Raw genomic sequence first — 45,659 nt, 5'->3', positions numbered from 1 at the left:
GAGGCCGGGCCTTAGAACGGCTTACGCAGAAGTCGGGAGAACCTCGCAGGGCCCGGAACACTGTCCGAGCCGTCCTGTGGCGAGTTTGTTCCGGGCCCTGCCAATAAGAGGTTCTCCCGCCTTCGGAGTTAGCCGTTCTTAGGTCCGGCCGAAGTGATTTGGCCCCGCGAGATTTGCCGCCCGGCTCCCGAAGGCGCACCCCTTACCTCTCAGCCCGGCCCTAAGCACCCCCCCAATCAAGCCTTAGATTTCCTCTGCTCCCTAGCCGCATAGACCCCCAGCGCCACAATCGTAAACGCATAAGGCATCAGCCTGGTCAGCTCACTAGGCATATTAAACAGCTGCAAATTATTGCTGAGAGCGTCCGCCATCCCAAAGAACAGCGCACTGAGCATAGACAGTCCCGGCACACCGCGTCCCATGGCTTCCGCCGCCAGCGCGATGAACCCTCTCCCCGCCACCATATCTTTCGTAAACATATTCACATAAGCCATCGACATAAACGCGCCGCCAAGCCCGGAGATAGCGCCGGAGATCAGCAGGGCTTTCAGCCTCACCCTATTCACGGAGATGCCGGCGGTTTCCACGGAATCGCTGTTCTCACCCACTGCCCGTATGTAGGTTCCCAGTTTTGTCTTTTTGAGGAATACCGCTAACGCGATGACCAGGAAAAATGCAAGATAGGTCAGTACGCTGTGGCCGGACAGAATACTGCCCAGCACCGGGATATCCTTAATAAACGGTATGTCAATATTGGGAACTGCTTTGCTGGCCAGCTTTGTAGACACACCCTTGTCCCCGGTCAGTATGTATAGGATGAAGATGGTCAGGCCGCTGGACATCAGGTTCAGGGCAATTCCGGTCAGTACGATGTCTGTCTCCAGTTTTAAATGGAAAAAGGACAGAAGGCCCGAGAATGCGATTCCGGATACCATCGCGCATAATACCCCCAGCCAGACATTTCCCGTGAAAGCGCTGCCGACAACTCCCATCAGGGAAGCAAACAGCATGGTACCTTCGATACCGATATTGATGACGCCGGCCCGCTCTGAGATCAGCGCCGCCATGGTGGCGAATAAGATCGGTGTTGACAGCCGGATAATCGAGTGCAGAAAATCCGCCGTGAATATAATCTCAAGAATCTGTCCCACTTGACAACGCCTCCTTTATCACCATTTTCTGCTTCATGCCCTTTAACAGCGCAGTGGCAGTGATCAGCATAATCATGATCGCCTGGATTACGGTGATCAGCTCTTTGGGAACATCCGTATTGGATGCCATCGTGGATGCGCCCACCCGCAGATAAGACAAAAAGATGGCGGCTAACGGCACATACTGCGGTTTGTTCCTGGCCAGGATCGCCAGGATTACCCCATCCCATCCGTAGCCGGGCAGGGAAGTCCACTGGAACCGCTCATACATGCCCATGACTTCCACGGAACCTCCGATGCCCGCGATCGCCCCTCCGAGAACCTGGGAGAGCACGATCACAGATCCTACCTTTATCCCCGCATATTTCGTAAACCGGGGATTCTGCCCATAGGTACGGATCTTATGCCCCAGCGAGGTCTTGTAGACCAGCAGGTAACAGATGACGATAAATAGAACCGCCAGAAAGATTCCGCTATGTATGGAGGTACCCGGTATGATCTTATCCAGTTTTGACTGATCCGGAAGCTTCTCGGAGGCCAGAGCGCCGAAGGACTGGTCCCTTAAGTAAGTATTCAGCACATACAGTCCCAGATACAGTGCGATATAGTTAAGCATCAGGGAGGCTACCATCTCACTGGCGTTTAATTTCGCCTTCAGCCAGGCCGGCACCAGACACAGCAGAGCACCCACTGCCGCTCCTGCGAGCATCGGCCCCAGCAGTCCCAGGATTCCGGGCAGCGGTACCTTTGTGGCAAACGCAGCCGCAGCCAGCGCGCCCAAAAAGAACGAGCCCTCCGCGCACATATTGAACATGGATGCCTGGAACATCAGGCAGACTGCCAGCCCGGTGAAACAGATCGGTATCGCTGTGGTAAATATGGAACCGATCAGCCTGGTAGACCGCAAAGGCCCCAGCAGCAATGCGCTGACCGCCTGCCCCGGCTGTTCACTGACACACAGGATAATCACCAGTGCGATAACCAGGGATATTATGATAGCCAGAGCGGTAGTTGCCGAACTAAACAGCAGATTTTTCTTCTTCATGGCAACCCCTCCTGATCTCAGTCTCCGACTGTAATTTGACTCCTAACATGTAATTGCCCAGTTCTGTCTCCGAGACCTGGTCCGGTTCCGGAAAATAGGCGGAAAAACGCCCGTCATACATCACCAGGATATGATCCGACAGCTGATAGAGTTCCTCCAGATCCGCGGTCACCAGAAGTACCGCGCAGTTTTCGTCCCGCAGCCGGATCAGCTCTTCATGGATGAATTTGGCGGCGCCCACATCGATCCCCCGGGTGGGCTGTTCCGCAATGATCAGCCTCGCCTGCTGGGTAAATTCACGGGCCACCACCACCTTCTGCATATTCCCTCCGGACAGCATGGATACCGGCGTTTCCTGGGAATCGCATTTGATCTGGTAATCCCGGATCAGCGCATCGGCCATATCCCGGATTTTCGTTTTGCTGAGCAGGTGGTGCCGGTATAGCCGCTGGTCCTTTAATTTCGTGGAGATCAGATTCTCCCCGATAGACATCGACACGGCCAGCCCGTCTTCCATGCGGTCGCTGGGGATATAGGACATGCCCAGTTCCCGCAGTTCCTGAATGGACAGCTTCGCCGTATCCCGGCCCATGATACAGACATTTCCGCGGTCTATCTTTCTCAGTCCGGTAATCATCTGGATCAGTTCATTCTGCCCGTTGCCCTCCACACCGGCGATCCCGGTGATCTCACCGGCCCGGACGCTGAAGCTTACATCATTTACCACTTCTTTTTTGTTCATTCCCACAGCGGTCAGATTCTTTACCTGCAGCAGAACCTCCTTGGGTTCTGCTGCTTTCTTGGTCAGATTTTTCGAATAATTCGACCCTACCATCCGGGAGGAGATCTCCTGTTCGGTGATTCCATCCGTGTCCACAGTGTCTATCATTTTGCCCTGGCGCATAATGCTGATGCGGTCACAGATCTGCTTCACCTCCCGCAGTTTGTGGGAAATAAAGATTACCGTGTAACCCCGGGATTTCAGTTTCATCAGCTGGTCAAACAGCTCCTCGGTCTCCTGGGGCGTCAGCACAGCCGTGGGCTCATCCAGGATCAGGATCTGCGCTCCCCGGTACAGAGCCTTGATGATTTCCACTTTCTGCTTGATCCCGACCGGCAGTTTTCCGGTGGCGGTGTCCAGATCGTCCTGGAGCTCAAACAGCTCCGCGATCTCACTCACTTTATCTTTCGCCGTTTTTCGGTCAATAAAGCCCCGCTTGACCGGCTCATACCCCATCGTCACATTTTCCGTGACGGTAAGGGAATCCACCAGTTTAAAGTGCTGGTGAACCATGCCGATACCCCGGGCAATGGCATCCTGCGGGGAGCGGAACGTCACCGTCCTGCCCTCCAGCACGATCTCGCCCTGATCCGGCTTCTCCATGCCGAACAGAATCTTCATCAGCGTGCTCTTCCCGGCTCCGTTTTCACCCACCAGCGCATGGATTTCCCCCTTGTTGACGGATAAGCTGACCTGTTGATTGGCGTACACTCCATTTCCGTATACTTTGGAAATCTGCCGCATTTCCAGGATCGGTTTTATTTGTTCTTGATCGGTCATTGTTAATCACCCTTATTCTGTTATAACTGCCAGATATCGCAATTAAATTAAGCTGATTTGTTATCTCTGTCCTGTTACGGCGCTACGCTGGATTTCATCTGGCTGATTTCATCCTCTGTCATCTCAAACGCGGACGGCACTTTGATCTCTCCGGCCTGGATTTTAGCCTGGAGCTCTTCTACTTTGGATTTCATATCCGCGGTAGCGATCCCATCATAAACTTCATTGACGGCCAGACCCACCGCATTTTCTTCCATTCCAAGGGCCTCTTCCTTGCCGTAAGGCAGGGTTCCTTCCATATGGCGCTTCACGGACAGCAGCAGTACCTGATCGATATTCTTAAGCACCGATGTGACGATCACTTTGGACTGGTCCGGCTGGGTTTCTTTTAATGCCATTGCCTGATCGGCATCCACACCAATGGCATAGCGGTCATTCTGGGCGGCCGCCTCGATCATTCCAAGGCCTGCCTGTGCGGCTACGTTGAAAGCTACGCTGGACCCCAGATTAAACTGTGCTTTGGCCAGGTCTTTCGCTTTTGCCGTATCGTTGAAATCTCCGATATAGGAAACTGCCACTTTGGTTCCGGGTACGGTATCCTCCGCTCCCTGTATATAACCAACGATGAAGTCGTTCAGCACCGGGATATCCATGGCTGCCACCACACTGATCATCTTTTCTCCGTTGGAGAGCGGCAGGCTGTCATCAGCCGCGATCATAGCGGCAAGGGCGCCGGCCAGATAGGACGCTTCATTTTGTTTAAAGGAGATCGAGTATACATTGCTGTAATCCCCCTTGTCATAGGAAACCGTGGAATCAAAGATAATGTACTTCTTATCCGGGTACTCCAGCGCGACTTTTTCCAGAACTTCCTGCATCTGGTAAGTTCCCACAATGATAATGTCATAATCCTGATCGGAAACTTCATAAAGTGTCGTCTCCCAAACTGTGTTATCGAAGCCCATCTCGATCACATTCGTCTCACATCCCAGTTCATCCTTGATCAGTTTCATACCCGCGTTGGCAGAATCAAAGAAAGATTTGTCTCCCAGATTTCCATTCAGCAGGCAGGCTACCTTGGGCAGATCCTTATCCGCCTCGGGTGCTTTCGATTCCTCGGGCTTCGCTGTCTCTTTTGCATCCTCTTTTTTCGTATCATCCGCCGCCGCGCTGTTCGTCTCCTGAGGGGCGGGCTCGCTCTTGCTCTGGCATCCTGCCAGCATACCACAGATCATGACAACCACCAATAACATTGAAAATAACCTTCTCATACCTTTTCCTCCTTCCGGCTGTTCGCCTGAATCACTGCTTTGATTGATAAGTTTTCTGCATATGTTCCTGAATCATCTGTACAAATAATTCCCGGTCAACCTTAACAGAGAGATAGCAGTTGGGTTCATGTCCTGTAATCCCCCACAGGTCCGCCACCGTTTCCCCCAGGGTCAGCGGATCATTCACAGAGATATCCAGATACGTCTGCTGGTACTCAATTAGCTTTTCGTCGATCAGCACACCGACGCAGAGTGCGTCGTGAATCGGACAGGCCTTGAATCCGAAGTGCTGAATATGTGTGGAACCGAAAAAGTCCAGAAGCTGTGCGACAATATCACTGATCTTATCTCCCTGGGCACGCAGTCTTTCGATGTCCTCTTCATAAAATACTGCCTTCATAGAAATATCCAGGGTGTTCAGATAGATGCAGCAGCCGCTGGCAAAGACGATTTTGGCTGCTTCGGGGTCCACATAGATGTTAAACTCCGCGGCCGACGTGATATTTCCCGGATCGTTCACCGCCCCGCCCATGATAATGATCCGTTCGATTTTCTCTTTGATATCCGGCGCTTTGATCAGGGCCATGGCGATATTGGTCAGAGGGCCTGTGGGAATCAGTATGATTTTCTCGTCGCTTTCCCGCAGGGTCCGGATGATAAAGTCCACCGCATGCTCTTCTTTTATGGGAGTGACCGGGTCCGGAATCTTAGGGCCTCCAAGTCCGTCCTCACCATGGATGATCGCTCCGGTCAGCCGGTAGAGATCCCTCATCATCGGCCGTTCGCATCCCGCATAGACATCCACATCGGTCACGCCGGCGTAGTCCAGAATCTTCCTGGCATTGCGGGTTGTATTTTCCAGTTCGCTGTTACCGGCCACTGTGGTAACGCCCAGAAGCTGGATGTCGTCCGCTCTGGAAGCCAGCAGCAGGGCGATCGCGTCATCATGGCCGGGATCGCAGTCCATTATTACTTTTTTCATGTTATACCTCCTGTAAAATATTTATCCGGCAGATACGAAGTTCCTGTCCGCCGTCTGAAATCTAACGGCCGCGCGTAACCGGTAGAATTTCACACTTCTTCTAATATATTGGCAGTCAGCTGTTCCAGCTGTTCCTGTTGAACCACGATCTTGCCCCGATCCACCGCGATCAGTCCCTCCCCTTTCAGAGCGGTGATCGCCCGGTTGATGGTGCGCACACTGACTCCGCAGGCCTCCGCCAGTTCTTCCCTGGTATCACTGATCCTGCCCTGTCCGTGCTGTGCCAGCAGCATTTTCAGCCGGCGGTTCGCGGACATGTATTGATACTGCACGGTAGACGCGCTGGCCCGGTACAGCTTTTCCGCCAGCACCATCGCTAATTTTTCACTGATATTGCGGTCACTGCGGATCCAGCTCCGGAACGTGTGAAGCGGTACTTCCAGCAAAGCGCATGAGGTAAACGCCTTTGCGCTGTAGATCAGGTTATGTATATTCAGCATAGCTTCCATCTCACCGACTGTAGATCCCGCCTGGACGAACACCACGCACATCTCATTTCCGTTCATATTGCTGCTGGAGATAATCACACTTCCGCGTAACACCAGGTAGACAGAGCGGATCTCCCAGCCCCGGCGGAAGATGATATCTCCCCTCTCATACTCTACCGGTCTGCACAGATTCAACTGCTCATCCGGCAGATTCCGTATCCACTCTTTGATCACCGGGTATTTCTCCATTAACTTTCTGTTTCTGATATCCAAAGACTCCATAGAACCAACGCCCTTTCTTATTGCGATTCTCATATGTTACGTTATTATAACATCGGGTTCTTATTTTGTCCCTGCCGGCCTTTCATACTCCTCTATTTGCTTTGATTATAACAGTATTAAGTTTTCCACAAAAAGGACACGTGGCATGTTTTTTGGGAATATTTGCATAAATCATTCTTCTTTTTTCGCGTTTTCAAAGTAAATAGTCACAAAAAAACTATGAGAACATCTTTCGACGCCTCATAGTCTTTCGCTTTATAATTTGAAACTCCTAACAGCACTCACCGTTACATGCTTCTAATCTCATGGCTATCCTTTTTCCAAAACTGAAAAGAATTGTCGTGAGGAAAAGCAGGCCTCCCATGATGCATACCAGCAGCACGGGTATGGAATAAAGGATCAGATAGCCTGCCTTACGGATCCATTTCACTAATGTCTTCATCGTTTTCCCTCCGTTCCCACTTGATTCGTTTCATAACTCTATCATAGCCTGGAACCGATGAAGCCACCATAATTTTAACTTACATTTCCTATATACAGACTTACAATTTCGTAAGATACGGAAAAAAAGGAATGCGGTCAGCCCTCCAGAATCTTCACATAGAAGCTTCTGTGTCTCGGGCCGTCGAACTCGCAGAAATAGATATCCTGCCAGGTGCCCAGAATCAGCCTGCCGTCCTCCAGGATCAAGGTCTGGGACGCTCCCACAGCCGCTGATTTCATATGGGCATGTGAATTCCCCTCGAAGTGCCGGTACTCCCGGTCCTGGGTGGGAAACACTTTCTCATATCCATAGATCATATCCCGGCACACGTCCGGGTCCGCGTTTTCATTGATCGTAATACCGGCCGTGGTGTGAGGACAATATACCACGACAATTCCATCCTGTACTCCGCTTTCTCGGATATCTTCCCGAATCTGCGCAGTGATATCCACCAACATCTGCCTTTTATCCACTTCCAATGCATGCTTAAAAACTTTCATCCGATACCTGCCTCCCTTACATCCATGTTTTATCCGATTCTCCCATTCTATTACCTCTACCTCTTTTCTTGCCATCATCCTTCATTTTCCAGCTCACGGGCACAGGTCAGATAATAATGCCGGCCGTTGGCGCTCGTCTCATACCCTGCCCGCCTCTTAAGCGCTTCTGCCTTGCGGCCGCGCACACCGGCCGTATCTTCCCCGTCCGCCATCAGCAGATCGCAAAGCTCCAGACACCACTGATACTCCCCGTCCCTCATGGCTTCCTCTATCGCTTTTTCCACTGCCCGCGGGCCGCCCATCAGGGAAATGGTCTTACTGGCATGTTCCTTTTCCGAAAGCGGATGCAGATGGGTGGGGTTGCCGTCAAACCATCCCAGATAAGCGTTGAAAACCGCACGTACCGTCCAGTCCACACAGCCATAGAACTCTCCCAGATAGGGCAGCTCTGCATATTCCTTTGGAAGCTTTATCTCAGCAGCCAGCCGGTCCTCACTTTTCCCTTCGTTCATTCCTGTCAGCGTCTGCGTAAGCACATAATCGATGGCTCCCCTAAAATTCCCCAATACCTGCTGAATCTGTTCCTCCCCAATCAGCGGGGCCGTATGCCCTGGCAGCAGATAGCGGGCCGGATAAGACATAAGGGTCTCAAGACTGTGAAGCCACGCCGTGATATCCCGATACTGGCTGCCCCGGATCGCGTAGAGATTCGGCCAGCAGCCATAGTAGTTATCGCCGCAGCACAGGACCTCCTTATCCGGAAGCCACACCATAATCTGATCTTCCGTCTCTCCCGGAAGTCTGACCATCTCCAGGCGCACTCCATCGATCGTACGGTTTACTTTGTCCTCCTGGTACACCGTGGCCGGAGGTACGAAAGCGCGCGTCTCCCCGTATGCGATCCCTTCCCTGATCCCGATTCCCTGAGAAATATTCTCCTCATCAGTCAGCGCATACCCAAACTGGCGCGCCCCCCGGAGATTCTGGATATCCTGCAGCGCCTGCGTGCGCGCAAGAGGCGGTGTCTTTGGAGCAAACGCAATGATCTCCGGCTCCGATTTCAGGAAGGCGCCGCACCCTCCCCGATGATCCGGATGCCCGTGTGTATAAATGATCGTCCCGACCTCTTTACCGGTCTCCTGTTTTATGATGGCCAGAAGCCGTTTGCCCCGTTCCAGAGTATCCAGCGTGTCAATCAGAATCACACCGGACTCCCCCTCTATAAACACCGCATTGCTGTGCCCTACCCCCAGCACATGCCAGACTCCGTCTGTGACCTGTGTTATCTGTTCCCGGTAGTTCCTCTCTGTAAATTCCCGCAACTGATCCTGTCCACTTTTTTTACACATCACTTTACACTCCTGCTCATCTGAATTTTATTTGGAACACTATGGAACCCTGTATATGGAAAGCCATACGTTCCCGCAAACCTGTTTCACGCTTTAAATAGTAAGAAACTGGTCCAGCGACATCTGGGCTTCCCGATCTGATTTCATACTTCTGCCCCGGATCACATCGTCCGGACGGATTATATCCTCCAGCAGCAGAGATTTCTTATGATCTTCTTTGACCGCCGCTCCTTCCTGGTTCTTATGGCCCGCGTAGCAGTAGACACACCGGTTTCTGCAGGTGTGATAAGCGCCGATATCAATGCTTACGTCACATCCGCAGAATCTGCGCTGCCCCGTATCCTTACCGGTACTGAGATGTCCCCCGCAGATCCGCCCCAGAAGCGAAGCATCGATACATTTTCCATGTCGGATTCCATAGGCTTCGTAATCCCCGGCTTCCGCGCAGGTCTCCACGGACAGTCCATATTCCGCCGCTATCTTCGGAATCCAGCGGGCCAGCTGCTCCATCTGTTCCGCTTCCGGTACCTGAACTGCGCTGCGTGCCATCTGTCTTTGGATATTCGCATAAGGGTCCAGGAAACTTATGACTACCTTCTGCGTATAGGCAGCCAGCTTCCGTGCCAGGCGTCCGAACAATTCCTGATGCCTTGCAACCGTATACTCCGGTGAGACCAGAATCGGATCATAGCGCCAGATAACCCGCTCACGCCCTACAGACTCCGACAGCTCCTGGAACGCCGGCACCAATACCGTTTCTTTGTCCGGCAGTCCCGGTTCCAATTCCATTCCATATCCGTTCAGGGTAAATTGAAAATAATATGGATATCCTTCCAGTTCCCCCAGCCGCTTCAGCATAGGGTGCGGATTCTTCGTCCAGAAAACAAATCCGTCCACCACGTCCCTGGAAAGGGAGATCAGGCTTACATCCCGCGGCTGAAAAGGATTTCTCACACAGACCTTCCGGTCCTTTAAACGTTCAAAGAACCAATCCGAGTAATAATTGGGAATATCTGTTCTGCGGCTGGCGCTGATTATCACACCGTCCCCCTCCTTTTGCACTGATGCGTTAGATACAGTTTAATCCCTCATGGGAATCCTGTCAAACAAGTCTCCTTTTCACAAATATATGTGCGGGAATGAACTAAGACCCACGCCCCCCCGGAGAGATATGGGCGGATCCTTGTACTTTTTTATGTACAAAATGAATCGGACTCCTGAATTTCAGGATTTGCACTGGACGCTTTTTTAAATAGCTGATATACTACAAAAAACCTGATAATCAGAGCTCATTTTACCAATACTGTATGATATATTACGATCTGTTTCTTATTGGACAAATACGTCCGGAAAGGAGATACGATGCTTCCTCTGTTGTCAGAATTTTATCCTGTGATGCACGATCAGATTCCATTAACTCTTATTACCGCCTGTAATGACCTGAATCGCTGTATTTCACATTTTGTCGTGTTAAGTACTCCGGAATCTCCGGGAAACCTCTGTGGTCTGGAGATGGTTTATCTTATGGAAAGTTCTGATCACACAGATATCGGCCGTTTGACGGATCTGGTCAAAATATTGATAAACGCCCAATGCAGCGGGCTGATCATAGAATCTAACCAGACGCTTCCCTCCTATTCAGCCGATCTGGCCGCCTTATGCAAAGCTGCCGATTTTCCCCTCTTCACAGTTCCACGCGGTACGCCATACCAGCTGCTTGCTGCATATTTTAACAGGAGCGCTCCGCATATCGATAATAACATGAACTTAGACCGTCTGTTCCAATCCCTCCTTGAACATCCCGCATCTGTCCGTGAACCGATAAATCTGCTCAACACCAACGGATTCCCCACTGACGCATCTTATCGTGCCGTGCTGATCTCTCCTCTGATAAAGCCTGAACTTCTTCAGAATCATCTGCATCTTCTATCGATCCGCCACTGCTTATTTCCGTACCGGGACCACTATGTACTGATCCTGTCAGATGTCCCCCGCCCGACCTTGCACACGATTCTGACCTCCTATTATCATTCACTGGAAAAAGACGGCTGTCCGCTTCCCACGATCGGTATCGGTGAGCCCGCCCCCAGTCTGAAGAAACTGCACTTTAGCTATACAAATGCCCTTCACGCCAGGAAGGTCGCCCAGATCCGCAAATCCCCGTATATCTATTTCCAGGATCTTGGATTTTTCCGTCTTCTGCTGACCAATCCCGATGAGGGACTGTTAACTGAAATATATCAGGGCACGTTCCAGCCTCTTCTGACCTGCGATAACGATTGTCAGACAAATCTGATGCACACTTTAAAAATTTATCTGGAAAAGGAGAATAACCTCCCCGAAACAGCCCGGGAGCTCCAACTGTCTCTGGAAAACCTGGACAGCCGCCTGGCAATCATCCGTGATAAGCTGGATACCACTTTGTCTACTCCGGAAGATTGTTTTCACTTACGTATGACTTTTTACATCGGAGAACTGCTGGGCTTATAATGATCCTCTGTCCCTGGGGCAAATATGCAATAGGCGGATGTGCAGGGCAGATATGCATTGAGCTGCAATGAGCAGGTGCCGCTTGACGGATCTGTCTAATCTCACTATACTGATAGAGATGTAATGATTTCGGAAGCAGATGGGTGCTGGTGTATCCCCTGGTCTTCAAAACCAGTGTGGGGCGTTTTGCTGCGTCCCGGGTGGGTTCAATTCCCACATGTTTCCGCCAAAAATAATAAACCGTTCCTATAGATTGTTTCTTTTGCAGAGAGGTCTATCTACATGAAATGCAGGAGAAAAGCCGTTTACTGAGAAAAAAGCACCGGATTCAGGATGCGTAACAGCCTTCACGGCCGATCCGCAAGGACCGCTGAACCCGGTGCTTCTTTTCCGCCTGGCCGATGCCAGTGCAAACCCTCCGCCCATCCAGAGCGGCGCCGTCAGATTCCGGTGTCTGTGCTGCGGAACTTTTCCTACCTTTCCCGCTCTGCTTCCGGATCATAAAAGCGTTCCATGCGCCCCTCGATTTCTTCCAGCAGCAGGGAACATTCTTTTAATTCTTTCGAGAGCAGTGTTTTATCTTCCCGCACCGCTTTATAGCAGAGCTGGTGCTCCATACTGGCCCAGAAGTCCATCGCCAGCGTGCGGATCTGGATCTCCACCGGATAATATTGTTTTCCCTCCGCATGGTATACCGTCACTCCCAGCACCAGGTGGTAGCTTCTGTAGCCGTTTTTCTTCGGGTCTGCGATATAGTCTTTTTCCTTGATCATAATAATATCCATCTGTTTTTTCAGGATATTGACGATCGTATATACATCCTGAACATAAAAACAGATCACGCGGATACCTGCGATATCGGTCAGATAATCCTTCGCGGCCTCAAAACTGACCGGGATTCCTTTCCGATCCAGCTTGCCTACGATACTGTTCAATGACTTAATCCTGCTCTGCATACTATGTATTGGATTGTGCTTGTGTCTGCGCTGAAAATCTTTATCCAGAGTCTCAAGCCACACCTGAACGATCGACACCGCATCCTCATAGGGTTGAATAAAATCCTCGTATTCTCTCAGATCGGAGGCGATACTGCTGACATTTATCCCTGTTTCCATACGCACCTCATATAGTTATTCTTTCATCATTTCCTTCACACATGGGTGAACCTCTTTTTGCCCAACCGTAATCCTGTTAAAATCTCCATATGAAGTAATCCTACCACTCTTCCCTGGAAAAATCCTTAAACTTTGCACAATTTAATAAAAATTTCGTAAAATTTATAATTTCTTAATAGAAATGTCCGGAATTCAGAGACAGAAAGGATACTTTCCGCCTGAATCAAGGAGGAGTGTCCGGTCTGCTGTTCAGACCAGGCACTCCTGTATCGATTCGTATCTCAGGTGTCTCTCATCCATCCACCTTTTCATCTGCTCCGGATCAAGGGAGTGCCTGGCCCAGGCCATTCCGCATCCAGCGGACAAAATTCGCGGGACCGGTATCAGCCTTCCCTCTACTTTTTCTGTTTTGCACGCCTTCTCCATTGCCATAGCATCGGCGGTTGTATGAAACGTAACCACCAATTTAATCTCTTTTTTTCTCATTTCCCTTTCCAGGCATCCTTTCACTTTCTTTCCCGTCTTTTCTCGTGATTCCCCGGTTGTCCAGATCTTCCAGCAGAATCCGGATGCTCCGCCGGTTCGTTCCGAACATATCCCTCAGTTCTGCAACCGTGACTTTTCCATTTTGCCTTAACAAAGCTGATATTTTTGTACAGGCATCCTCATATATTTCCGTCCGTGTATAATACTCCTGGGACAGCCTGTGTAACGTTCCTTTTTCCAGCTCATTGGCGCAGATGTCCTGAACCGTCTGCCCGGATATTCCGCCAAAGTCCATATCAGGCAGGCGCATAAAGTCCATACCGGCCTTAGTGAGATTTGCAAACAGGATATTCGCGGCTTTTTGATAGGTATCGTCACAGGGAACTTCATGCCCTGTCAGACGTACCAGCTGTGCAGTGATTTGAAGCCTTCCCTGGTCATTAGCCGTCTGGTAAAACGCATCACAGAATTCCTGCGTCATCCAGGGAGCGCAGCCGGTACGCAGCTGTGCCCTGCCGATTCCCCAGCGATAGGGGTGCTGCGAATGATAACGGATCAGATACGCTTCCATCCGGCTGACCTGCTGCTGGTACTGCTCCTGGTCATAGAGAAACATCTTTGTTTTTCCTTCCAGCGGTACCAGACAGCCTTCTTTTTCCAAAACGGCAGCGGCATGGGAAATGCTGCTCTCTTCTGTGCCAAAAACAAGGGCTAACTCCTGTCTCAAGGCGAAACCATGGGGCTGCTTTTTTATATACATCAGGATTTCCTGGGGAAAGTCCGCTGCTTCTTCCCGTCGAAACTCTTCCAGATCTGATGGCCGGAACCTGCGTTTTTTCACCGGATTCGCATCCAATATCTCTCCGCCCCCGATGGTTTCAAGGGGGGAATAGAAGCGGAGAATAAAATGATCCCCTTTTAGTACCGCCAGTTCTTCCTCCAATAGAAGCTGGGCGTATCCGCTTTCACCGGCTCCCAGTTCCTCAGCCTCCATCAGCACGGCACGGCACAGCAATTTTGCCGCCCCGATATAGAGATGGAGCCTGGTACGGTTTAAGAGCCTGCGGTCCGTATGCCGGCACATACGTATCCTGACATCCAGAATCCGCGTGTTGCGCAGAGTCCCTTCCCGGGCGATCACCGTTCCTCTTCGGATCTGGGAACATCCGATGTCCGGCAGGTTCACCGCGGTGCGCTGGCCGGCAAACGCTTTTTCCATCTCCTGTCCATGTACCTGCACACCGCGTATCCGGCAGGGCAGCATCTGGGGATAGAGGTATAGCCGGTCCTCCCTGGCGATCTCCCCTGACAGAAGCGTTCCGGCCGCAATGGTCCCCAACCCCGTTTTCTGAAAAATACGGTCAATAAAGAGCCGGGGAAATGCGTTGGCACTGCGAAAGAGCGGCCCCTGTCTTAAGAGCCGCTCCATCAGGATCGCCAGTTCCTGCATTCCTTCCCCTGTCACGGCGGACACGAATACCATAGGCGCGTTTGCAAAGCAGCTGTCGCTTAACCTCTGCCTAACATCCTCTGCCACCAGGTCCCGCCACTGCCGGTCCACCAGGTCGCACTTGCTGAGTACGATCATTCCGCGCGTGATACCCAGCTGTTCCAGTATCTCCACATGCTCTGCCGTCTGGGGCATTACCCCCTCATCCGCCGCGATCACCAGCAGCACCAGATCGATACCGCTGACCCCCGCCAGCATGTTTCCGATAAACTTTTCGTGTCCGGGAACATCGATCATACCGACCCGGTCCCCTCCCGGCAAGTCGAAATACGTAAATCCCAGATCGATGGTGATTCCTCTTTTTTTCTCTTCCGCCAGACGGTCCGTGTCCCGGCCGGTCAAAGCTTTGATCAGCGCAGTCTTTCCGTGATCAATGTGGCCGGCCGTTCCCACGGTCCAATGGGTCATAGTCCGATTCCTCCCAGTGACTGCAGCAGCACCCCGCCCAGAATCTCATAATCCTCTTTCAGCACCGTGCGAAGATCCAGCACCAGTTTCTCCTCCGTCACCCGCACGATCACCGGCGTACTGCCCCTGCGCAGCAGCTGTTCCGCCTCCATAACCGTTCTTCCCTTGGGCATGAATGAGATACATTTGCTCGGAAAATATTCCTCCGGCAGAGCACCGCCTCCCATCTGGGACATACAATCCTCGATCTGAATTACGTACTGTCCGCCCAGAGGCTTCAACAGTTCTTTTAAATTCCGGGCCATCTGTTCCAGTTCCGTAATCGGCCTGGTCATCATATTCAGGATCGGAATCCGGTAGCAGGCTTCCTCCTCCCGCAGATACGCACGGAATGTCAGTTCCAGGGCAGCAGCCGTAAATTTATCAATTCGAAGGGCCCGCATCAGCGGATGCTTCTTAATCGCAGCCACATATTTCTTACGGCCTGCGATAATACCGGCCTGGGGGCCTCCCAGAAGCTTATCCGCGCTGAAACACACCAGATCCGCTCCCTCCTCCAGGGTCTCCTGAACGGTGGGTTCGTGGGGCAGTCCGTATTTACTCAGATCCAGCAGGCTGCCGCTGCCCAGATCCACGATCACCGGCACCCCCTGCTTTTCTCCAATGGAGCTTAACTCCTTCACCGGTGTACTCTGCGTAAAACCTATAATCTTATAGTTGCTGGTGTGCACCTTGAGAATCGCTCCGGTGTTCCAGGCTACCGCTTTCTCATAATCCGAAAGCCTGGTCCGGTTCGTGGTCCCCACCTCACGCAGAGTGGCGCCGCTTTGTTCCATCACATCCGGGATCCGGAACTGACCGCCGATCTCGATCATTTCCCCCCTGGAGATCACCACTTCCTTCCCCTTCGCTAACGCAGACAACGCAAGCAGTACCGCAGCGGCATTATTATTGACAGCCACAGCGCTCTCCGCGCCGGTCATCCGGCAGATCCAGGATTCAAAATGGGCACAGCGCTCTCCCCGTTCTCCGGCTTCCAGATCATACTCCAGATTCGAATACCCCGTCATCAGGTTCGAAAGCCTGTCCACCTGCTCTGCTGCCAGCGGCGCCCGCCCCAGATTCGTATGAAGTATGGTTCCGGTGGCATTGATCACCCGTTTCATTCCATAGTCCGCCATCTTTTCCGTATGTCTTCTGATCGAAAGCGGCAGATTCGTCACTTCCTCCAGCATCTGTTCCTCAGCCATCCCCTGGGCGATCCGGTCACGCAGCTTCTCTGTTTCCAGCCGGATCGCCTCCAGCACCAGGCTTCGGTCATAATCCAGTAATAAGTCCTGTATTTCCGACAGTTCCAGCAGCATATCCACCTTCGGTATGCTTCTGTACAATTCCCTCTGATCCATCTTCCGCCTCCTTTTCTAGTTACTTACCGTCTGCGCTTTCCGTGATCTGTCTATTACATCAGCCGCAGAAAGCACTCTTTATATTCCTCTACGGTTCCTATAACCGCCGCCTTAGTCTTAAGCCCTTCGTTTCTAAGCTCCTTCAGTATCCTTTCCGCGTCTTCCTCCCGTACACAGGCCAAAAGGCCGCCGGACGTCTGCGGGTCCAGCAGGATATCCTGAACATACTCTTCCCTGCGCTTAACGATGGCGGTTACATCCATATCCGCCAGCAGGTAATCTCCGTTCTGATAGGCGCCGGCCGGGATCACGCCCATCTGTGCGTAGGCGGCCGTGCCGTCCATAACCGGGACGCGTCTGGCATACAGATCTATCGTCACCTTGCTGGCCTTCGCCATCTCCATAGTATGCCCTGCCAGCCCGAAACCGGTCACATCCGTACACGCGTGCACCTCATATCGTTCCAGCACCCTTTTAGCAGTCCGGTTCAGCTCAGCCATCACCCTGACCACCTCCGCCGTCTCATCAAAAGAGGCGAGTCCGGCCTTCACCGCGGTATTCAGAATTCCGCTACCCAGAGGTTTTGTAAGAATCAGCACATCTCCGGGTCTCGCTCCATAATTCTTCCACAGTCTGTCCGGGTGCACAAAACCAGTAACACACAAACCATACTTCGGCTCGTCATCCTGTATCGTATGTCCGCCCACCAGCACAGCCTGCGCCTCCTGTACCTTCGAAGCTCCCCCCGCCAGTATTTCCCCCAGAACATCCGGGTCCAGACAATTCGGGAAACCGGTCACATTAAGCGCCAGCTTCGGCTCTCCTCCCATCGCATATACATCGCTCAGCGAATTAGCAGCGGCGATCTGTCCGAAGGTATAGGGATCATCCACGATCGGAGTAAAAAAATCCACCGTCTGAATCAGCGCCAGTTCATCATTGATCCGATACACTGCGGCATCATCTGACGTCTCTGTTCCCACGATCAAATTATCATCTGTAAATCTCGGCAGCTTGCTCAGCACCTGAGCAAGGGTCCCAGGACCTAATTTAGCCGCTCACCCAGCCGTGCTGGACAATTGGGTCAGCCTGATTTTTGTTCTGTCATCCATCGCAGATTCCCCCTTTCTTACGTTATTTTATCACAGATACCATAATTTAAACACCCATTTTTGTTTTAGCCCTTAGCTAAATCTTATCGTCACTCACCCATCCCCCAAAAGAGAATACATTATTAGTGTATAAATATCAAAATTTTCTTTGTCCTTATGGACAAATCAATATAAGGAGGAACTATCTATGTCAGCACTACTTTCAGGGAACGCGGACCCGAACCCGGATCACGAGAACCTGTTATCCCCGGGAGAATCCCGGGACATTCCGCTGTCCTGCGATCCGGAAATGATCCTGTACAGCGGCCAGCCATCCCAAAGATATCACATTAATCTGGTAACGGGGGCTTCCACGGATCTGGGTCCCCTCACTCCGTCCGCTTCCGTCAATGCCATCGGCTATAACACGGAAGACAGTTATATCTATGGCTATGATCAAATACAAAATACGATTGTCCGCGTGGGACAAAATGGAGAAGTCACTTTCTTAACTCCCCGACCGGCCGGTATGCCTGCTGCCGCTTATTCTGTCGGCACTTTGGATATGGCCGGATATTATTATGTGTACGCCCCCGGCACCGGCCGGTTCTATACCGTAGATTTAAGACCCGGGTCCTCCACCTTTATGAAGCTTGTGGATCCTGCCAATGGCTATGTGGAACAGACAGGCAATTACGGAACCCCTTTGTCTGCTCCGCTTACAATCGGAGACTGGGCTTTCAGCCCCATGGACGGCCGCCTTTACGGGGTCAGCCGAAGCGGTGTGGTATACCGCATCGATGAGACCACCGGTATCGTAACCCCCCTTAGCACTACCGGGCCGAATCCAGGTGAAACCTTTGGCTCTGTAGTCATAGACGGGCTCGGCAATCTGTACGCGGTCAATAACAGTGACGGCACCATATACCGGTATACGATCCGCGGGGATAGTGCCGCAGGTACCCGGTTCTCCAATACTCCCGTCGATAACATCTTCAATGATGCCGCCCTGTGCCCCTATGTCGTGATCGAACTGGATTTCGGAGACGCGCCGGATGCCGGCGGTGGCGGCGGAGCCGGTAATTATCATACGCTGCTGTCCAGCAACGGACCTCGTCATGGGCTTTTTGGCAGCCTCTGTCTGGGTACTCTCATAACCGCAGAGGAAGATGCCCATCAGAACTCCACTGCTACCGGAGATGATCTGACCCAGGGAATCCAGGATGACGGCCTTTTGGTTCCGCTCCCGCTTCTGTCCGTCAATGCCGTAAACTATTCCCTTGACGTGACGGTCACCAATTATTCAGGGAACACCGCTTATCTATACGGATGGGTTGATTTTAATAAAAACGGACTTTTTGAATCCGACGAAGCCGCCATGGTTGTGACTGTGCCCGGCTATTCCGGGACCGGCCGGTATACGCTCGATTTTACACGGCCGGCCGGCACGGTTCTCTCACCGGATCACACGTTCGTGCGCCTGCGCCTCACCAGCGATCTTCTCACGGATACCGGTCTGGAAACGCAGGATACCAGAAGCGTCGGACCCGCCACAGACGGAGAGGTGGAGGACTATCTCTTAAGAATCGGCTCCACAACAGATCTCTCCTTAACCAAAACGGCTGATCTTCCGGTCCTGTATACCGGGGATACCATCCGCTATACCATCACGATCACCAATAACGGTCCTGAGGATGCGCTCCAGGTGGTCCTGGAAGACCAGGTTCCCCCTGAACTCACCAATGTGATGTACAGCATAGATGGAAGCCCTCTGGACTACTGGCCCGGAACGCTGTCCATCGGCACGATGGTTCCCGGGCAGGTCGTCACGGTTGAAATCCAGGGTGTGTTTGACGGCTCCTCTCTGGGGCCTGTGATCAACACTGCTGTGGTGACCTCCTATTCGGATGATCCGAATCCGGATAATAACACCGCGACCACTGTGACACCAGTAAACCGTGCCGCTAACCTTGCCATCACCAAGACCTCTGATACCGATCCCGCCGTCATCGGTGAAATTTTGACATTTACCATCACAGTTACCAACAATGGACCGGACCCGGCGGAGAATACCATCCTAACCGACGCCGTAACTGCTGATTTCACAGAACCGGAATATTCCACTGACGGCGGCTTTACCTGGTATCCCTGGTATGGGCAGGCAGAGATCGGGACATTAGCGGTCAATGATATATTTACACTGCTGCTGCGCGGAACGGTAAATGCCGGTATCTCGGATACCCTTGTAAATGAAGCCTTTGTAAACAGCGATACCGAAGACCCTGATCCCACGGACAATACGGTGATCATACACGTGCCCAAAAGCTCCTCCGCAGATGTGGCCGTGGTTAAGGCCGCAGACCCGAATCCGGTCGGACTCGAACAGATGCTGACTTACACCATCATCGTGACCAACAGCGGCCCTTCACCGGCAGATCAAGTGACCATCGCGGACACACCTTCCCTTTTGGATCCGGAATATTCCCTGGATCAGTTCACCTGGCTTCCCTGGCCCGGGGATCATTTGATCGAACGTCTGGACAGCGGCTACGAATATACGTTGTATCTGCGCGGAAAAGTGGACCCGGATCCGGGTACGGGCCAGCTCTCTAATACCGTTACCGTCAGTTCTCCCACTCCCGACCCCGATCCGGATAACAACTCGTATACCGAGCTGGTCGACACGGAAGACTCGGCGGATCTGTCCATTACGAAATCCGTTTCCTCTCCCGCCGTTATCTCCGGGGAAACACTGACCTACACCATAGAAATTACGAATCATGGGCCTTCCGATGCTGTAAATGTTCTGTTATCTGACCCGCTGCCCCCCTTCCTTATAAATCCGGAATTTTCAGTGGACGGCAGCACCTTTTCCCCCTGGAACGGCCAGCTTATCCTCCCCATGCTCGCTGCCGGGGCTTCCGTAAAAATACTGATCCGTGCAGAGGTCCTGGTATCCCGGACAGAAACCCTGTTTAATACGGCGGTAGTCACCAGTGATACCCCGGATCCTGATCCGGATAATAACGCTGCTTCCGCTGCCACGACCGCTTCTGCTTCAGCGGATCTGGAGCTTTTAAAAGCAGGGCCGGCTTCCATTCACGCCGGTGAACAGATCACCTATACCGTCCAGGTGACGAACCATGGACCCAGCCAGGCCTCTGATGTCACCATAACCGATGCGGTTCCCCCGGATATAATAAATCCGGAATTCTCCGTAAACGGGAGCGCCTATTCCGCCTGGACGGGAAATTACACGCTGACAGCGCTGGCCCCTTTGGAAACAGTGATTCTGACTATCCGCGGGTCCGTAGCTTCTTCCGCATCCGGCAGTCTGTTGAATTCAGCAAGTGTCTCCTCATCCACGCCGGATCCGGACCCCTACAACAACACGGATTCCGTCAGAACAGATCTTACCGCCAGCGCCGATCTGTCCGTGGTAAAAACTGTCTCTCCAAACCCAGCCGTTCCCGGACAATATCTGACTTATACGATTACCGTAAACAACGCCGGACCCTCCTACGCGGAAAATACCATTCTGGAAGATGCGGTTCCCGCAGACCTGACCGATGTTGAATTTTCCACTGACGGCCAGAACTGGTCGCCCTGGATCAGCCCTTATATGATCGGCTCCGTAGAACCCGGAGATGCGTATATCCTCTATCTGAGAGGGACTGTCTTATCCTTTGCAGAACGCATTACCAATACGGCTGCCGTCACTTCTGATACTTCCGACCCGGACGACACCAACAACTCCTGGACGGTAATCACAGATGTGGATACGCAGGCAGACCTTTCCGTCGTAAAAACTGCCAGTCCGGATCCGGTTACGCCCGGAGGGGAACTGACTTATACCATCGTAGTATCCAATGCCGGACCCTCCGACGCCCACGCCGTGGTTCTGGCCGATACGGTACCATCCCTGCTGTCCAATGTCCGGTACTCTGAGGATGGCGGCACTACCTGGACACAGTGGCCGGGAACTCTGGCATTAAATACTGTCGCGTCACAGGCTTTTGCAACCATACTGATACAGGGTACCGTGAACAGTGCCGCCACCGGCACGATCCGGAATACAGCAATAATAAATTCCACAACACCGGACCCTGATCCGACCAATAATTCAAGTACCTCGCTGACGCCGGTCGAAACCTCTGCAGATCTGTCCGTAATCAAATCCGCCGCTCCTACTCCTGCGGTTCCGGGCCAGATGCTGACCTATACGGTCACAGTCCACAACGCAGGGCCGGACACTGCTTCCGAGGTCACTCTGACAGATCCGATCCCCAGTGAATTAACTCAGGCCGAATTCTCTGTCGACGGAGGAACCTCCTGGAATCCATGGGTCAGTCCTTACCGCATGGGAACTATTACAAGCGGCTCCGATTCTGTCGTATTGATCCGGGGAGTTGTAAACGCCTCTGTGTCCGATCCGATTGAAAACTCGGTGTCCGTCTCTTCCGCAACACCAGACCCGGATCCGGATAACAATACGTTTACTTTGATAACCCCCGCCGGAACCTCAGCCGACCTGTCCGTCACCAAGACCGCGGTTCCCGATCCGGCCGTTCCAGGAGCGCTTCTCACCTATACGATAACCGTGCGCAACGAAGGCCCGGACGAAGCGGCAGCCGTCGTACTGACCGACCAGACCCCTTCCGTGCTGGCAGATCCTGAGTATTCTGTGGATGGCGGTGCCTATACTCCGTGGACCGGAAGCCTGACGCTTGGGAACCTGGCAAATGGTGCAAAAACTGCTGTAACCATCCGCGGCACCGTCAACCCGAATGCTGCCGGACTGCTGACAAACAGGGCCGTCGTCTCTGCCTCCACACCTGACCCGTTCCCAGATAATAATACCGCTGTTGCCGAGACCCCCCTGGTTTCGTCGGCGGACTTATCAGTGACCAAAACCGGTTCCCCCACTCCCGCCGTCCCAGGTCAGGTCCTGACTTACACGATAACGGTTCAGAATGCAGGTCCCTCCACCGCCCATGACATCACGGTCATCGATGCGCTGCCCAGCGCGCTTACCGGTGCCCTATATACCGTTGACAGCTCCACAGCTGAGGCGCCCTGGACGGGAACACACCAAATTCCATCTCTGGCCCCCGGCGCCGTCACAATCCTCACCATTCAGGGAATACTAAGCACCTCCGCCACCGGAACACTCCGGAATACCGTCGTAGTTACAGCGGGCACCCCAGATCCGGATCCCACCGACAACCGCGCAGTCGACGACCGGCCCGTGGCCTTGTCTGCGGATCTCTCTATCCGCAAAACTGCAGCCCCGGACCCGGCCATTCCCGGACAATATGTAATCTATACGCTTACGGTTGCCAACGCCGGACCGGCCGATGCCGCAGACATCACAATAACCGATGCTCTTGCGCCGGCCCTCGGAAACCCCGAATATTCCATCGATGGCGGACGGATCTGGAATCCGTGGAACGGAAGCTTTACGTTCGGCAGTCTGACAGCCGGAACCAGTGATCTGCTGCTGCTGAGGGGTTTGCTGCCTGCCACCTATGCGGGTAATGATCCCATTGCCAACACTGCTGTGGTCAAAAGCGACACCCCGGATCCGGACCCGGACAACAATACCACCACGGTGGTGACTCCGATCAGCCCGGTGGCAGATCTGGCCCTTGCAAAAACCGTATCCCCCGTGCAGGCTGCCCCCGGCGGAATATTAACCTACCACATCACAGTCAGCAATTTGGGACCGGATACTGCCGAAGACGTTCACATTTCCGATACCGACATTCTGACAGAACTTACAGATGTGGTCTATTCCACCGACTCCGGAAATAGCTGGAAAGCATGGAATGGAAGCTATACGGCAGGTAATCTGGATTCCGGTGAGCAGTTTGACCGTCTGCTGCTAAAAGGTATTGTCCCTGCCGATGCGGTTATCATTGCCAACGGGGCCAGTGTAAGCAGCACAACACCAGACCCGAAGGAGGATAACAATACGGCTTTTGTCCTGGTGCCTGTCCTGGATTCCGCGGATCTGTCCATTTCCAAAACGGCAACCCCTTCGCCCGCCATACCCGGACAAAGAATCACTTACACCCTGACTCTTGTAAATAACGGTCCCGGAACCGCAAGGCGGATTACCCTGATCGACGCTATATCCAGCCTGATATCCGACGCCGAATATTCTGCAGACCACGGATTTACCTGGTCCCCCTGGTCATCCCCATACCAGATGGAATCCCTGGCGGCAGGAGGCACGGCCGTACTTCTGATACGCGGCACATTAAGCACCGTGGCTTCGGGTACCATTGCCAATACCGCAGCCGTGGTTTCCGCCACCCCGGACCCGGATCCGGATAATAATACGTCTACTCTGGTAACTCCGGTAGAGAATTCCGCAGACATCAGTATCACTAAGCTTTCGCATCCGAATCCCGCCATACCCGGCCAGTATCTGACCTACACGATCCTGGCAGCCAATGCGGGGCCGGCCGGCGCCGAGGATGTGCTGCTCACAGACCCGATAGGGAATGCGGAATATTCAACGGACGGAGGCGTAAACTGGCAGCTATTTACAGGTGATTACCGCATAGGCACGATAGAGGCCGGCACTGTCCGCAGAATCCTGATCCGCACGAAGCTGTCTGCGGACGCGGCCGGAAGCATCCTGAATACCGCGTCCGTCTCCTCGTCCACTCCAGATCCCGACCCCGATAACAATTCAGCCACCGTGGAGACTCCGGTTGCCGATACGGCGGATCTGTCTGTGACTAAGACCACGGATACCCCATACGCTCACCCCGGAGATCTTGTAACCTACCGGATCGTGATCCGGCATCTGGGGAAAGCAGATGCCGAGAATGTACAGCTTCGCGACGATCTGCCGGGAGACTTAAGTAATCCGGAATTCTCCGCAGACGGCGGTATTACCTGGGCTCCCTGGACTGGCCGCTATCTCCTGGGGCTCCTGCCGAATCTGGAAACAAGGACTCTTCTGCTGCGGGCGACTGTGACTGCCTCCTCCGGCAATGTCTCCAATATAACGTATGTAACCAGTGATACACCGGACCCGGATTACACCAATAACAGCGGTACCGCCGTGATTTCCATCAGCGATCCGCAAAATGCGGATCTGGCCATCCGCAAAACAGCCTGCTCTGATACCGTATGTCCCGGCCGGCCGGCGGTATTTCACATTACTGTAGTAAACAAAGGTCCAGGCATGGCCCAAAATGTTAAAATCCTGGATCAGCTTCCCAGTACACTGTTAAATCCCAGATATTCTCTGAATAACGGACGCACCTGGTCACCCTGGTCCGGCCAGCTAACCATAGGAGATCTGACCATCCATTCCCCGGTTACTATCCTCCTCGCAGGAGATGTAGACCGGTGTGCGTGCGGGACCATTACGAACAAAGCATCGGTAACAGCCTCTACCGCAGATCCTGATCCGGCTAACAACGAGGCATGCGCTTCGGTTCACGTGTGCAGATAGCATATATGGATAAAAGAGAGTCCGATTGAGCGGATAATATAGGAAAGGAAGGAAATCTCCCCGGCCATTTCCACCCGGCCGGGGAGATTTTATCTGGATAATATGATGTGCCCATTCGCTCCATGACCGGCTATTCCGAATAAGACATCCCTAAACAATCAGGCCTTTATCATAAGCTTTAATTATAGTTACTTTTTCTTATTTATAATCTCCTGCCGGTTCAATGCTTGTCACACGGTATCCGGATCGCTGGATCACCCGCTTTAAGTCGTCATCCGTTTCCTTTTCCTTCATATACACGATCGCATATTTTTGTTTTAGGTTTACTTCGGCATAGAATCCATCCATCTCATGAAATGCGTTTTCAATCCGCATCGCACAGTTTTTACAACTCATTCCTTCTATCCCTATCTTTTTGGCATAGGGATAGCGGGAGGTATCTTTATCCGCAGGTCTGATTCTTTTCAGCTCGCCGCCTCCGGCGCCACAACAGCCGTTTTTAAGCTTTTTCAGATAACTGCGGACGGCGAATATACAAATCAGTACCAAGGCTATGCAGATGACCGCATTTATCCAGTTGCCATTCATAGGTATTCCTTCTTTCTGATTGGTTTTAACTTGTTATTGATTAGTTGTAACTAACTGGATTTTAACATTCCTTTCCTCGGTTGTCAACGCAGAGATAAACACCCTCTTGAAAATAGCATATATCTGCGCAAAAAAAGAGCGTTCACAGCCTTTCATTTCCTCCAAAGGGTATGTACGCTCTCTTATCCATAACTTTATGCGATTGATTGTGCCGTGTGTGCATTTCTATCCTGTTTGTGATTATCTAAAATCATATGTACTCTCTCAACTTCGTCGAGAATCAAGGTTTCTGTCTTTTTGATTTCATTCCTGAGCACACGTTCCGTTGACTTAATCTGTAACTCAAAACCATCCATCCGGTTATTCATGGACTTCATTTCACCTTGCATGGCCTGTATATCGCCTTTCATTATCTGCATTTCGCCTCGCACGGCCTGTATATCGCCTTGCATAGCCTGTATATCGCCTTGCATAGCCCGCATATCGCCTTGCATAGCCCGCATATCGCCTCGCATCAATTGCATCTCACTTAATAACAGGTCGAGTTTTTCACTTTCCGTCATTTTCCTGATCACATCCCGCACCGATATCGACTTCAACTAACCGCTTCCAATTTTGTTAAATTATAGCACGTCAGGCCATGAAAGTCTACTCCGTTTTCGGACTAGAAACCTGCTAAATGATCGTTCCCGCTCATAGTTTTATTGCTTATCTCTTTTTCCATCCTCAATAAAGTATTTACCTATTTCTATAAAGTATTTCTCTTGAAAAAAATATGATTACTATGTTAATATAATGGTTATCTATAACCTTAAGAAAAAATAACAATGGATTTGAAAGCGTGGTGACAAATTATGCGAATTCAGGAATCTGCGGAAAACTATCTGGAAACTATCCTGATTCTGAAAAAACGTCTAGGTCAGGTACGTTCCATCGATATCGCCAGCGAGCTGTCTTATTCCAAGCCCAGTGTTAGTGTTGCCATGAAAAACCTGCGTACCAACGGGTATATCGAGGTAGATAAGGACGGGTATATATCCCTTTTAGATAAAGGACAGGAGATCGCAGAGCAGATGTTTGAGCGGCATACGATTCTCTCTGATTCTTTGATTACGCTGGGCGTCAGCCCTGAGGTGGCGGTTGAGGATGCCTGCCGCATCGAGCATGTGATCAGCGTGGAAACGTTCGAAGCACTCAAAGCTCATACAAAAAAAAGACGTTCCATTCAGCGGTGAAATCGACAGAGCGGATCAACTGCAACTTGCCATCAGGCCGGCTTATGTTCAGCACTGTCTGCATATCCATTCTTCATATGCCGCAATGCTGCGCTTCAGCCGTTCCAGTCCATCCTTTACCTGCTCTCTGGGACAGGCGAGATTCATCCGCAGGAATCCGCTGCCATTTCCATATTCTCTCCCATCGGATAGACAGAGCCCGCTGTGTCCGCGGATAAACCGGCACATTTCCGAAGAATCGCCGATAACTCCCCGGCAGTCCAGCCATAAAAGATAGGTCGCCTCCGCTGTAACAGCGGTAACATTCCTGATCTCTGATCCTATATATTCTTCCGCGAATTTTCTGTTTTCCCACAGATAATCACGCAGTTTATCCAGCCATTCTCCTCCATACCGGAAGGCCGCCACCAAAGCGATGGCCGCAAACACATTGGGCTCCGCTATCTCATCGGTATTCAGCCCTCTGTTGACCCGGTGCCTCAGATTTTCATCCGGAACGATCACTGCCGCCGTCTGTATTCCGGCCAGGTTAAATGCCTTGGTGGGAGCAACACAGGTAATACTGTTATTGCGGCAGTTTTCTGACACAGAGGCAAAAGGAACATATTCACATCCGGGTTTTGTGATATCACAATGTATTTCGTCCGATAGGACGAGAACATGATATTGTCTGCACAGATCACCGATTTTTTTCAATGTCTCTTTTCCCCATATCTTCCCCACCGGATTATGTGGATTACACAGGAGAAGCATTGAGGTCTGAGGATCCGATAACTTTTCTTCCAAATCCTTAAAATTTATTTCATAGCTCTTCCCGTTATAACGCAGCCTGCTTTCCAGTACATTTCTTCCATTATTTAAAATAGAGTTAAAAAAAACATTGTAAACAGGTGTCATAACCACGATATTCTCAGCCGGTGTCGTCAGTTTCCGGACTATGCTGGATATGGCAGGAACCACACCGGTGCAAAAGACCAGCCAATCCTTTTGGATCTCAAAATGATGACGTTCTCTCCACCAGCTCTGATAGGCCTGGTACCATTCTTCTGTAATAACCGTATATCCGAATACGCCCTGCCGGGCTCTTGCCTGAATCGCTTCTGTGATCTTTGGCGCGGTCTCAAAATCCATATCTGCCACCCACATGGGCAGTTCTCCTTCTGCAGTATTCCATTTCATGGAACCCGTATTCCTGCGGTCAATTCGCTTGTCAAATACGCTCTGCATCATGCCCCCGCCTCCTGTTCTTGCGTCCGAAAGGTTATCTCTGCCGTTCCGCTGCCTAACGCTTCTGCAAAAGCCGCTGCGTCTTCCATTCGTCCGATTCTTGTGTAACTGTATGAAGTGCTGAAATCCTTATAAAATACCACCAGACAGTCCGATCCATACAACATGATATCTCCTGTCCGGATATTTTCTATGGATTCAGCCGCTGCAGGCAGGCTGGTATCCAGATAGTAATATTTTTCATTGCCATGCAGATCATCCATGGTAAGTGTCAGCGGCAGCGTATCCATCCACGCAGTTACGGTCTCATTTTCATATAAAATGGCCTGAAAACTCTGCCCGCCTGTTTCGACCGTTATCCTTTGCATACCATTCTCCTCCTTATTCAGAACTGCCTGCTGATCTTCCCTCTGGCCTGTCTCCTGTTTCGGAACGGTTTCTGATCTAATTTCCACCCTGCTTTGGCAGGCTGTCAGCATACAGACGGTAAATAGCAGGCAAAGCACAATCCCGCAAATTTTCTTCATCTTCCTTACTCCTCTCATTTATTTACACAAAACCCCAACCAGCACTCCTGTTCCCAACAGGAGCAGCAGAGTGCCAAATATCCGGTTCAGCCGTCCCAACGGCAGGGTCCTGGCCCTCTTCTTCAGCATGGCCACCCCGGCTGTAAGTAAGCCCCACCAGATATAGGTTCCTATAAATACACCCAGGACCAGCGCGGCCCTTTCACTCCATCCGGTCTGGCCGGATATTCCAAACCAGGAAAAAGCCAGCAGGAATGTAAGGATAGCCGCCGGATTGGTAATCCCCACGGCAAAAGCGGAAAAAAACGTCCGGGTAAATCCCACTGAATTTCCGGCTGTCTGAACCTGCCCTCCCTTTTTTAACAGGAGACAGATTCCCATCCCCAGGATCAGGCAGCCCCCAAGACAGTGTATGATATCCTGGCTTTCCAGCAGAGCATCCGATACCACTGTCAGTCCAAAAGCGCCCACACAGGCATAAAAGGTGTCGGCTGCCGAGGAACCAAGGCCCATCAGCAGTCCGGCCTTTACACCGTAATGCAGTGTCCTCTGCACTGTCATGGCTCCCACTGCCCCGGCCGGTACACCAAACAACAGGCCGGTTAAAATTCCCCGAAGCAGAAAACCTGTCATCCGTCTCACTCCCTTCCCGGACTTGTTATGCGCATATGTCCTGCGCTTCCTGTGCAAGATTCGGACAGATGATCTGTGTCTTTTTGGGATTGACCTTATCATTTTCCATAATCAGTTCCCCTATAGCATCCGCCCGGATGATACCGCCGGCCGGGTTCATCACACTGTCGATTTTCCCGGTAATCTCAACGTCCACGGTGGAATATTCAAAGGCCAGTGTAGTATTCAGAAGCCTGCAGTTTTTCATGACAAGGTTCTCGATATAGCACATACCCTGAAGGCTTTCCACGGTACAGTTGATGAGCGTCAGATTTTTTGCATTCCAGCCCAGATATTCCCCGGAAAGAAAGGAATCATATACTGTGACGTTATCGCTGTTCCAGAAAGCATCCTTAGACAGCATTCTGGCGTTATGTATTTCCACATTGACAGCTCCGTCAAAGGAATAATTGCCTACCAGTTGAAAATCCCTGATCACCATATCTCTGCTGTTCATGGCAAAATAGTCTCCCTTTGCCGTTACCCGATCCAGGTTTACATGGCTGCAATGCCACAGGGTTTCCGCCGCATTCGGAAGCGTCACATTTGTAAGGCTTAAGCCATGACAGCGGCGGAAATTCTTAGGTGCTTCGATCACCGCGTTCTTCACGGTAAGATCATTGGTGTACCATACGCCTGCTCTTGCCATCTCGAACCAGGTGCAATCCTCTGCCACTATGTCCTTACCGTACCACAGCGGATACTTCCACTTGAACATACTGCCGTGCATTTCGATATTACTGCATTCTTTCAGCGGGGATTCTCCGTCCGCAAATATAGTATCGTTCACTTTCAGGTTCTTTCCGTGGAATAACGGGCGCTCTCCTGTTAAATATGCCTGGTTAATTTCTTTCATCTGTTTCATGGTGTGTTCTCCTTTTTTCTTCCTATTTTTTATTGATATCGTGATGGTATACGAATATTGGGATTGTCCGGCATTTTCCCGGTATGTTTATATCTGACAGTGGATTTAATCCGCAGCCGTGATATGGACAATTTTATTTCCCCATCCTTCCAGGACCGGATTTTCTTCCACAGCTTCCACGAATGCATTGGTCGCTTCAAAAGACCCCACTTTTGTGTATTCCTCTGAAATCTCTGCGTCGTGGTAGAACAGCACGATACGGTTCGGATCGGAGTAATAAACTTCTCCCGCCTGTGCCTGGGTTATAGTCTCCGGTTCGGATGGGATCTCATATCTGCTGGGGATGTCGTAATACTGCATGACATCGAAATCCGCCTCATCATCCCGCTCATAGATAGGGAGTCTCCAATCGGACGTTCCCACATCCCTTGCGATCGCTTTTGCAGTCTCATTATCCTCCAACCGCATGAGGAAGGGTTCTCCGTCATCTCCGAACCGCACTTCTAATTCCAGGATATTTCCGGTATTCCCAGAGATTGCCCCTGATTCAATGTCCGCATTTATCGTATCTGGGGTTTGCTGCCCGGAATCATCCTTTGAAGTCTGCGATACGCTGTCCGCAGCTGATACCTGTTGGCCGTTATCCGTGTCTGCCGGCTGCTGTGTATTTTCCATCTTTTCTTTCTGTGTGCTCTCTGACCCTACACTATCCCTCTTCTGGCCGCAGCCTCCGAGAAGCGCCGCGCTTAATATTATAATCAGAACCATTCCTGCAGTTTTTTTCCATACTTTTTTTATCCTGATTGTAGTTTCTGTATTTTCTGTATCCTTTATGTTTTCTGTCTCCTTTGTGTACATTGTATTTTCTGCGTTCTTTGCGTTCTCTGCGTTCTTTGTGCTATCTGCTTTCTTTGTGTTCTCTGCTTTCTTTGTGGTATCTGCTTTCTTTGTGTTCTCTGTGTTCTCAAAGGTTATGTATTTCCACACTCTGTTTTCATTCTTTTTATTACTCATATCTTCGATCCTTTCCTATGGCTTGTATAGCGTATTCTTTTTCCATCTGTTATTAAGTCAATCTGCCCCTGGTATTGTTTATGTATTACTAAATAATCCAGCTCCGGTATTGTGCATATAATCCAGCTCCGGTATTGTCCTCGCGTTATTATATAATCAAGCTTTGGTATTCTCCTTGCGTTATTATATAATCAGGCTCTGGTACCCTCCTTGTGTTATGAACCACCGCCGCCATTGATCCTGGAGCCTTCTTCTATTTGCTGTTATTCAGCTATCCCCTGCTATTCTGCCGTTAATACAGCCATACCCGTCCTCTTGATTCTTCCGGAAAAAAGATAAGCACAACCGAAGAATAAAAGAACAACCGCACCTCCCGGCAGCAGCAGGCTCCCGGCCGAGGGATGAGAGGAAAAATTACTGATCCCGGCCAGCCTCATCACGGCCGATACCAGAGGATCTGTCAGACCCGCCGACAGAAGCGTTCCTGCTGACGCCCCGGCCAGTGCCACGATTCCAAATCTGAGAGAAAATGCCCTCTGAAGCATCCCGGCGGAACAGCCTATCGATTTATAGATCCCCAAGTCTTTCTGTTCCGCGAGAAGAAGCCTGCTCCCTGTCATACCTGTTACAATCAGAACAAATAAAGCAATCGTTCCATACATAAACACCAGCAATGTCCTCATAGCCCCTATGATACCGTATAACCCCGGCCAGGAATTCTCATGAACATGCACGTCCCCGCCGTATGCGGCATTGAGGGCCTCTGTGATTTCCCCTTTTACGGACGGATCCGAAAGGAAATAATGGCGGCACCACAGACGGGCTTCCTCCTGGCCAATGCTTAAATACCCTTCCCGGTTCATTCCGATATTGGCACCCATATCATTGGCACAGTGATATATTCCGGAAACTCTAAATTCCCTGTTTCCCATATCTCCCCGGATATTTACCGTATCTCCCACCGATACCCCCAGATCAGCGGCTGCGGATTCCGTCAGCACCACTTCATCTTCCGCCGTGCAGGTCCTCCCTTTACTGATATGAAACCGTTCGGGATCGGTAATGACATTTGCCGTATAACCGGTTCCCTCCACCGATACACTGGGCATGGCCAGCATATAGCTGTCCGTTATATCCGTATAGGAAGCCACCAGATCCTGTGCATCCTCCAGGTTCAGATCGCCCAGCGCCTGTACACCCAGGTCCAGATCTGCGGGATTGAAAGCATCCATCATTCCCTGTCCGTCCGCTCCTAACCAGCTGTTCATCCTACCGGCCAGTGACGCGAAGAACACCAGAAATACCGCTGCCAGAAAGACACCGATATACCGCCTTCTCCCTGATACAAGCTGACGCAGCGCCAGGTGCAGGGAAAGAACGTTGGCTTTGACGGCCGGCATTCTTTCGGTTTTTCCGCGGCTATGTACTGTCTCGCCCCGGATCGCCTTCATCGGTGTGACGCTACGGATATTCCGCAGCCGGAAAGCAGCATAACCCATCAGTAGAACGTATACGGCTCCAAAGGCCATAATACAGACAAGAAACGGAAACCCGGACGGTATGCGGACACCAGTGGTGGTCAGTGTCATTCGGCTGACCATCCCTGACAGGGGGACAGACAGCAGCGCTCCGGCCAGAATCCCTGTCGTAAAGACAGCGCCATATTGGGAAAGCTGGACGAAAACCAGTTGGTTTCCGGTAAACCCCACTGTCTTTAAAATTCCAAGATTTTTGTTATCCTGTTCCATAATACCGGAAATACTATGTCCCATCACCACCAGGACCACCCCCAGAAGGATCAGGGCAAACACCGCGAAAAGTCCGCAAAAGGCATCCTGCAGGATTCCCATAAACCCTGCGGTAGTATCAAAGCTGTGTACCGAATCCGTATATCGGGAAAGCGGGGTACCTTCATTTAACAGCCCGTTCAGCTGTGATATGGTGAGAGGATTGTCCGCGTCCGCAAAAATATGGAGCATTGCTCCGGTTCTTGCCAGAGCGTCTATTCCCGATTCCGCGATGCTTTCTGCTGCCGCCCTGTAATCTGTCTCTGAAATCAGGAACCCCTTCCTTCCGATCATAGAACTTCCCATAAACGGGTCCTCATAATACCCGGCCACCGTCAGGCTTAGCTTTTCCCCGCCGCGCGCCACAGAAAAGGTAACCGTATCCCCCACCTGAAGGTCCATGATCGAAATCATGGAAGGAGATACATACACCTCACCTGCAGCAATTTCCAGAGGCGCCTGCCCATAACCAGAGAGGTTATCCTGAAAAAAATGGTACCGCTCCTTTTCATCCGGCCACAGGATCAGCTGTCCTTCACTGTCCGATTTCACGCCGTTGGCCTCATAAGCCGCATAGATCAGCTTCTGTATGTCGGTCCGGCGGATTACACTTAATTCCTGTATGCTTCCGGCCAGCGCCTGCAGATCCGGTACATCGGCGACCCAGGCGGTGAGATCTCCATATCCGGCCCGTTCCATCTCCCTTCGGATATGACGGCTGCCGTTTATGGAAACCGTAAGTACGGTTCCAAGGGACAGGGCCGCCAGAAACAAAAGTACTGCAATTCCCGTAAAACTTCCTTTATGTTGTTTGATTCCCGCCCGGAATAAAACTTTGTTTTCCATTTTTCCTCCAGCAGCGCATTTCCTGCGCCGTAAACTACCACTGCAGCCCGGCAAGCCAGCTGTTTATTCTCTCTTCCCTGTCTTTTTCCTCATACTCCCCATAAGCGTCAAGCGTAAGCTGCGCCACAATGCCGCCGTCCTCCATGTATAATATCCGGTTTCCTCTCACGGCTGCCCGCAGATCATGGGTCACCATCAGTATGCTTTGTCCTGACCGGTTCAGTTCGGTCAGCAGGTTTAATACTTCCACGGAATTGGATTTGTTCAGCGCACCGGTTGGTTCATCCGCGAAAAAAATTCCCGGTCTTTTGATCATAGCTCTGGCTATGGCCGCTCTTTGTGCCTCACCGCCAGACACCTGGTCCGGATAGCGGTTTCCGGCTTTCCCGACCCCCATCTGGTCCAGCAGCTGTATAGCGCGTTTTTCCACTTGTTTCCCGCTGTCTTTCCTGCTCACATAGCCAGCAACCGCCACATTTTCAAATAACGTCAGATTGCTGACCAGATGGGTCTGCTGAAACACGAACCCAAACTGTTCCGCTCTCAGCTCCGCCATCCGCTTCTGCGTTAACCCGCTGATTTCCCGTCCACTGTAAGTCACCGTCCCCTGCGAAGCCGCATCCATCCCGCTTAGCACATACAAAAGTGTGGATTTTCCCGCTCCGGAGGAGCCCATGATCACGGTAAAGTCCTTCTCGTAAATATCCACATCGATCTGATGTAAGACTTCATTTTTAACCGTTCCCTGTGTATAAACCTTGCTGATATTTCTCCCCTGCAATATTGCTGCCTTCATTCTCTTCCTGCTCCTTTACCACTGATGATCAGAGGTTTTTTCCCTGTCCCTGCATCCGGAAGAATCTCATCTACAAAATTCACATAAAACTGTACATAGGCCAGCTTCTTTTCAGCCAGGATCTTTTTCATCTGCCGCAGCATTTCTGCACGGATCTGATCCCTGGGCGCGCCTTTTACCGTCTCTGCGTACATTTCAAAGGCGTCTTTCCCGATTTGGCAGAATTGATAATCCTTCAGTCCTTCTATACAGAACCCCTCTATAGCAAGGGGATGCAGGAATTCCTCATTCCCTCTCCCGTCCTCGAACCAGAGTATATCCTCGTTTCTTCCCAGCAATCCTACCGCCTTTGTAAAGGGATACCGGCTGTTCTCCCCCGCCCGGTGCAGTATCAGCCGGTCGGAGAGCCGGTACCGGATCAGCGGCTGTGCGAAGTTATATAAAGAAGTGACATACATCACGCCGCTTTCCACCTCAATCACATTCATATCATCGAACAGCAGCATTCCCTCCGCCGGGTCCGTCTCCACGCCCAGGGCCAGCGACTCACTGGCTCCGTATATATTAATCACCCTGGTATGGAATATTTTCTCCAAATAACCGCGAAGGCTGGCTCCCAAAGGCTCTCCGCAGGTTATCACCCTGCTTATATCGACCTCCGTGCTTCCTTTTTCCACCAGCTCCGCCAGGATCTTAACAGCAGATGGATATCCGATGATAATATTGGGCCGGAACTCTTTTATCTGCTTGATCCACTCATTCAGCGGTGTATTGATGTCCAGATATAAGGAGCTGGCGCCCACGCCATCGATGCCGTCTCCCACTGCCATAGCACCGCCATAGCGCCCCTTTGTGGCAGCAATATATATGATTCTGGGGCGTTTTGCCAATAATCTGAGTATCTGCGGCATCGTCATATCCCAGAGCGCCCCCCGGATAATACCCAGAAGCATCTGGTTCCAGGCATCCTGATCATATACAAAATAACCGGGTTTTCCGGTGCTGCCGGAAGAATGCACCACATGGTATTTTCCTTCATAGAAGTCTTGGCCCCTGCCCTCCCGCTCATCAAACTTTTGCAGTTGATCCTGGGTCAGTCCCGGCATGGTTACTACTTCATTAAAATGCTCCAGCAGTGTCTTTTTGTCTAATGTAGGAAAACAGGAAAGCGGCAGCTCATTCAGCTGTCTTTCCGTAATTCCCGCAGCCTGAAAAGTCCTTTTATAGTAAGCGGAATGCTCCCACGCATAGCGCAGCATCCGTCTTAGTTTCGTCTCCTGAAGCTTTTGCATATCCCGGACCTTTAGACCGGCCTGTCTTTTTAACCGGTACAGATCAAACAGTGTTTTCAGCTCATTCATGCTCTGCCTCCTTATCCGATGGCTACTGTGTATCCTTTTGTATAATTTTCCCTGTGGAAATAGGTCAGTTCCTTCTTCTCCTGATCCATCACAATACTCCATTCCGTGGATTCAAACTCCCCAAAGTTATCTTTGCTCACACTGTCCAGGGCCTCCCTCACATCCGCCAGGGTCATGGTTCCCTGCTCTCCCAGAATCTCCTGTAACATGTCATACCGGATATGTGACTGGGATGAACCGACGCCATATTTCCCGCCTTTTGCCAGATAAAAATTCGTAACTACCGGAGTTTCATTCACGATCCTCTCATTGTTCACATATTCCACCACCACGCTGTTCCCTTCGGCATCCGCCAGCGCGAAATGTATCATCATTCCCATAGAGCCGTGCAGATCATATTGTCCCAGCAGTTCCAGCGCTTCCTCCACATCCGCCGCCTGGTCAAGGAGCAGGCGAACCGCGGTTGTCGTGGTAAGGCCGGGCCTGTGTGTATCCTGTTCGATCCGGGCGGAATCATCGATCATATTGACCGATACCGCAAGCCCCATCTCATTCATACCGTCCAGGGGAGCATATAATCCGATGGCTGCCTGAGCAGAATCCGGAAGCTTCGATATATCCATGCCGCCTGCCTGTATAAAATCCATGTTCACCGTCGATACCGACGCGTATCCCTGATCCGGCTTCGCACTTATAATCAGGGCATTACAGGAATTCCAGTCAAAGTTCCTTCCGAAGAAGTATCCTCCATCCTGGTTCTCCACAGATATGGTACTGCATCCAAACGAGTTGCCGCCAAATAACAGACCCGGAATATTTTCAGATAACCTGCTGCCTACATATCCCACGACACCGGCATCCGAATCCGCACCGCCTTGTTCCAGGAATTCCTGAAATCCGTAGTCCCCCTCATACCGGACAACGGACAATCCTTCTTCCAGCTCCTCTATCTTGGTGTCCGGAGTAATTCGACTCAGCTTTACCTTAGTATCCTCATCCGGGTTCCCGGCGTGTCCGCCGCTTCCGGCCTGTCCGCTGGATCCAGCCTGTCTGCTGCTTCCGGCCTGCCCGCTGGATCCAGCCTGTCTGCCGCCTTCGGCCTGCCCGCTGTCTCCAGTCTGTCTGCTGCCTCCGCATCCGGCGAGGACACCTGTAACCATTAGTACAAACAGCAGCCACATCATCATTTTCTGATTCATTTTTTCACATCCTTTCTTTCATCTATCACTTCAATCAATTCAGATAACATGTCTCTAACAAAAAACTACACATTTTCTAAATGAATTCTTGAAAATCTCTCAACGCTCTTGTCTTACGGCGTATCCGTTTATCTGCTTCTATCTTATCAGCCGCCGTATATAATAGCAAATACTTATGGATTATGTATTTCTATAGTTTTTTTCTATTGTACTTCATTTCTATCAATATTCCTTTCCATACGAAAAGGTTTGTCTTATATGGATAACCTTCCTATAATAGATACATACTCGATAATAGATACATACCCGATGATAGATACTTACCTGATAATAGCTGCCCCCTCATAAAAGATTCCGCGCTGTAATATTTTAGGGACATTTTCCTGTTATACTAACTTCAAAAAGGTTAGGAGTGATGATGTGAAACAGATTTTAATTGTAGAGGATGATACACTTTTGAATAAAACACTGGCTTATAATCTGGCTTCTGACGGTTACGGGATTACTTCCGTCATGTCCGCTGGAGCCGCTGGCGCTGCCCTGAACGAAAGAGAATTCGATCTGGTGCTCCTGGACATCAGTCTGCCGGACGGGAACGGCTATGAGCTGTGCAGGCTGATCAAACCGGAATATCCTGACACTATAGTAATCTTCCTCACCGCGAACGATCAGGAAAGTGACCAGCTCAAAGGATATGAACTGGGCGCGGTGGATTATATTACGAAACCATTTTCAATCGGAGCCCTGAGGAGGAAAATCAAAGCCATGTTCCGTATGTTAGAACACCATTTTCCCCAACGGGATATCTACGATGACGGCACACTGTCTCTTAACTTCTCCAGTCAGACCGCCAGCCTGAACGGCAGGACACTGTCCCTCTCCGCGCTGGAATTTAAAATGCTTCATTTGTTCCGTGATAATCCAAAACAGGTTCTTACCAGACAACAGCTATTAGAAAAAATGTGGGATGTAGACGAAAACTATGTGGATGAACACACGCTGACGACCTGTATCAGCCGTATCCGGAGCAAAATTGAAGCGGACGGCAGCGTTTATATTAAGACGATCTACGGTATGGGCTACCTGTGGACGGGAGACGATCCGTGCTGAGCGGGAAATGTCCCCCCCATTTGACTATGTGTTTGGTAAGACACGAATGGAGGAAAACATGAAACAAAAAAATCTTTCTATAAAATACTTGTTTTTTTTGGTGGTAGGGGGCGCTTTTGTGTCCATGGCATTGATAACCCTCCTCCTGTATCTCTTGTCCGGGAATACCGCCGTTCTCTTATGCGGAGCCGCCTTAATATCCTGTGCTCTGCTTTGGCTATTTTTACTGCTACAGCTATTTGAAAAACGGCTGTCTTCTTTTACTGCTGATCTGTGTCAGATACTGGATCAAATGATGGACGGCAGCACATCCCCCAGAAAGATCGAAGACAATGAGACACTGTTCTCCCGAATCAGTCACCGTCTGACCCGCCTCTACCGGGTCATGCAGCAAAACCGCCGCAAAGTGGACGAGGAACGGCAGGAGCTTCAGGCCCTTGTATCAGATATTTCCCATCAGGTAAAGACCCCCGTCAGTAATCTGAAAATAGTAACAGACACGCTTTTATCCAGGACAGTATCTGAACAGGAACAGACGGACTTTCTGATCGGTATCCGAAGGGAGACAGACAAGCTGGATTTCCTTTTTCAGGCACTGATCAAGACTTCCCGTCTGGAAACCGGAGCGATCCTCCTGGAAAAGAAAAGCGGGCTTTTGTACAATACCGTGGCACAGGCCATGAGCGGTATTGTCTATGCGGCTGAACAAAAGAACATCACGGTAACCGTGAGCTGCCCGGAAAATTTGTATTTGTGCCATGACAGCAAATGGACCGCAGAAGCTCTTTTTAATCTGCTGGATAATGCGGTGAAGTACACCCCGCCCGGCGGCAGTATCCATGTATCTGTGGAATGTGGTGAAATGTATACGCAAATAAAAGTGGCAGATACCGGCAAAGGTATCCCAGAAAGCAGTCAGGCGGCTGTTTTCCGGCGTTTTTACCGGGAGGAAGAGGTTCACGATCAGCCCGGCGTCGGAATCGGCCTTTACCTCGCCCGTGAGATCATCACCAGACAGGGCGGCTATATCAAAGTCGTATCTGAGGTTGAAAAGGGTTCTGCCTTCTCCATTCTGCTTCCGGCCCGTTAATCACCCGGCAGTGTTTTGCCTTTTTTAAGCCACCTCGGACATTTCTGTGACATTTGTATTTTACACTGTCCTTAACAACAGGCAAAAGCCTTGAAGGGAGACTTCTACTATGTGTGTTATGCAAACAATTGGTCTGAAAAAATATTATGGAACAGGGCCGAACACTACCCGTGCCCTGGACGGCGTGAATTTCTCTGTAGAGGAAGGTGAATTTGTGGCAGTCGTCGGAACGTCCGGCAGCGGAAAATCCACTCTGCTTCACATGATCGGCGGCCTTGACACGCCCACGGACGGCACTGTGACCGTCCGCGGCGACAGGCTGGCACAAATGAATGATGATGAACTGACCATTTTCCGCCGCCGCAATATCGGCTTTATTTTTCAGAACTATAACCTGGTCCCGATCCTGAATGTGTATGAAAATATTGCTCTGCCTGTAGAGCTGGACGGCGGTACGGTTGACCAGAACTTTATGGACCTTGTGGTCAACATGCTGGGGCTTAAGGATAAATTAAAGAATATGCCCAACCAGCTCTCCGGCGGACAGCAGCAGCGTGTGGCGATCGCCCGGGCGCTGATTACCAAGCCCGCGATTGTGCTTGCCGACGAACCGACCGGGAACCTGGACAGCAAAACCAGCGCCGATGTACTGGGACTGATCAGGCGCACAAGCGCCGAGTTCCAGCAGACCGTGGTTATGATAACCCATAATAACGATATTGCCCGCCTTTCCGACCGGATCGTAAGAATGGAAGACGGCAGGATCTCTGAATAATGGAGGGATAAGCGTATGAACTGGCCTTTTGAAAATAATACCGCCTCCATCGTGAGGAAACTGACAAAACGCAGCCTGCAAAGTGAAAAACGGCGCAATCGTATGGTCATTACCGCTGTCGCACTGGCGGCTTTTCTGATCAGCTTCGGCGGCGGGCTGATGGTTTCTCTGTTACAGATGCAGAATAATCAGGTTGCCGATACCTATGAAGCAGTATTCAACCATATTACGGAACAAGACATAGAAACCATGAAAGAGCAGCCGGGAATTGCCCGTGCCGGGGAGTATTATCTGATCGGTGAGGAGCTGTCTGCGCGTGGTTTTAAAGGCACATTCCTCTATGCGGATGATGCCATGTTATATACAGGCAGACATCAAATGAGCCTGACGGACGGGAAACTGCCGGAACGGGCAAATGAAATTATAGTGAGTAAGAGCTGGCTTAAAAAATTCGAACCGGATGCAATAATCGGGGATTCCGTGTCATTGGAAACAGACAGTTTCCGGGATGAATACCGTATTACCGGCATTATGGATTCTGCAGCTGCCGAAGGCACAGACACTTATAGTTTTATCATCTCCAAAGAACAGCTGGTTCAGTATGCAGATTACAGCAGCCAGGGCTACCGCGCCTATGTTCATTTAAAAAATGATACCGCAATGAGTGTGGATGAGATAAAAGATTATTTTGAGCAGTTGGCTGTCAAGCACGGGCTTCCATCCCCAGTCTATCATTCACAGTATCTTTCACTGGCTGCCAGCAATCCGGGACTTAGTATGGTCACATCCATTGGATTGATCGCAGTGGTTGTTTTAGCCGGCGGCTGTGTTGTGATCCAGAGTATTTTCCGCATCTCTATAATTGACAAAATCCAGAGTTTCGGGCAGCTGCGCACACTCGGTGCTACCAAAAAGCAGATCTCGCGGATGGTCCGGAAGGAAGGCCGGCAGCTGGGATGGTTCGGGATTCTCCTCGGCACAATATTGGGGATTATCGTGCCTGCTTTCCTGGTACCGGATGGTCTTAATCTCTCAGGCAATCTGGCCGTTATGTTTGGGACGGCGTTTATATGCCGGGGCATGGTTGGTATTTCTATCCGGAAACCTGTCAAAATGGCGGCAAATGTCTCCCCTATTGAGGCTGTACGGTTTGTATCGGAACAAAAGAACCTTGCACAGCGCGGACGAATCCGCAGAAACCTCAATCCTTTCACGCTTGGTAAAATGAATTTCAACCGTGACAGAAAAAAATCGGCCAGCATTATTGTATCTCTGAGCATCGGCGGAGTTCTGCTGCTGTGTGCCTCCACTTTGCTGCTGACCTATTCTCCGGATACCATTTCAAGGAGATACTTCCCCAATGGGGACTATAAGATATATATCGATTCGGATCAGGATTTGTCGGAGCTGTTCTATTCCGGTAACCCGCTGACGGAGGAATTACGGCAGCAAGTACTGGACATTGACGGAGTAGAGGCTGTGATTACAGCACGTCAAAGCGCGGGTGCTGATTTCCAGGCAGGCTCTTATTCCGGCGGAGGGATGGGTGATATGATTACGCCGGAAAATTACCCTGCTATAGAAAATGCCTTGACCGAGGGAAGTATGCCCCCTGACAGTCACAGCATATTGGCGGCCAAAGCATATAAAGAGCTTAAAGCGGGAACCACCCTGCAGCTTACCCTCGGCGGGAAAACAGCAGCTGTTACCGTATCCGGATTATTTGATTTATCAAAGCTGACGGTTGGATATGGGCATGGGGATTTACAGTTGGATGGAGCCATGTTATTTCTCCCAAAAGAATTATTTGAAGAACTGCTGCCCGAAGCGGATAATTATCAGTACGCCTGGGACATCGTAAGTGACCCTTCCAAAGACGCCGCTGTCCGTATGGGACTGCTGGAGATCGCAGACACCCACACAGGAATTGCTCTGGATACTTTTTCGGATCAGGTTGCCTATCATCAGTCCTCATATTCCGTTCCCTTTCACATCATGCAGGGAATATCCCTGTTTATTTCCCTTTTTGGCGTGATCAATCTGATCAACACAACCCTGTCCAATCAAATGGCCAGAAAACAGGAGGTCAGTATCCTGCGCTCCATAGGTATGACCAAAAAACAGCTCTACCAAATGATAACCGTGGAAGGAATCGTATGTGTTATGTCAAGTATTTTCCTTACCATACTGGCCGGTTTTCCCATAGCCTATACTTTACACCGTCAATTCAGCAAGACGGCGTACGGAACTCCGACACCCTTCCAGTTTCCATTTCTATTTATGGCTCTGTATTTTTTACTTCTGGTAACGGTAGAGTTCATCCTGTCAACATGGACAATCCGTAACCAGGAGAAGCATTCCTTCATTGAGCAGCTGCGTGCTATCGACTGAGGCCAGAATCGACTGAGGCCGGCTATCGGCTGAGGCGGCTATCGACTGAGGCCGGCTATCGGCCGGTTCTGGTCAATGATGTCCGTCTCAGCCGACGAATGATAAAATCTTCTATAAGCTCTGTCTTAATACCGCTTCGATATCTTCCCTTCCCATGACCTTATACCCACCGGTAAGTATCAGCGTGGATTCCACAATACCAGGGACCATATCCCCGGTCACACCAAGCTCTGTCAGGTTCAGAACCACGCCGATGTCTTTCATATACTGTTCCATGGCATCCAGACCTTCTTCCGCGACTTTCTCCGCCGTCTTACCCTCTGGATTCACATTCCAGACATTAACCGCATATCTTCTGAACTTTGCGAGGCCATCCCTCATAATGGATCGGTAATAAGCCATGGATACCGCGGACAGGGTCATCCCATGCGTAGCGTTTGTGTGCGCCCCCACAGCCTGACCGATCATATGCACCATCCAGTCCGTGGATTTTCCCTGAGCTACCAGCGTATTCAGCGCCCACGTGGCGGTCCACATAATATTGCTGCGGGCCTCGTAATCTTCCGGATTCTGCACTGCGATTCTGGTACTGTGGATCAGCGATTTCAAGAGCCCCTCCATGATGTAATCAGACGTATTGTCATCTTCTCCTGAAAAATACTGTTCCAGGATATGGCTCATAATGTCAAAGAAACCTGCGGTCATCTGATATTTTGGAAGCGTGTAGGTAAATTTGGGATTCAGGACCGCGAATTTCGGGAATACATGGTCTCCGAATATGTGTCCGATCTTCATCCTGCTGTCCGGATTGGTGATCACTGCTCCTCCGTTCATCTCAGACCCGGTTCCCACCATGGTCAGAACCACGCCCACCGGAATCACCGGATTATCCACATCCTCCATACGCAGGTAATATTTATCCCACGGATCTTCCTCACAGTAAGCCGATACGGACACGGCCTTCGCATAATCCGATGTGGAGCCTCCTCCTACCGCCAGGATCAGGTCCACCTTATTCTCTCTGGCAATTTTGCAGCCCTCATACAGCTTCTGTACTGTTGGATTCGGCATAACTCCCGGATCTTCAAACACTTTTTTTCCGTTCGCTTTTAAGATATCCATGACCTGTCCATAGATACCGTTTTTCTTAATGGAACCGCCTCCATAAGTAAGCATCACATTCTTTCCGTATTTCGGCAATTCTTCATTCAGATATTGGAGAGAATCCTCTCCGAAGTATAATCTCGTTGGGTTTGAATAAATAAAATTTCCTAACATATTCTTCCTCCTTGTAATCATCTAAACTGTTCTATAGCTGTCTACACTGTGCTATAGCCTTGTTAACTGGTCTACCGCCTTTAACTGATCTATCTCCTTTAACTGATCTATCTCCGACTATACACATTCTTTCCTCTCATTTGCTTCTCCATAGCGCGATATCCTATGGCCCGGACGGGCGCATGTAACTCCCGCGATCTGATAAATGAGGTAATCCAGACAGGAAATCTTTTTTTCTTCTCTGTGTATCCGGTTTAACAGGTCTTTTCTTTGCAGCTCCAGCAGTTCCAGCTGTTTTTCCCGTTTGTCCCCGTCATAGTAGGTCAGAAAGTCGTCAATCATTTCCTGGCCGCAGCCGGCATCGATCAGATTCTGGATAACAGCATCCCGGGACTCTGTATTGAACATGACATCACCCCTCTTCTTTTTTCAAGTTCCTATAATCCCGCCTTCGAAGTCAGTATAATCCCCAGAGATTTAAATAGCAAATACTTATAATTAATCCAATTGTATAGTTGTAACCTATATATTTCTGTGTTATCCTGTATGCAGGTTATGCTTTATCGGACAAAAAACAGGAGGGATACCTATGGAACTACGTGTACTTCAATATTTTCTCGCCATTGCCAGGGAGCAGAGTATCGTGCGGGCCGCTGAGTCTTTGCACCTTTCCCAGCCTACCCTTTCCACCCAGATCAAGAATATGGAGCAGGAGCTCGGTAAGCAGCTGTTGATCAGGGGCACTAAGGGTTCCAGAAAAGTCACCCTGACGGAAGAAGGGATGATTCTGCGCAAACGGGCGGAAGAGATTATGGATCTGGTTAAAAAAGCCGAAACCGAAATCACACTGTCTGACCATATTATTATGGGGGATATTTATATAGGAACCGGGGAAACGGACGCGGTACGGCTGTTGGCCAGAGCGGCCCGAAGCCTGCAGATATCCCATCCCGGAATCCATTACCACATTTCCAGTGGAAATGCTGAGTTCGTAACGGAACACCTGGATAAAGGCCTGATTGATTTTGGGATAATATTTGGCCCGCCTGATTTGACGAAATATAACGCCTTAAAACTTCCGGTAAACGACGTATGGGGAGTTCTCATGCCGAAAAATTCGCCGCTGGCGGAAAAGGACGCAGTCACGCCGGAGGATTTGTGGGATAAACCGCTGATCTTATCCAAGCAGGAAGCGGATGGAGGCGGAATCTTGCAGTGGATCAGGCGGAATCTCTCCAGCTTAAATGTCACTGCCACGTATAACCTCCTCTTTAACGCATCCCTTCTGGTGGATGAGGGGCTGGGGTACGCGGTTGGGATCGACCATATTATCAATACTACCGGCAATAGCAACCTCTGTTTCCGGCCGCTGGCTCCGAAGCTGGAGATCGAGCTAAGTATCATTTGGAAAAAATATCAGGTATTCTCCAAACCAGCGGAGAAATTCCTCTCGGTTCTGCAGGATACTCTGGAATAGATATCCTGATAATTCCCGTCGGGGCTCCCCCCAGGCGGAATGGTGGACAGACGTGGACTGGTTCAGAAAACAGATGGCATCACACTAAGGAATGACATCACAGCTGCAGGTACGCATACGGACACGCTGACTAAAATGTTTAAAGATAGAGCAGAAATAGTTTATTTTGATTTTACTGATTCTACGACGTTTCATAATGCTGTGACATACTCCCGCCGCCTAAAGAGGCGGGGGCTTCTCGTTCGATAGTACCAATGTACTAAGCATAAGCGAGCTAACCCCGTGTGTCCCACGGTTTTATGTATTTTCGCTACGGAGTTACTAACCG

Annotated in this window: 36 protein-coding genes and 1 tRNA gene; 9 read left to right on the top strand and 28 right to left on the bottom strand. The window is 50.8% G+C overall.

Annotated features, from left to right (window positions below; translation table 11 throughout):
• Positions 1-236 precede the first annotated feature (236 nt).
• The 10 genes from ABC831_RS22475 to ABC831_RS22430 form a co-directional block, all read right to left on the bottom strand.
• Positions 237-1,151: an ABC transporter permease gene (locus ABC831_RS22475; RefSeq protein WP_343250311.1), complete on the bottom strand. Its 915-nt coding sequence runs from the start codon at positions 1,149-1,151 to the stop codon at positions 237-239.
• Positions 1,135-2,196, bottom strand: coding sequence for an ABC transporter permease (locus ABC831_RS22470; RefSeq protein ID WP_343250310.1), 1,062 nt, complete (start codon positions 2,194-2,196; stop codon positions 1,135-1,137). The genes ABC831_RS22475 and ABC831_RS22470 overlap by 17 nt, the downstream gene beginning before the upstream one ends.
• Positions 2,171-3,757 (bottom strand): ABC transporter ATP-binding protein, encoded by a 1,587-nt coding sequence (locus tag ABC831_RS22465; RefSeq protein WP_343250309.1) that lies wholly within the window; start codon positions 3,755-3,757, stop codon positions 2,171-2,173. Before ABC831_RS22465 ends, ABC831_RS22470 begins: the two co-directional genes overlap by 26 nt.
• Before the next feature lie 74 nt (positions 3,758-3,831).
• Entirely contained in the window at positions 3,832-5,028 is a 1,197-nt protein-coding gene (locus tag ABC831_RS22460; protein WP_343250308.1) for a BMP family ABC transporter substrate-binding protein, read from the bottom strand.
• A gap of 31 nt (positions 5,029-5,059) precedes the next feature.
• Complete coding sequence (locus ABC831_RS22455; RefSeq protein ID WP_343250307.1) at positions 5,060-6,010, bottom strand: nucleoside hydrolase; 951 nt, start codon at positions 6,008-6,010, stop codon at positions 5,060-5,062.
• An 89-nt stretch (positions 6,011-6,099) separates the two neighbouring features.
• On the bottom strand, positions 6,100-6,813 hold the full coding sequence (locus ABC831_RS22450) for a Crp/Fnr family transcriptional regulator (protein ID WP_343250306.1): 714 nt from the start codon (positions 6,811-6,813) through the stop codon (positions 6,100-6,102).
• A gap of 238 nt (positions 6,814-7,051) precedes the next feature.
• Positions 7,052-7,222, bottom strand: coding sequence for a hypothetical protein (locus tag ABC831_RS22445; RefSeq protein ID WP_343250305.1), 171 nt, complete (start codon positions 7,220-7,222; stop codon positions 7,052-7,054).
• A 137-nt stretch (positions 7,223-7,359) separates the two neighbouring features.
• On the bottom strand, positions 7,360-7,764 hold the full coding sequence (locus ABC831_RS22440; RefSeq protein WP_343250304.1) for a secondary thiamine-phosphate synthase enzyme YjbQ: 405 nt from the start codon (positions 7,762-7,764) through the stop codon (positions 7,360-7,362).
• A 74-nt stretch (positions 7,765-7,838) separates the two neighbouring features.
• Entirely contained in the window at positions 7,839-9,113 is a 1,275-nt protein-coding gene (locus ABC831_RS22435; RefSeq protein WP_343250303.1) for an alkyl sulfatase dimerization domain-containing protein, read from the bottom strand.
• A 93-nt stretch (positions 9,114-9,206) separates the two neighbouring features.
• Positions 9,207-10,154 carry a DUF1848 domain-containing protein gene (locus tag ABC831_RS22430; RefSeq protein ID WP_343250302.1) on the bottom strand — a complete coding sequence of 316 codons (948 nt, stop codon included), beginning with the start codon at positions 10,152-10,154 and terminating at the stop codon, positions 9,207-9,209.
• 321 nt (positions 10,155-10,475) lie between these two features.
• Between ABC831_RS22430 and ABC831_RS22425 the strand changes: the two genes are divergently transcribed.
• Positions 10,476-11,603, top strand: coding sequence for a helix-turn-helix domain-containing protein (locus ABC831_RS22425; RefSeq protein WP_343250301.1), 1,128 nt, complete (start codon positions 10,476-10,478; stop codon positions 11,601-11,603).
• 131 nt (positions 11,604-11,734) lie between these two features.
• Positions 11,735-11,832: transfer RNA gene (locus ABC831_RS22420), tRNA-Sec, on the top strand.
• A 244-nt stretch (positions 11,833-12,076) separates the two neighbouring features.
• On the opposite strand, the gene ABC831_RS22415 is transcribed toward ABC831_RS22420, so the two are convergent.
• The 5 genes from ABC831_RS22415 to selD all read right to left on the bottom strand — a co-directional run bounded on the left by ABC831_RS22415 (position 12,077) and on the right by selD (position 17,640).
• Positions 12,077-12,718, bottom strand: a complete 642-nt coding sequence (locus ABC831_RS22415; RefSeq protein ID WP_343250300.1) for a GTP pyrophosphokinase — start codon at positions 12,716-12,718, stop codon at positions 12,077-12,079.
• 249 nt (positions 12,719-12,967) lie between these two features.
• Complete coding sequence (locus tag ABC831_RS22410; RefSeq protein WP_343250299.1) at positions 12,968-13,204, bottom strand: putative Se/S carrier protein; 237 nt, start codon at positions 13,202-13,204, stop codon at positions 12,968-12,970.
• Positions 13,185-15,122: a selenocysteine-specific translation elongation factor gene (gene selB / locus ABC831_RS22405; protein WP_343250298.1), complete on the bottom strand. Its 1,938-nt coding sequence runs from the start codon at positions 15,120-15,122 to the stop codon at positions 13,185-13,187. Before selB ends, ABC831_RS22410 begins: the two co-directional genes overlap by 20 nt.
• Positions 15,119-16,528 carry an L-seryl-tRNA(Sec) selenium transferase gene (gene selA, locus ABC831_RS22400; protein ID WP_343250297.1) on the bottom strand — a complete coding sequence of 470 codons (1,410 nt, stop codon included), beginning with the start codon at positions 16,526-16,528 and terminating at the stop codon, positions 15,119-15,121. Before selA ends, selB begins: the two co-directional genes overlap by 4 nt.
• Before the next feature lie 53 nt (positions 16,529-16,581).
• Positions 16,582-17,640: a selenide, water dikinase SelD gene (gene selD, locus ABC831_RS22395; protein WP_343250296.1), complete on the bottom strand. Its 1,059-nt coding sequence runs from the start codon at positions 17,638-17,640 to the stop codon at positions 16,582-16,584.
• 187 nt (positions 17,641-17,827) lie between these two features.
• On the opposite strand from selD, the gene ABC831_RS22390 reads away from it, so the two are divergent.
• Positions 17,828-25,093 (top strand): DUF6923 family protein, encoded by a 7,266-nt coding sequence (locus ABC831_RS22390; RefSeq protein ID WP_343250295.1) that lies wholly within the window; start codon positions 17,828-17,830, stop codon positions 25,091-25,093.
• A 198-nt stretch (positions 25,094-25,291) separates the two neighbouring features.
• Here ABC831_RS22390 and ABC831_RS22385 read toward each other — a convergent pair whose 3' ends face one another.
• Positions 25,292-25,681, bottom strand: coding sequence for a heavy-metal-associated domain-containing protein (locus ABC831_RS22385; RefSeq protein ID WP_343250294.1), 390 nt, complete (start codon positions 25,679-25,681; stop codon positions 25,292-25,294).
• A 194-nt stretch (positions 25,682-25,875) separates the two neighbouring features.
• Positions 25,876-26,280 carry a hypothetical protein gene (locus ABC831_RS22380; RefSeq protein WP_343250293.1) on the bottom strand — a complete coding sequence of 135 codons (405 nt, stop codon included), beginning with the start codon at positions 26,278-26,280 and terminating at the stop codon, positions 25,876-25,878.
• 255 nt (positions 26,281-26,535) lie between these two features.
• On the opposite strand from ABC831_RS22380, the gene ABC831_RS22375 reads away from it, so the two are divergent.
• Positions 26,536-26,916, top strand: coding sequence for a metal-dependent transcriptional regulator (locus ABC831_RS22375; RefSeq protein ID WP_343250292.1), 381 nt, complete (start codon positions 26,536-26,538; stop codon positions 26,914-26,916).
• A gap of 48 nt (positions 26,917-26,964) precedes the next feature.
• Here the strand turns inward: ABC831_RS22375 and ABC831_RS22370 are convergent, their stop codons facing one another.
• From ABC831_RS22370 to ABC831_RS22330, 9 genes are all read right to left on the bottom strand, one after another.
• A complete protein-coding gene (locus ABC831_RS22370) occupies positions 26,965-28,143 on the bottom strand; it encodes a MalY/PatB family protein (protein ID WP_343250313.1) in 1,179 nt (392 codons plus the stop codon).
• Positions 28,143-28,670, bottom strand: coding sequence for a cyclophilin-like fold protein (locus tag ABC831_RS22365; RefSeq protein ID WP_343250291.1), 528 nt, complete (start codon positions 28,668-28,670; stop codon positions 28,143-28,145). The genes ABC831_RS22370 and ABC831_RS22365 overlap by 1 nt, the downstream gene beginning before the upstream one ends.
• Positions 28,671-28,688: 18 nt before the next feature.
• Positions 28,689-29,303 carry a LysE family translocator gene (locus tag ABC831_RS22360; protein ID WP_343250290.1) on the bottom strand — a complete coding sequence of 205 codons (615 nt, stop codon included), beginning with the start codon at positions 29,301-29,303 and terminating at the stop codon, positions 28,689-28,691.
• Positions 29,304-29,328: 25 nt separating this feature from the next.
• Positions 29,329-30,198, bottom strand: coding sequence for a DUF3737 family protein (locus ABC831_RS22355; RefSeq protein WP_343250312.1), 870 nt, complete (start codon positions 30,196-30,198; stop codon positions 29,329-29,331).
• 114 nt (positions 30,199-30,312) lie between these two features.
• Positions 30,313-31,221 (bottom strand): cyclophilin-like fold protein, encoded by a 909-nt coding sequence (locus ABC831_RS22350; protein WP_343250289.1) that lies wholly within the window; start codon positions 31,219-31,221, stop codon positions 30,313-30,315.
• Between the two features lie 281 nt (positions 31,222-31,502).
• Entirely contained in the window at positions 31,503-33,854 is a 2,352-nt protein-coding gene (locus tag ABC831_RS22345) for an FtsX-like permease family protein (protein ID WP_343250288.1), read from the bottom strand.
• Between the two features lie 34 nt (positions 33,855-33,888).
• A complete protein-coding gene (locus ABC831_RS22340) occupies positions 33,889-34,650 on the bottom strand; it encodes an ABC transporter ATP-binding protein (RefSeq protein ID WP_343250287.1) in 762 nt (253 codons plus the stop codon).
• Entirely contained in the window at positions 34,647-36,011 is a 1,365-nt protein-coding gene (locus ABC831_RS22335) for a phenylacetate--CoA ligase family protein (protein ID WP_343250286.1), read from the bottom strand. Before ABC831_RS22335 ends, ABC831_RS22340 begins: the two co-directional genes overlap by 4 nt.
• Positions 36,012-36,022: 11 nt before the next feature.
• On the bottom strand, positions 36,023-37,210 hold the full coding sequence (locus ABC831_RS22330) for a carcinine hydrolase/isopenicillin-N N-acyltransferase family protein (protein WP_343250285.1): 1,188 nt from the start codon (positions 37,208-37,210) through the stop codon (positions 36,023-36,025).
• A gap of 420 nt (positions 37,211-37,630) precedes the next feature.
• On the opposite strand from ABC831_RS22330, the gene ABC831_RS22325 reads away from it, so the two are divergent.
• From ABC831_RS22325 to ABC831_RS22310, 4 genes are all read left to right on the top strand, one after another.
• Entirely contained in the window at positions 37,631-38,320 is a 690-nt protein-coding gene (locus ABC831_RS22325) for a response regulator transcription factor (RefSeq protein ID WP_343250284.1), read from the top strand.
• A gap of 58 nt (positions 38,321-38,378) precedes the next feature.
• On the top strand, positions 38,379-39,410 hold the full coding sequence (locus tag ABC831_RS22320; protein WP_343250283.1) for a sensor histidine kinase: 1,032 nt from the start codon (positions 38,379-38,381) through the stop codon (positions 39,408-39,410).
• A 109-nt stretch (positions 39,411-39,519) separates the two neighbouring features.
• Positions 39,520-40,185, top strand: a complete 666-nt coding sequence (locus tag ABC831_RS22315; RefSeq protein WP_343250282.1) for an ABC transporter ATP-binding protein — start codon at positions 39,520-39,522, stop codon at positions 40,183-40,185.
• A gap of 15 nt (positions 40,186-40,200) precedes the next feature.
• Positions 40,201-42,576 carry an ABC transporter permease gene (locus ABC831_RS22310; RefSeq protein ID WP_343250281.1) on the top strand — a complete coding sequence of 792 codons (2,376 nt, stop codon included), beginning with the start codon at positions 40,201-40,203 and terminating at the stop codon, positions 42,574-42,576.
• A gap of 111 nt (positions 42,577-42,687) precedes the next feature.
• Here ABC831_RS22310 and ABC831_RS22305 read toward each other — a convergent pair whose 3' ends face one another.
• Positions 42,688-43,854 carry an iron-containing alcohol dehydrogenase gene (locus ABC831_RS22305; RefSeq protein WP_343250280.1) on the bottom strand — a complete coding sequence of 389 codons (1,167 nt, stop codon included), beginning with the start codon at positions 43,852-43,854 and terminating at the stop codon, positions 42,688-42,690.
• Between the two features lie 117 nt (positions 43,855-43,971).
• Entirely contained in the window at positions 43,972-44,262 is a 291-nt protein-coding gene (locus ABC831_RS22300) for a hypothetical protein (protein WP_343250279.1), read from the bottom strand.
• 181 nt (positions 44,263-44,443) lie between these two features.
• Between ABC831_RS22300 and ABC831_RS22295 the strand changes: the two genes are divergently transcribed.
• Positions 44,444-45,331 (top strand): LysR family transcriptional regulator, encoded by an 888-nt coding sequence (locus ABC831_RS22295; protein ID WP_343250278.1) that lies wholly within the window; start codon positions 44,444-44,446, stop codon positions 45,329-45,331.
• Positions 45,332-45,659 lie beyond the last annotated feature (328 nt).

Origin of the sequence: Diplocloster hominis (assembly GCF_032380655.1) — a bacterium.
Taxonomy (GTDB): domain Bacteria; phylum Bacillota; class Clostridia; order Lachnospirales; family Lachnospiraceae; genus Diplocloster; species Diplocloster hominis.
The sequence above is the reverse complement of the archived record's forward strand: the minus strand, read 5'-3'. Positions and strand labels throughout refer to the sequence as shown.

Bases quoted from the DNA above. Each gene is read 5' to 3' on its own strand.
- selB (WP_343250298.1), bottom strand. From the start codon at position 15,122: ATGACCCATTGGACCGTGGGAACGGCCGGCCACATTGATCACGGAAAG.
- ABC831_RS22310 (WP_343250281.1), top strand. From the start codon at position 40,201: ATGAACTGGCCTTTTGAAAATAATACCGCCTCCATCGTGAGGAAACTG.
- ABC831_RS22390 (WP_343250295.1), top strand. From the start codon at position 17,828: ATGTCAGCACTACTTTCAGGGAACGCGGACCCGAACCCGGATCACGAG.
- ABC831_RS22410 (WP_343250299.1), bottom strand. From the start codon at position 13,204: ATGAGAAAAAAAGAGATTAAATTGGTGGTTACGTTTCATACAACCGCC.
- ABC831_RS22340 (WP_343250287.1), bottom strand. From the start codon at position 34,650: ATGAAGGCAGCAATATTGCAGGGGAGAAATATCAGCAAGGTTTATACA.
- ABC831_RS22435 (WP_343250303.1), bottom strand. From the start codon at position 9,113: ATGTGTAAAAAAAGTGGACAGGATCAGTTGCGGGAATTTACAGAGAGG.
- ABC831_RS22365 (WP_343250291.1), bottom strand. From the start codon at position 28,670: ATGAAGAAAATTTGCGGGATTGTGCTTTGCCTGCTATTTACCGTCTGT.
- ABC831_RS22440 (WP_343250304.1), bottom strand. From the start codon at position 7,764: ATGAAAGTTTTTAAGCATGCATTGGAAGTGGATAAAAGGCAGATGTTG.
- ABC831_RS22335 (WP_343250286.1), bottom strand. From the start codon at position 36,011: ATGAATGAGCTGAAAACACTGTTTGATCTGTACCGGTTAAAAAGACAG.
- ABC831_RS22305 (WP_343250280.1), bottom strand. From the start codon at position 43,854: ATGTTAGGAAATTTTATTTATTCAAACCCAACGAGATTATACTTCGGA.
- ABC831_RS22330 (WP_343250285.1), bottom strand. From the start codon at position 37,210: ATGAATCAGAAAATGATGATGTGGCTGCTGTTTGTACTAATGGTTACA.
- ABC831_RS22445 (WP_343250305.1), bottom strand. From the start codon at position 7,222: ATGAAGACATTAGTGAAATGGATCCGTAAGGCAGGCTATCTGATCCTT.
- ABC831_RS22345 (WP_343250288.1), bottom strand. From the start codon at position 33,854: ATGGAAAACAAAGTTTTATTCCGGGCGGGAATCAAACAACATAAAGGA.
- ABC831_RS22465 (WP_343250309.1), bottom strand. From the start codon at position 3,757: ATGACCGATCAAGAACAAATAAAACCGATCCTGGAAATGCGGCAGATT.
- ABC831_RS22315 (WP_343250282.1), top strand. From the start codon at position 39,520: ATGTGTGTTATGCAAACAATTGGTCTGAAAAAATATTATGGAACAGGG.
- ABC831_RS22375 (WP_343250292.1), top strand. From the start codon at position 26,536: ATGCGAATTCAGGAATCTGCGGAAAACTATCTGGAAACTATCCTGATT.
- ABC831_RS22425 (WP_343250301.1), top strand. From the start codon at position 10,476: ATGCTTCCTCTGTTGTCAGAATTTTATCCTGTGATGCACGATCAGATT.
- ABC831_RS22360 (WP_343250290.1), bottom strand. From the start codon at position 29,303: ATGACAGGTTTTCTGCTTCGGGGAATTTTAACCGGCCTGTTGTTTGGT.
- ABC831_RS22470 (WP_343250310.1), bottom strand. From the start codon at position 2,196: ATGAAGAAGAAAAATCTGCTGTTTAGTTCGGCAACTACCGCTCTGGCT.
- selA (WP_343250297.1), bottom strand. From the start codon at position 16,528: ATGGATCAGAGGGAATTGTACAGAAGCATACCGAAGGTGGATATGCTG.
- ABC831_RS22455 (WP_343250307.1), bottom strand. From the start codon at position 6,010: ATGAAAAAAGTAATAATGGACTGCGATCCCGGCCATGATGACGCGATC.
- ABC831_RS22355 (WP_343250312.1), bottom strand. From the start codon at position 30,198: ATGAAAGAAATTAACCAGGCATATTTAACAGGAGAGCGCCCGTTATTC.
- ABC831_RS22460 (WP_343250308.1), bottom strand. From the start codon at position 5,028: ATGAGAAGGTTATTTTCAATGTTATTGGTGGTTGTCATGATCTGTGGT.
- ABC831_RS22415 (WP_343250300.1), bottom strand. From the start codon at position 12,718: ATGGAAACAGGGATAAATGTCAGCAGTATCGCCTCCGATCTGAGAGAA.
- ABC831_RS22295 (WP_343250278.1), top strand. From the start codon at position 44,444: ATGGAACTACGTGTACTTCAATATTTTCTCGCCATTGCCAGGGAGCAG.
- ABC831_RS22300 (WP_343250279.1), bottom strand. From the start codon at position 44,262: ATGTTCAATACAGAGTCCCGGGATGCTGTTATCCAGAATCTGATCGAT.
- ABC831_RS22450 (WP_343250306.1), bottom strand. From the start codon at position 6,813: ATGAGAATCGCAATAAGAAAGGGCGTTGGTTCTATGGAGTCTTTGGAT.
- ABC831_RS22320 (WP_343250283.1), top strand. From the start codon at position 38,379: ATGAAACAAAAAAATCTTTCTATAAAATACTTGTTTTTTTTGGTGGTA.
- ABC831_RS22350 (WP_343250289.1), bottom strand. From the start codon at position 31,221: ATGAGTAATAAAAAGAATGAAAACAGAGTGTGGAAATACATAACCTTT.
- ABC831_RS22385 (WP_343250294.1), bottom strand. From the start codon at position 25,681: ATGAATGGCAACTGGATAAATGCGGTCATCTGCATAGCCTTGGTACTG.
- ABC831_RS22370 (WP_343250313.1), bottom strand. From the start codon at position 28,143: ATGCAGAGCGTATTTGACAAGCGAATTGACCGCAGGAATACGGGTTCC.